The sequence below is a fragment of the Nostoc sp. genome (assembly GCF_036917435.1).
Classification (GTDB): Bacteria; Cyanobacteriota; Cyanobacteriia; order Cyanobacteriales; family Nostocaceae; genus Nostoc.
In genome coordinates, this window is the sequence record NZ_JBALDM010000058.1 from 1 (window position 1) to 57,671 (window position 57,671).

Sequence of the window (57,671 nt, forward strand, 5' to 3'; positions counted from 1 at the left end):
GTTGTAGTAATCAACAGCCACATCAAACTGCCGTTGCTCTTGGGCTACCGTGCCCAGTTGGTGATATTCTCTAGCAGCACTGTAGAAATCCCCAGTATCTTCATATATCTTTAGCGCTTTGTTGTAGTAATCAACAGCCACATCAAACTGCCGTTGCTCTTGGGCTACCGTGCCCAGTTGGTGATATTCTCTAGCAGCACTGTAGAAATCCCCAGCATCTTCTAATATCTTCAGCGCCTTGTTATAGTAATCAACAGCTACATCAAACTGCCGTTGTTCTTCGGCTACCGTGCCCAGTTGGTGATAGTCACTAGCAGCACTGTACAAATCCCCAGCATCTTCTCTTATCTTCAGCGCCTTGTTGTAGTAATCAACAGCTACATCAAACTGCCGTTGCTCTTGGGCTACCATGCCCAGTTGGTGATAAGCAACAGCAATTTTGTCATTCACTGAAAAGTCATTTATAGCTATCAATTCATCTAAAATTTCTTGATAAACTTTTCTCGCTTTTTCCAAATTAGCACTTTGCAGTGCTTCGTTAGCTTCATTAACCCGCAGATATATCCAGAAATTCAAAGCATCTTTACCCTTTGCTTTTGCATCTGCCAAGTTAATGCCAATTTGGTTGAGCGCCCGTTGTTGCAGAGACTTAAATTCAGCTTTGCGCCCTAAACGCTCATACACTTCTCCCAAGGATTGCAGAATCGATTGTGCCTCAGCCCATTCCTGTTGTTGTTCGGCAAGGCGTAAGTTTTGCAACAGATTCGGTTCTTCGACTCGCAGCACAAAAGTTGCCAGTTCTGCGTTGCTGATGAGTTCTCTATCGTAGTTATCCGCCAAATAAGCGTAGAAAATCAGCAACTTTTTTTCGAGTTCGTTAATCACCTCTTGAGAAGCCATTGTGTTTAACTGCTGGCGCAAATACCAAGGTAGTGCTGGGTGAATTTTGTAGATAGTCTCATAACCCAAATATTCCAAAACACCTGCGGCGGCGGCTTCATTGAGAATTCTCATCCAATCTGGTTTTTGCAAGTTCTCCCCAAACACCGCTTGATAAGCTTGTCCATAGCTATCATCAGGACTTTCTGAAAAACTATGCAGCCAATCTGCATTAACCCGATCGCAAAACAGCCCCAAAAATGGTAAATGTTGGCGTGTACGTTCCGATAACTTAGCAAAAGAATAATCCAATGACACAGTAAGAGATTTTTCTCTCCCTTCTTCCTCTTGTCCCCTAAAAGTATCCAACCCCCGCCGCAGCGCCTCAATTAACTGCACGGGTGTCTGTGTCTGCAAATGCGGCAATACCACCCGCAGTGACAAGGGATGTCCCCCCAACAATTTCAACAACTCCAAATACTCTGCTGGCAGGTTCTTTCTCTCCACACCCACGGTTTGCAAAATCTTCGCGGCTAACTCTTGGGCATCCGCTTGAGACAACCCCCGCAAATTGATTAAACTATACCCACAATCTAACCAAGGTTCTTCGCGGCGACTGGTAATTAATACCCAAGATTTACCACCCCGCAATTCCTTAAGAAACCGCTTCAGCTTATTTCTCTCTTCCCCACTCAATAATGGTTCATTCCCCGTAGGGAAACCGTTGACAGGTTCAAAGTTATCCCAAATCAACAAACAAGAATGAGTTTGCAGATATTCCCGCACCACAGCCTCTTGCTGTTCTAGCATCATTTGGGAAAATTTCTCACCGCCCAACGCCCTACCAATTTGGTTAATTACCTGACTCAACCCCGCACCCTGTTCAAAAGAGGTGAAAAAAGTATATTCGCGCCCTAAAGTATCATCCAACCACCGGGCGAAACCTGCGACTAACTCAGTTTTCCCGACACCGCCCATTCCCTGCACTAGCACAACATGATTTTGCCGAAATGCTCTCTCTAAACGCAAAATCTCATAATCTCGCCCAATAAAACCATAAGCGCTTTCATCCGGTAAACCTACAGCTTTGCTACTTTCTGGGGTGTTATCCGCTTGCGCCATCAAATCGGCAAAACTGGATGCCGTCTTTTTAGGAACAAAAGGCGTATAGGGTTCCTGCTGATAAAGCACCGGCACAAGCCAATCTTGTAAAGGTAAATTTCCTTTGGGACTAGGGCGCATTTTGTCAATAGACATGGACTTGCGCCCAGCTGCAACAGCTGTGGCAATACACTCTCCCCTGACTAATTCCCCATACAACCGCCCAACAAAGTGTTCTGCACCCTTGGCTTTAATGGTGTACGCCATCGCTACTACACCCTTTGCCCCCAATTTCACCAACTGTCCCGCCACTGAAGAAAAGGCTTCTTCGCCTACTTGCCCAGACTTACAAGCATTGAGTACAAAAATCGGCACGCGACAATCTGTCAAATATTGGGCAATTTCTCTAGCGCTGACAGCTTCCTCATTCCCTTGTTCATCCTCAAAGATTAAAACTCCTTGAGTATGGCTGTCAAAATTTCCATGTCCATCAAAATGGACGATATGGTAAAAACCTTTATTTGCCTGGAGTTCTGCTTCAAACGCTTTCAAGCTAGGGGGACGTAATACTTTCAGGTTGACTCGCTGACGTATTGGTTGCAACGCCGCCAGCAAAGGACGGGCAATGGTTTTAAAATTTACGTCTTGTTCGTCATAAGGGCGGGCAATGACTAATAAAATATTCAGTTGGTTATCGGGCATTGGTGGCAATGGTGCTTTTACGCCCTGAGTGCTGAGACTGCGATACATTCCCGCTAGTGAAGGTGCAAGAAATTGATAGTCGGGGGAATACAGCAATTCCCAAGGTAAATTCAGCACGTTGGCGTTATCGGAAATGATGCCCAGTTCACACTTATCGAGTCCTTCCCGTGTGGCTTCTTGAAAAAACTCTCTTCCTTTTTCTGTGCTGCGAAATACTAGCTCAAATAAATGTTGTCCCCACTGCTGTAACTTTTGTTCGATTTTTGCAGCGTTATCAGGAAATATACCGTAAGGAAATTTTAAATAATCTTCTAAATACCAGCGCAATTCAGCCGCGTTTTCTTCATCGAAAGGTTGCTGGAAGCCAACTTCTGACGCAAAGCGAGGACTTTCATATCCGCGTTGCCAAGAAAGTTGGATTTTGTCGTTTTGATGCGTAATCCGCAACCAATTCTGCGCCATAGCTATTGCCAACACTAGTTAGATGCTACCTTATCCTAGTAATTCACGCAGAGGTTAGCTGATTACTTGTTAAACCCGAAGAACCCCACCCCGCCAAAGCTACGCTCCGTCTCCCCTTCACGTGTATACACAAGTCGAATTACCCCCCTTAATCCCCCCTTATAAAGGGGGGAAACCGGAAAATCTAGTTCCCTCCCCTTTATAAGGGGAGGGTTAGGGTGGGGTAAAACTCTGGTTAATCAGCAAATTCTATTGGGATAGGCTTTTCATTCAGTACAGATACAGCGATAATTTACTCAAATCATCACCGAGTTGTTTCATGCTGCCAGTTATTGAGACTATTCCTTTACGTCAAATGGCTTCGGGCGATCGCCTATACTTACAAATATACAAGTTCATCGGCGCTAAAGCTGGTAAAAAGGTATACATTCAATCTAATCTGCACGGTGCGGAAATCGCTGGTAATGCCGTTATTCACCAGCTAATTGAGTTTTTATTGACAATAAATGATACCGATTTAACTGGGGAAATTTGGCTAGTTCCCGTTTGTAATCCAATGGGGACAAATGAACGCGCTCATCATTTTTCCCCTGGGCGATATTGCGTTTATGAAGCCAAAGACTGGAATCGCATATTTTGGGACTACGAAAAAGAAGCTGATGATTTAGTAGCTTTTACTAAATCTCAACTTCATATCGATCTAGAGGTCGTCAGACAAAATTATCTAACTATAATTAAGCGACAATTCGCAAAAACTTTAGAAAAAATTAATTCTTCTAGTGGCGTTCCTTACACTGAGCTTTTTGCCTACAAGCTACAAAACCTGAGTTTAGATGCAGACTATTTAATTGATTTACATAGTTCTACAAATCAAGCTTTAGACTACGTTTATTACTTCCGAAATCGAGAAGATAGTGCAAAATACTTCCTACTCGATTTCGGAATCTTACTTGACAAATATGATGGTGATGCTTTTGATGAAGCTTTTATCAAACCTTGGTTAGCACTAGAAGCTTGTTTTAAAGAGTTGGGCAGAGAAATCAAGTTTGATGTAGAAGCTTGGACGCTAGAATTAGGAGCAGGAATGCAAATGAACCCTGATTCAGTCGCTAAAGGTGTACGTGGTGTGAAAAATTATTTAGTGCAGAAAGGTGTACTGCAAATTCCTAATTTATTGGATAATACAAAAACCTACGAAATGACTTTTGCATCTAGCAGTAACCGGAAAAAATATTATGCGATCGCAGGTGGTATGATTCAATCACGAATTGAATTAGGTAGTTCAGTAAAAGCTGGAGATAAGCTGTATGAAATTCTCAGTTTTAACAAAGAAGGTAAGTTACCAAGTGTAATTGATGTCTACGCTCAACAAGATGGATTAGTTTATGATGTCGCAACGAATCAGGCTGTGAATCAAGGCGAGTTTGTATTGGGAATTGTGAGTTAGGAGATGGCAAATATATTTAGCGATTAGAACTTTATCTGCTTTAGTCTAAATTTAGGTCATAATTAAAAATTTGCAGACAATAATTCGTAGAGTGTGCGTAAGTCATAATTTAAATATTGGATTGATTGAACATGATACCAGGAGAAATAATTACACCAACAGGTGAAATTGAATTAAACGTTGGTCGTCAAACTGTAAAATTGCAAGTTTCAAATACAGGCGATCGCCCCATACAAGTCGGTTCCCACTATCACTTTTTTGAAGTTAACACCGCCTTACACTTTGACAGAGAACAAGCGCGAGGAATGCGCCTCGATATCCCCGCCGGAACCGCAGTTCGCTTTGAACCAGGCGATGAAAAAGAAATAACTTTAGTCCCCCTCGTTGGTACTCGCCAAGTCTACGGCTTCAACGCCAAAATTAACGGTTCTCTATAGATATGAAAATGGAATGGTACAATGAACCGCCTGTTTGGGAAGTAAAAGATGAAGCGATCGCTATCACTTCCGGCGCAAAAACAGATTTCTGGCGGGAAACTCACTACGGTTTTATTAGAGATAATGGTCACTTTTTTTATCAAAAGATTCAAGGTGACTTTATTGCTGAAGTGAAAATCATTGGGCAATATCAGGATTTATACGATCAAGCGGGTCTGATGGTACGTTTAGATGAGTTGAATTGGTTGAAATGTGGTATTGAATTTGTCAACGGCGTACAAGAAATTAGCGCAGTAGTGACACGCAATTTCTCAGATTGGTCTGTTATTCCAGTACCTCAAAATCCATCTGCAATTTGGGTACGTGTAACTCGACGCGGCACAGCAATAGAAGTCGAATACTCTTTAAATGGAACTGAGTACACAATGCTGCGGCTTGCTTATTTGACTCCAGTGGAAACATTAAGTGTCGGTCTGATGTGTGCCTCACCTGAAGGAAATGGTTTTCAGATGAGGTTTGAAAAATTCCAAATTCGCAGTTTGTGAGGAGTAGTTATGAGTTATAGAATGGATCGTCGCGCCTATGCCGAAACTTATGGCCCCACAGTAGGCGATCGCATCCGACTTGCAGACACAGAATTATTTATTGAAGTTGAACAAGATTTCACCACCTACGGCGATGAAGTAAAATTCGGCGGCGGTAAAGTCATCCGAGACGGGATGGGACAATCCCCCATTTCTAACGCCGATGGTGCTGTAGATTTAGTCATTACCAATGCCTTAATTCTCGATTGGTGGGGTATTGTCAAAGCAGATATCGGCATTAAAGACGGCAAGATTTTCAAAATTGGTAAAGCCGGAAATCCTTATATTCAAGACAATGTAGATATTATTATCGGCCCCGGAACTGAAGCCTTAGCTGGTGAAGGAATGATTCTCACTGCTGGCGGTATCGATGCCCATATTCATTTTATTTGTCCCCAACAGATTGAAGTGGCGATCGCTTCCGGCATAACCACTATGATCGGCGGCGGTACTGGCCCAGCTACAGGTACAAATGCCACCACCTGCACCCCCGGCCCTTGGAATATTTACAGAATGCTGCAAGCTGCTGATGCTTTCCCCGTCAACTTAGGATTTTTGGGTAAAGGTAACGCCAGTCAACCCCAAGGACTTGTAGAACAAGTAGCTGCCGGTGCAATGGGCTTAAAGCTGCATGAAGACTGGGGAACCACACCCGCAGCAATTGATACTTGCCTCAGTGTTGCTGATGCTTATGATGTGCAAGTAGCGATTCATACTGATACCCTGAACGAAGCCGGATTTGTCGAAGATACGATCGCAGCTTTCAAGAATCGTGTTATCCACACCTACCACACCGAAGGCGCAGGTGGCGGACACGCACCAGATATTATCAAAGTTTGCGGACAAGCCAACGTTTTACCATCTTCTACTAACCCCACACGCCCTTACACTTTAAATACCTTAGACGAACATCTGGATATGTTGATGGTATGCCATCATCTCGATCCTGCGATCGCTGAAGATGTTGCTTTTGCCGAATCTCGCATCCGTCGAGAAACCATTGCTGCTGAAGACATTTTGCACGACTTAGGCGCATTTAGCATGATTTCTTCCGATTCCCAGGCAATGGGAAGAGTAGGCGAAGTGATAATTCGCACCTGGCAGACATCTCATAAAATGAAGGTGCAAAGGGGAACTCTTAACCCACAAGGGACGGAGCAAAAAGCAGATAATTTTCGAGCAAAAAGATATGTTGCTAAGTATACAATTAACCCTGCGATCGCTCACGGAATTGCTCAATATGTGGGTTCAGTGGAAGAGGGAAAATTAGCAGATTTATGTTTGTGGCATCCTGCATTTTTTGGCGTGAAACCAGAGATAGTTATTAAAGGCGGAATGATTGCATGGTCGCAAATGGGCGATGCTAACGCCAGTATTCCTACACCGCAACCTGTGTATATGCGCCCAATGTTTGGTAGTTTTGCCGGGGCACGTCATGCCACATCACTAACTTTTGTTTCTCAAGCAGCTTTAGAGAACGAAATTCCCAGCCAGCTAGGTTTACAAAAGGCAGCAGTTGCAGTTTCTGGGACACGCCAATTGAGTAAGCGGGATATGAAGCTGAATGATGCACTACCCGAGATTGAAGTAGATCCAGAAACATATCAAGTCAGGGCTGATGGTGAGTTACTGATTTGTGAACCTGCGACAGTTTTACCAATGGCACAGAGGTACTTTTTGTTTTAATTCATGACTGAGCAACTTACTGATTACGATAGTCCTTGGAAAGAAGTCATTGAGCTATATTTTCCCCGCTTTCTGGAATTCTTTTTCACCCAAGCTTATGCCGAAATCGACTGGACGAGACCTTATGAATTCCTGGATACAGAACTGCAACAGCTAGAACCAGATGCAGAAATTGGGCGGCGTTTGGTCGATAAAGTCGCAAAAGTTTGGCTACTGGATGGAGAGGAAGCTTGGGTATTGGTTCATGTAGAAGTTCAAGGGCAATATGACAGCCAATTCGCCGAACGGATGTACACATATAATTACCGCTTGTTTGACCGCCATAAAAAGCGAGTCATTAGTTTAGCAGTTTTAGCGGATGAACAAGCAAATTGGCGACCTTCCAGCTACAGCTATCAACTGGGGGGATGTCGCGTCAGCTTAGAGTTTCCTGTGGCGAAACTGTTGGACTATGAGCAAGGGTGGGAAACCTTAGAGCAAACAACCAACCCCTTTGGGGTAATTGTGATGGCGCATCTCAAGACCAAAGCAACGAAGCGAAACCCAGAAAGTCGGTTACAGTGGAAACTAAGCCTAGTCAGACGGCTGTACGAACGGGGATATAGCCGGGAAGATATTCGGGAATTATTTCGATTTATTGATTGGGTAATGATTTTGCCGCAAGAGTTGGCACTTAGTTTTAAAACAGAAGTGAGAAGTTACGAGGAGATAAACAGAATGCGGTACGTAACAAGTATTGAAAGGCTAGCAAAAGAAGAAGGAATTGTCGAAACTGCTAGAGAAAACATAATTACAGTTCTAGAGACGCGGTTTGGAGAAGTGCCAAACTCTATTGTAGAAGTTATCAATGGGATAGAAGAACCATCTGTATTAAAAATGCTTTTCAAAAGTGCGATCGCAATTCCTTCCACAGCAGAATTCCAGGAAGTTTTCGATAGTCTTTCCTCTGGAAAATAAGCGTAGATGCCTAGAGGCTTGTCGCCAAACATCGCTTGTTTTCAAGTTACAATAAATTTCTTTATTACTGAACCTGTTCAAATATAAATCCGCTTTCGGAAGGCCCGCCTCGACCCTTTATTACTTTGACAAGAACAGGTGCTTGTTGGCGATCGCCACTATTATTAAAATTCAGTGGATGTCCAGAAGTTTCGCTTGCTAAAAGATCAACAGATTTTAGGTTTGTCAAGACAGTTTGACGAGAGGGATTGTTAGACTTAGATATAACTTTAATAAAAGCCTGAGTCGCATCATAGGCGGCACCTGTGCGCCAGCTAATCTGTCCTCCCCATTTCTGGCTGGCTTTATCTGCAAATTCTTTTGAGTTTTGCTCTCCTGCAAACCAATCTACAGATAGAACCAAGCCTTCAACAGCTTCTCCACCTGATGTCAAAATCTCTGGATTGTACAAAGCATTTCCTCCTAGCAGAGGCAATTTTTGGCTTCCCTGACTGCGGGCAATTTCAAGTGCCACAGAAATTAACTCTGTATTTGGAAACAGAACAACTGCGTCTGCTTTATCTTCCTGTTTAATTTTTAAAATTTCGGCAGATGTATTCAGTGAAGCATCAGTCAAATCCTTAGTGGATATAACTTCCCCACCCTTATTTTTAAAGACATTTTCAAAATCTTTCTTTATATCATTACTATAAATATCACCAGGATTGTAGAAAATAGCTACTTTTTTATAGCCCTGATTACTAGCATAATTTGCTAACTTTTCAGCACTTACTTGGTCAGAAAGTACTGTTCTAAAAAATACTTTACTCTTCAGTGACCTACTTGTACTCCCTGGAGATATCATTGCTATACCAGCGTTTTCATACTGAGGTAGCGCAGCTTGACTATTTGTACTAGTATAGTGTCCAATAACTCCTATAATATTTTTGTTTTTAGTTAGCTCTTCGGCAACTTTTACAGCTTGATTTTTATTGCTGCCATCATTAGCAATTACTATACTTAATAATCGTTTATTCGTTCCACCTAAACTATTAAAACTATCTTGTGCCTGTGCAACTCCTCGCAATAGTTCTTGAGAAATTTTGGCTTCTTTATTAGTATCTGGTAAAACAACTGCTAGAGTTAGTGGATTTTTATTTTGATATGCTAGGGCATTATTGTAGTATATTTGTAACTCTGGGTCTGTAGGAAAGGCTTTTATGGCTTTTGTAAAGGAATCAATAGCTTGTGGATAATGCTTTTCTTTGAAAGCTTCAAAACCACGATCGCGATTTAAATTGTTATTTTGTGCAAAGAGAGTATGCTCACCTTCGCTAAAGAATACTGGTACTGGCTGTGGCGATTCTGATTGTACCGTTATTGGCTGATTATTAGCAACTGGAGGTTTTGTTATTGTTTTCCAGAATAACCACCCAAGCACTGAAATTAGTAGTACTGGAGCAAGCGAAAAGACAAGGCGTTGCTGCTTTCGTGTTGCTAATTCTTGGCTAGCATATAAAAATTGATAATCTTCAACAAGCAACTGTTTATGTTCTGCCCATGTTTGAGCTTGTCGTAATTTTTGTCCCTGCAAGAGATGCGATTTATTCTGACGGTTAGATTCTAGCCATGCTGCTAATTCATTTGCATAAGGTCGTAAATTTGCTAACGCTTGATTAACCCAGTTGTTGTCAAAAACAAACTCATAAATGCGGTTATAAACTCTTAATTTACCATTTTCCTTAACTACCAATCCCGACAGGCGTAATTCTATTTGCCCCGGACTGTTATCTTCTTCAATTTCTTTTTTTCGTAAAATTTGTTCATATAATTCAAGCAATAAATCCGCAGGCTGCTTGTTACTGAAAATCCGATCGCGTATTGTCCTCAAATGCTCAGGATCATCCTGAGATTGCCAATTTTGGATAATCCGCGATCGCACTAATTCTTCTACAGACAAGCTTTGCTGATCCTCTAAAATAAATTGACAAAGCTTTTGGGTAAGAAAAGGTTGCCCACCAGTCCATTCCAAAACCTCTTGTAGCTTTTCTTGGGGATTACTGACTTTACCTACTAATCCCCTAGCTAAAGGCTCGGCTTCATCTAAATCAAAACCTTTGAGTTCAATGGGTTGACCAATATTAAACGGTGTACGCTGTTTATCTTGAATCAAATATGACGGAGTTGCTACCCCTAAAAGACAAAATGTGAGGCGTTTATATTCTAGTTTATCAGCACGTTGATTATAGCAAGCTCGAATCAAAGCGAAAAAATCCTCAGTTGAAAAACTCAGGCTGAGAACGCTATCAATTTCATCTACAAAAATGACAATTTTTTTAGGAATACAGGTTAGCATCTCCTCTTCAAGAAACTTACCCAATCGCCGTAATGGAGGCAATAATTTTTGCGCTTTCCACCAGCGCTCTAAATCAAAATTCTCGTTTAGTTTTAAACTCTGAACCAGACTATCAATTACACCTGCATACCATTGATCGGGGGTTATATCTTGAGTGCCAATGGTATTAATATCAATTTCAGCACAGGCGATTCCTTCTTTCTGTAATTTTTGCATGGTTCTTACCCGCAAACTCGATTTACCCATCTGCCGCGAGTTTAGAACATAACAGAATTCTCCTGCTTTCAACTTTTTGTATAAGTCGTCATCTGCCTGTCGCGTGACGTAAGTAGGGGAATCAGGAGGTAAACTACCTCCACGAATTTGGTATTCATACTCTGGGTTAGGCGCTGAATTCATGAGTTATTACCAATGCAGTTGCACACTAATCATTCTCAGGCTTTCCTCTCTGCTTGCAAAGAGGATTTGGGGGAAATTTTTGGGAAATTTGAAATCATCACTACAATCCGAAGCGATCGCGAAAATATAGGCGATACAAATCACAAAAGGGCAGAACATCATTGCCTATGTATTTCACCAGTCGCATACTGCGTAACTTAGATGATTTTTCTGCATCTATTCTAACTGGGCTATTGATAGTAACTACTTGCATCATGGCTTGCAGCAGTTCTGTATTATCCTGCAAAATTAACCAATGGTGCAGCAGGTGATCGCGGTATAAACCTTCTTCAGTAGGTGCAATTTGCAATAATTCTGTCAACGTTAGATCGCGCTGCGCTATTTTAGATAGTGCCTTCTTCACCAGCCAAGGATGGCCACCTACCATCACCATCAGTTGAGCGACTTTTTCTGTATTCCAATTAAGTTTTAAGTGTTGTGCCAATTTCTGGATCTGCGCCTGATTTAACTCTGGTATTTCAATGAGCTTCCCCACATTGAACGGCGATTGATTGTTATCTATGGGAATGTAATCTGCTCTGGAGTAGCCAATCACTAACCTTAATTTTTGCCAAATCTGGTTAGTTGTAGCCCTCTCATGCCAAGCTCGTAGTAATGGAAAAAAGTCACGAGCGATCGCTGGATATTGAAAAATTACATCAACATTATCTAATCCCAAAACCAGGGGGCTACTAATAGCTGGCAACAAATATTGTTTAAAGTAGTCTGTACAATTGCTGTTGGCACTCAGCAAACCTTCCCATTTTTCAGCCAGTTTATCCGGTAGATTCAATTCTCTGGCTATGCTGGCACAGAACCACTGTAAGAAAGACTTCAGAGTATTGAATAATTCTTTTTCTGGCTCTTGAAAGTCTACTCGTACTGCTTGATAGTCTTGTTGAGACGCATAATTAAGAATTTGGTTCATTAAGTAGGTTTTGCCCCATTGCAAAGGCGCTTGCAATCGGACTAATCCTCCTGTCCTATCTACTTCTTTGTAACAATTAGAATAAAAAGTCGTATCGAAAAACGGAAATTCCAGTTCTGGGGATGGTTCTGCATCAAGCAAGCCTGTAAAATCAGACCAATATTCTTGAACTGTCGTCAGTGGTACAGCCAATCCCCCTTGGTTATTGTCGTAAGCGGCAATCATCCCAACTATCGCTTGAACTTGAATATCAAACACAGGGGAACCACTATAGCCACCGATGATTTGTTGCGAGTCTGCCATTACCCGCAACCGCAACATTAATAAGTTACTAAAACCTAAATGACGGTTAGCATCTGTGATATTGCCCTCAATTGTCCCTCCTTCTGGGAAGTCCAAACGCCCATAGCCAATAGACCGAAATTGATTCCCTGGCTCAAAGATCACCGATAGAGGTACAGCGTTGCCTTGATAATCAGGTAATTGCAAAATAGCGAAATCATCGCGGGTGCTATTTCCCAAATAAACCAATTCAACCGCTTTCCCATTGACTCGCACTTCTTCCCAACCCCCTGCTGACTCAACCACATGGGCACAGGTGAGTAAATGTCCTTGGGTTGAGATAAAAAAGCCCGTACCTTGGATATTACCTTCTGGAGTAGCGATCGCAACGGTACAAGCTCTAACTAAATCCCAACTCATGACAATTTATTACTTGTTTTCTTCTTCTGTCAGTTTCCAAGTTATTTTCACCTTCAGGGATGCCTGTCCACTAGATTCGACTACATAAACTGAGCCTTTGGCGGTAAAATTCAACCCAAACTCAACTTCTCCGCTCACAGGTTGCGATTCTTGCTGTAAGGTACGAAATGCTTTTGTAATTGGGCGACACCCGCGAACAATCAAATCTTTAACGACATCGAAGCTAGCCTCTACTTTTTCTATAGGTAAATCACCTGTAGGTAGTGCTACACGACCTACTGACCCATCTGGTAACTCAACTGCTACCAAAATCTTGCCGCCATCCTCTGTATTCAGTTCTAGAAGTTTACGAGCCATAATTCAATTACCTTGTGACTATCTGTTAAAAAGGTAAGTAAAGTAGTTTTTAAAACACATTTATATAAATTTCGTGGTAGAAATTTTTTGGAGGAAATTTACTTAAGAGAACTATTTAAAAACTATACCAGTAAACCAGTTTTCCGAAAAATTTACTTTTACCCCGTACCTTGCATCTATATGACTTCACAATCTTCTCATTCTGGCAAAATTCTGGTTGTTGATGACTCTCCTGATAACGTGTTTTTGATCAAAACTATTTTGGAAGAAGAAGGTTACACAGTTAGCACCGCAGAAAATGGTATTTCGGCTTTGGAAGAATTGAAAGCTTCTCCTTGTGACTTGGTTTTGCTGGATTTGATGATGCCAGGTATGGATGGGTACGAAGTCACTAAGTACATTCGGGGGGAGATGAAATTGCCGCAATATATCCCCATATTGCTAATAACTGCCCACGATGCGCCCAATGTCGCCCACGGATTAGACTTGGGTGCTGATGATTTTATCCGCAAACCTGTAACAGTAGATGAATTACTGGCACGAGTGCGATCGCTCCTCCGTTTGAAGCATAGTATGGATGAACGTGATGAAATTGCCCGTCAGCGAGAAGATTTTGTTTCCCGCCTCACCCACGACTTACGCACTCCCTTAGTGGCGGCCGATCGCATGTTGATGCTGTTTCAGCAAGGTGCGTTGGGAACATTATCACCGCAAATGCACGAAGTAATCACCATCATGACCCGTAGTAATATCAACCTGCTAACTATGGTCAATACCTTATTGGAAGTTTATCGCTTTGAAGCCGGTCGCAAAAGCTTGGCATTTCAACCAGTTAACCTGGGACGTTTGCTAGAAGAGGTGACTGGAGAATTAGCACCTCTAGCCCAAGATAAAAAACTGTCGCTAAATTTGGTTTTTAGTGAAGAGTCAAACACAGTGATGGGCGATCGCTTAGAATTGCATCGTCTATTCACAAATCTTATCGGCAATGCGATCAAATTTACCGATTCTGGATCTATTACTATTCGTTTCACTTCTCAATCTCAGTTATCTGGAAAACCCAATTCTGTTGAATATATTCGGGTTGAGATCGCGGATACTGGCCCAGGTATTCCTACTGAAGAACAAGCAACCATATTTGAACGATTTCGTCAAGGTAGTCACAAGAGTTCTGGTAGTGGCTTAGGACTCTACCTCGCTCGTCGAATTGTCGAGGCACATCAAGGCATTATTTTGCTAAATTCTGAGTTGGGCAAAGGTAGTGTATTTATTGTCCTTTTACCCACTACAACATGAGAAAATTAGCAATTATAATTTATGAATTATGGAGTATTTTGTCCTGATATTTCATAAATTATAACTTTACTAATATCTACCAAGAATTGAAAGTAAATATTCCAATGATCAACTCAAACACTAAAAATTGACGAATTAAATATGCTGAGATAGCAGTGCTACATTAAAAACATAGTTTTTTAGGGTACAAAACAATGATTACCACTGAATTATCTAACATTGGCGATATTATCCAGAATCAGCGAGTTTTTTTTGAAACTGGTAAAACTAAAGATGTCACTTTTCGCATTCAGCAACTTAAAAATCTCAAGCAAGCAATAATTGAGCATGAACAAGCAATAATCCAGGCATTAAAAGCGGATTTACATAAACCAGAATTGGAGAGTTACCTTACAGAAATAGGTGTAGTTAAAGAAATTGATTATGCTATAAAACATATTAATATCTGGACTAAGCCTAAAAAAGCAGCTGTTTCTTTTGATTTTTTTTCCTACTCAGCGAAAATTTATCCAGAACCGTTAGGGGGTGTTTTAATCATTGGCCCTTGGAACTATCCATTTCAGTTAATTATCTCACCGTTAGTAGGTGCGATCGCAGCCGGAAATTGTGCAATTATCAAACCTTCAGAAATTGCTTCTCATACCTCTGCTGTCATTGCTAAAATTATTGCCAAACACTTTGATCCAGCTTATATTGCAGTCGTAGAAGGAGATATGGAAGCAAGTCAAAAACTACTTGCAGAAAAGTTTGACCATATCTTTTTTACTGGTGGCACAGCCGTCGGCAAAATCATCATGGCAGCAGCAGCAAAATATCTTACACCAGTGACTTTAGAGTTGGGTGGCAAAAGTCCTTGTATTATAGATACTGATATTAATCTTGAATACACAGTCAGACGAATTACTTGGGGCAAATTCATTAATGCTGGACAAACTTGTATCGCGCCTGACTATCTTTTAGTTAATCAAAAAATCAAAAAAGATTTAATAGATGGGTTGAAAAAATGCCTAAAAGAATTTTATGGTGATAATCCTGTAAATAGTCCTGATTATGCCAGAATTATCAGTCAAAAACACTTTGATAGATTGGTTAATTTTCTCAAAGATGGTGAAGTTATCATCGGTGGAGAAAATCAACCTTCAGAGCGTTATATTGCTCCCACAGTGATTGATAATGTCTCTTTGAAAGATTCTGTAATGCAGGAAGAGATTTTTGGCCCCATTTTACCCATTATTGAATATACTGACATTGCAGAAGCGATCGCGTTGATTAACTCTAGACCGAAACCCCTGGCTTTATACTTATTTTCCCAAAACAAAAACCTGCAAAAGCGGATTTTGCAAGAAACTTCATCTGGTGGAGTCTGTATTAACGACACAGTTATGCAGGTTGGTGTCTCATCTTTACCATTTGGCGGGGTAGGAGATAGTGGTATTGGCAACTATCACGGCAAAGCTAGTTTTGACACTTTTTCCCATAACAAAAGTGTATTACAAAACTCCTTCTGGCTCGATTTAAAATGGCGATACGCTCCTTATACGGGCAAACTACCACTCATAAAGAAACTTTTGGGTTAAAAAAGTTAGGAGTAGAGACGCGATTAATCGCGTCTCTTAAAACGCAAAAGCATTGCTGTAACGCTCCTCAGCCCAAGGTTCGCCACGGCGATGGTAGCCATTGCGTTCCCAAAAACCAAATTCTTCAGCAGCTAAAAACTCTAAACCATTAATCCACTTAGCACTTTTCCAAGCGTAGAGGTGGGGAACAAGTAGCCGCATTGGGCCACCGTGTTCAGATGGAAGGTGTTCACCAAAGACTTTAAAGGCAAAAAAGTTTTCTTCCCGCACGAAATCTTCTACAGAAATATTGGTAGTGTAGCCGCCGTAGCAGTGTTCCATAATGTGGGCTACTTTGGGGTCTAGCTCAATCAGACTCATGAAATCTGTTACTTTAATGCCAGTCCATTTGACATCAAGTTTAGACCAGCGCGTTACACAGTGGAAATCTGCTGTGAATTCGTGTTGAGGTAGCGCCATAAAATCTGACCAACTAAAAGTAGCAGGTTTTGCCAAACCCCAAACTTTAAACTCCCATTCCTCAATGCTAACTTGGGGAGTTGCGCCGTAAGTTAATACGGGGAAACCTTTAGCTAAGTGTTGACCAGGAGGGACACGTTCCCCCTCTTCTTTTCCTGGTTTCTGAAAAAATTTTCCTAGCATAGTTGGAGAAAAATAAGTTTTCTCAAGGTGTTTACAAGCTTTATTACTGAGTTGCTAACACTACCAGATGTTTTACTTTTTATATGATTGCTTACTTAATCCTTACTCATCAACATAATTACTAATTCGTAATTAAAAATCGGGTTAGAGTCTCCGACTTCTATAGGATATAAATCCCTATCTATAACGTAATTAGGAATTATTAGGTAATGGGTAATGGATGTTCCCAATTACTCACTACCAATTTTTCTCGATCTAATGAGCTTGTGTAGAGTATTTATGATTCAAAATCCAATCAGGAAAGCTGATAAAAAGCGTTTATCCAGTCATCAGAAGATTGGTGCTGTTTATGCTTTGCCTGACTGAGAAATTATGATTCTTCTTCCTCTTCTTCAGCAACTGGATACACAAATGTAGAACGTCCAGTCAAAATTGACTTACCCAGAGAGAGGGCTTTCTGAGCTTCAACGACGGCTTTATGCGTCCAGGTAGCTCGACGTTTATCTCGTTTTGATTTGGAAGTTTTCTTCTTAGGAACAGCCATGTCAGCAGATATCGTGATTCTTGACAACCTTCTTATTCTAGGCCATCCAATGACGCGAAGAACAATAGGTAAGTTGAATTGATAGCTTGAGACTGAAGTAATACAGGGGAACAGAGGAAATTCCAAGGGGTTTTGGAGCTTCCACTGTTTGCGTCTCCGTGTCTAGCTCAAGATTTCATTTTTTTGCTGGCACACTGCTAGCTGCTGTAGAGGTATTGTCAAAGAAAAGTAGCGATCGCGCCGTTTTAAAGTAAGTTGCCCAATTTTGAGCATCAGGACGCGATCGCCATTGGGGACGACTAACATCTAATGCCAGAACTGGCGCGATCGCTCCATAATTTTGTACTGAGATAATTATTGAAACATCTGTCACCAAGATATCTTGGTCGAAACTCCTCTGAGCAGCTGCCCTAGCTGCGGCTTCCGCCCTCCTGAGAACGGTTTCATAGTTTTCTTCCGGCAAGCGGTCAATAGCTAGATCGACTCTAGCGGTGTAAGCTCGCACAACCTGGGGTGCGATCGCTTCCGTCAAAAACCACGCAGGAATGGTAGATCCGAGCAAAATTAATAAAGGAACTATCCGGATTTGTCTGGCAATTTGGCTAATAAATGAAAAGGGAGTGATCGATGATGGTAGGTGAGCAGAAATCTTGCTCATGACCTTCTATCTCCTTAGTGATGATCTGTTATTGAAATTAGGTAAAAGGTATTTTCCGACTAGCTAACGTAATAAAAATTACATTCTAACTTAAGATTCGATGAGAATCACCTAGACTACAAGACATAGGTTAGCTTTGTTTTTTGGCAAAGCCAACCGCAATTTTAAGACCAGCAAACAATAACTGACAAAGAGCGGGATGGCAAATTACTGGGCGATCGCGATTGGCATCAATCACTATCAGTTATTTCAACCTTTAAGTTGTGCCCAAGCGGATGCTGAGGCACTAGAGGATTTTTTGGTGACGGAGGCAGGCTTTCTCCCCAAACACTGCCTGCTAATGACGGATACTTCGCCGCCAATGGGAGATAGATCAACTTATCCGACTAAAGAGAATATTCTGCTGCTATTTGAGGATTTGGCAGCGACAAGTTGGCAACCAGAAGACTATCTATGGTTATTCTTTAGCGGTTATGGGGTTAACTACAAGGGCAAAGATTACTTAATGCCAGCAGAGGGGAATCCCGAATTTGTGCAAGAGACTGGCATAGAATTGCGATCGCTAATGCAAAGTCTCCAACTTGCTGACTTGAATGTATTGCTACTACTTGATGTCAACCGTGCTTTTGGCACTCAAGCGGATGCTCCTGTTGGTGAAGAAACAATAGAACTAGCCCAAGAACTACAACTTGCGACAATTCTTTCTTGTCAACCAGAACAATTTTCCCACGAAAGTAGCGAATTAGGTCACGGATTCTTTACAGCAGCTTTGTTAGAAGCTTTGCGTTCTGGTAATGGCAGCAACTTGTCAGATTTAGAAAGCTACCTAAGTCTGATCATGCCAAAATTATGTCACCATCACTGGCGGCCTGTTCAAAACCCTGCCACAATCATCCCATCAAGGGCGCAGGTAATCTTGCCAGAATTGGCAATGGAAACTGAGTTTCAACCAGAATCGGTAATTTATCCTGAAGAATCTTTTGCTGTTGCCCTTGCAGCGCCTCCCCTCAATGATTACCCTAGAACTTCAGCAGAACGGGGCAGATGGGGAGAAGCTACTGTGAACTCTTCCCAACAGGTGAAGGCTCACAAGGTTGAGAAGCCTAAAGTCCAAGAGTCAGCTACTAGCCTAGTTTCTCAGCCAATGGCGGAAACTTCTTTAGGAGGGAATCCGAGGGGAAGATTTATCCCCAATTCTTCCAAAGGTTACGTCTCTCGATTGCCATCAAACCAGCCAAGTATCCCTTTTTGGAAACAGTTTATCTTGTGGGGCGGAGGCAGCTTGCTGGTAGCAGGTTTAATTGCTGTAGTTTTTCTCCGTAATCAAGAAACTTTTAGAATTAAGCAAATATCAAGGACATCGCCTAATGCTAGCGATCGCCAGGTTATCGAGAATTTACCAAGCGATCGCACTTCAGTAGTTAGATTTAACAACCAATCTAGCGCCCAAATAACCTCTAATTCCGAGTCTAAAAAGCGGAATCAAGCAGTATTAGATTTGGCGAAAATGTCGCTCCGACAAACTCAGGCTAGCGATTTGAGCATGGCGATCGCTACAGCCCGAAAAATCAAATCCGGTGAACCACTGTACGAACAAGCTCAAGAGAATATTAAGATTTGGAGTCGGATGATTTTAGATTTAGCAGAGGGTCGTGCTAAACAGAGACAGTATGCTGCTGCAATAGCCGCCGCTCGATTAATCACCAAAGATGAAGCCCCCTACGCCAAAGCACAAGCAGCAATTAACCTGTGGCGACTAGAGGGCAAGCAGTATGTAAGTAACAAAACTCTTTTAGATGCAGCTAATGGCTTAATTAAGTCTGGACAGGCATCTACCTATAATCGGGCAATCGAAGTTGCCAAGAAAGTACCAGGAGATCAACCAGGCTTCGATAGTGCCCAAAAGTCGATTAATAAATGGAGTGAGAAAATTTTAGACATAGCAAAGCGTCGCGCTGCCGAAGGAGATCGCAATGCGGCAATTGCGACAGCTGCCTTAGTGCCAGAGGAAACAGGCGCTTACGAAGATGCTCAGGATGCCATCCAAAAATGGCAAAAGAAATAATAAAAAAATAGTAAAAAATATCAGGGAGTTAGGAGTTAGGGGTTATATTATTGATCCCTGACCCATTTCTCCTGACCCCTGACTTTTCCTTCAACAGTACTGTGATATATCTTCGCCGCATTCATCGGCTAGATAGCACAGCGCTCGGAAACGTAAACCAACCACTTCGTCATATAAGGGGTTGAGTTTGCACATGGGTGGAATGTGAAACAAGGTTTTCCCAAATACTTTGACATCTCGCTCAAAGGGGCACTGAGACGGGATTAGTTTGCACAAACGATGTGCTAGTTGGCGATCGCGGACTTGAATGTTTTCTAGACGCTGCCGTAAAGGTTGGAGAATATCCCAGTAAGGCTTTGAAACAGGACGGTTTAGCTGGGTTGCTTTGTGGACACTAGTCTCTGCTTGATTGATTGATACCCAGCTAGCCAGAAAAATCTTTTTTGTGGTATTGTTGAATACCTTCATGGTTAATCCTCTGTATTATTGAGGTTATTCACCTTTTTGATGAATATATACAACGTGGCAACGAACTTTCCCGGAAAAATCGCGTCCTGACTGCGATATAATGTAATACCTTATTGGCCACTTAAGTCAGAACCTAATTTATTACTACGTCAAGTTAATCGCAAATTTTCGGGGATCGGTAGTGTAATATTACGATCTTGTTCATAACTTGACATAGTTTAGATTTTAGTAAAGACATCCGTCATTGGATAGGCTTTAGTGTAACATTTACAGAACTTAATATAAGGTCTTTCTCAAAGAATTTTTGCCAAGTATAAACATCGGTAATACCCTAGAAGACATTTTTCCTCTCAGTGTTCCCACTTTCTCACGTAAGTATGTCTTGTTTATTGCTGGCTGAAGACTGGAGATGTAGAGAGAAGTCTGTAGACGTTGCTGCTTTTTGCACCCTTAACCTTGAGTCAGACTCAAGCTTTGGGTTTAAATCCGATTCCTTATTTACTAGCGTTTGTCCTTGGCGTTGGTGCAACCATCGTAGTGCAACTAAATATATAGACTCGGTAGCAAGTTTGAGTGGTAATACCCAAAATATTCTGATTGGCTAAAAATTAAACTCAGACATTTATGAAGTATTACTTTTAAAAAAATTTTTTAAGTATAAATATTTATTTAGATATTTATTTTAGTATAAAAAGATGATCTAAAAATATTGAAATATTTTAAGCTAACTCAGTTTAAGTACTCTAGTAATCCAGATGAAGACTGTGCCACAAATATCTTAGGCAACTACTATTTTTGTTGCTATTAACAAAAACTGAGTATTAAAGGCGACTACAACATGAGCAAAGGTGATCATATTTACTTTAATTGTGGTGGTTACAGCCATCATGGTATTGACTGTGGTGATGGTACAGTCATTCACTACACAAAAAATCAGGGAAATATTTCTCGTGTTTCTTGGGATTCATTTGCATCTGGAAAGACAGTATTTCTAAGGGAGTATGGTAGTTCTGACTTGCCTTCTGTTGTAATTCAACGCGCCGAAAGCCGATTGGGGGAAAACGCCTACAACCTGTTTGGTAATAATTGCGAACACTTTGCTACATGGTGTAAAACAGGTATACACGCAAGCGAACAAGTGAAAAATGCTGGATCAACGGCAGGAGGAGCTTCTGGAAGTGGAGCCGCAGTTGCAGGTAGTATTGGTGTTGTGAGTGCTGCCGGAGCCGCGGCTGGGCTAAGTGGAGCCGGGATTATGTCAGGTCTGGCTACAGTCGGTGGAGTTGTTGGTGGGGGGGCTGTTGCAGGCATTGGCGTACTTGGTATGGCTCCTGCTGCTATAACAACCCTGGCAATGAATAGCGTTTTAGAAGATGATGAAAATCTTACTAGTGAGGAGCGAGAAGCTCGTGCTGTTGGTAGAACAATGACGACTGTTGGTGCTGCTGTCGGCACTGCCGGAGCCGTTGGTGCTGTTGCAACCTGTGGAACTGCTGGTCTGAGTGCTATTGGAATCACTTCAGGGTTAGCGACTGTTGGGGCGACAGTTGGCGGTGGTATGGCAGCAGGTGTAGCTATCACGGTTGCAGCACCAGCAGTTGCAGCAGCAGCAGTTGGTTATGGTGCTTATTGTTTCTGGAAATGGATATCAGAATAATAAATCACTACTCCCGACAAAGTTGTTTATACATAACGACTCCACTTTATAAAAGCAAATGATTTTTCTCTAAATCTCACGCCAAAGCGCAAAGACGTTAGAAAAACTCTACGTCTCTGCGCTTCTGCGTGAAATTTTACCCTAAATTACGATGCTACTTGAGCAGCAGTCCGAGTGCGTCGTCTTCTACCGTCGGCAACTTTTACTGGCGGTTCATCAGGAATTTGCATCAACAAAGTCACAGATGGCTGACATTGCAATTCCCGCCGGATGGAACGTTGCAATTCTCGTTCTAAAGTTCCTTGCAATCCACCCCAGTCTATATCTGCTGCTTCACCTTGCTCAGGAGCAAATTCTGTCCAGCGCACAGTGAGGATTTCTTCAATGCGTTGTTTGACCCAGGTTTGTAGTAGCGATCGCTCTACACTTGTAACTACACCCCGGAGGTGAGTTTCTGGTTTAGCTAACAGTTTACCATTCCAATCAATGGCAGCTGCAATGGTAATAATGCCTTCTGAAGCCATGCGTTGCCGTTCTTGTAAAACTTTGGAACTTACCATTCCCGAACTGGTAGTATCCACCAATTCGATACCAGATGGCACTTTACCAGCGACGCGAATCGCATCTTCAGTCAGTTCGACAATATCACCATTCTGAATAATGATCATATTTTCTGCGGGAATGCCCATACTCTGAGCCGTTTCCGCGTGCTTCACTAGCATCCGATGTTCGCCGTGAAATGGCACAAAGAACTTGGGTCGAGTTAAGGCAATCATCAGCTTTTGTTCTTCCTGACAGCCATGACCGGAGACGTGAATCCCTTTATCCCGACCATAGATCACTTTTGCACCCTGAATCATTAATTTATCAATGGTGTTGACTACAGCGATCGTATTTCCAGGAATTGGGTTAGCAGAGAATACTACCGTATCTCCTTCGCGGATTTTGATGTGGGGATGTTCTTTGTTGGCGATGCGGGTCATTGCCGCCATCGTTTCACCCTGAGAACCTGTAGTTAAAATTAGTACTCTTTCATCAGGTAGATTGCGGACTGCGTGCAATGGTTGCAGCAAATTATCTTCACACTTGATGTAACCTAAATTACGGGCGTGAGCAATCAAGTTGAGCATAGAACGCCCCACAATCGTCACTACACGGTTTTGCTTCTTGGCGATATCCAAAATCATGTTGATGCGATGGACGCTGGAAGCAAAGGTTGTGACGAATAATCGTCCAGTGGCTTGACTAAATACTCTCTCTAGATTGGGATAAACTGAACGTTCCGAAGGTGTAAATCCTGGTATCTCGGCGTTAGTAGAATCACTTAGCAGGCAAAGAACGCCTTTTTCCCCATGTTCTGCTAAACGTTGCAAATCAAACTTTTCACCATCAACTGGGGTGTGATCGATTTTAAAATCCCCTGTATGAATGACTACACCAAGGGGAGTCTGAATGGCAACAGTAAAACTATCAGCGATGGAGTGGGTGTTACGGATATATTCCACTAAAAAGTTTTTGCCAATCCGTACTACATCACGTGGTAGAACTGTTCTGATTTCTGTGCGATCGCGGACTCCTGCTTCTTCTAATTTACCCTCTAGCATTGCCATTGCTAGCCTGGGCCCATAAATCACGGGGATATCAAATTGCTTGAGATGGAAAGCAATGCCGCCGATATGGTCTTCATGACCGTGAGTAACGATCATCCCTTTAATTTTGTGGCGATTTTCCCGCAGATAGGTCGTATCTGGGAGAACAATATTTACTCCATGCATCGCCTCTGTAGGAAAAGCCAATCCTGCATCTAACAGGATAATTTCATCGTCATACTCAAAAAGACAGGTATTTTTCCCAATTTCGTGCAAACCGCCCAAAGGAATAATTTTCAATGCGGAATTATTAGCTTCGTTTTTAGCCATTTTCTCCTGAGATTGTTACTTTTAGTTAATCAAGTTGATAGTTAACGAACTTGTTTTTAAGACAACATCATCTGCCTCTTAAGCCAGTCTGAAAGCAATCAAGTTTTAATTGAAATTTTCAATTTTTTATTCAATAAAATCGACTGTAAATTGAAGAATTCATAGTATATCTATCAGTCTTAACACAGGTTTTCAAATTGCAACTTATGAACAATTACAATCATTGTTTATATGTATCTTTAGAAAGCAGTAAATTACTAACGCTTAAGCAGGTGGTGGCTAGATTAAACTAAGTTCTTTTAGAACCGCTTCTAACTTTTGACTTACTTCTAAATCAGCTTCACATAGGGGTGGACGAGTTGAACCAACCTCCCAACCTTGAAGTTTCAGTGCTTTTTTCACTGGAATGGGATTTGAAGTGAGAAATAAAGCTTTAAACAACGGGAAGAGTTGGAGATGAATCTCGCTAGCTACTTCAGTTTTCCCCGCACTAAAAGCTTGGATCATCTGCTGTAGTTGGTTTCCTACCAGATGAGAAGCCACGCTTACCACGCCCTTTGCCCCGATCGCTAACAAGGGCAAAGTCATGTAATCATCACCAGAATAGATGTGGAATTCTTTTGGTGTCAAGCGACGAATTTCGCTTGCTTGATCTATGCTACCAGTAGATTCTTTAATCCCGATAATATTACTAACCTTAGCTAACCGGGCAACTGTTTCTGGCTGAAGGTTTTGTCCGGTACGACCTGGGACGTTATATAACAACAATGGTAAGTCAGGACAGGCTTGTGCTATTGCCTGAAAGTGCGCCTCCAATCCCGCTTGTGGCGGTTTGTTGTAATAAGGAACAACTTGTAAGGAACCATGTACTCCTATCTTAGACGCTTTTTGGGTGGCTGCGATCGCTTCTTTGGTGGAATTTGAACCACAACCTGCAATCACCTTGGCTGTTCCTGCCACGGATTTTAATACTTCGACAAATAGCTGGTATTCCTCATCCCAACTCAGGGTAGGGGATTCTCCGGTTGTGCCGCACACCACCAATGTATCTGTACCGTTGTTAGCTAGATGCGCTGCCAGTTCTGCCGCTACACCATAATCTACACTACCGTCTGCTTTAAACGGCGTAATCATAGCGGTTAAAACATTGCCAAAATCTCCCACCCTGTTTTCACTCCTGATTACCCATGTTTTTGTATCTTGGTGGTTTCCTATTGTGATAACCTATCTGCAAATTGCTTTCAAGTGTCATTAGTTCTTTGTCACTTACCAATGACTAATGACTAATAGCTAATGGTTTGAGTAGATTTTTCTCTACTAATAACTCGGCAATTTGTATTGCATTCAATGCTGCGCCTTTGCGGATTTGGTCGCCGCACAACCATAATTCCAAGCCACAGGGGTGAGAAATATCCTGACGGATTCTTCCCACTAAAACTTCATCTCTACCAGTTGCTTCAATTGGCATCGGAAAATGATTAGTTTCCCAATCTTCTACCAATTTCACTCCAGGGGAGGAATTTAAAATTTCTCTGGCTTCCTCTGCACTAAAGGGAGTCTCAAATTCTAAATTAATGGCTTCTGAATGGGCGCGGAGTACGGGAACCCGTATACAGGTTGCAGTAATTCTGATTTGCTGCGTCCCAAATATTTTTCGGGTTTCGTTGACCATCTTCATTTCTTCCTCACAATAACCCAAATCGTTTAATGGTGAGTTATGGGGGAATAAATTAAATGCCAGTGGGTAAGGCAATACCTCAGCAATTGGCGGCCGTCCTTGTAGTATAGCGCTTGTTTGGGTTTTGACTTCTGCCATTGCTCTAGCACCAGCACCACTAGCAGATTGGTAGGTTGAAGCCACGATGCGTTGTACTGGTTTAACTTTATGCAATGGCCATACTGCTACAGCCATTAAAATTGTTGTGCAGTTGGGGTTGGCAATAATGCCTTGGTGATTAGCTGCGGCTTGGGGATTCACCTCTGGCACTATTAAGGGAACTTCGGGGTTCATCCGAAAGGCGCTGGAGTTGTCAATTACCACTGCACCTTTTTCTACGGCAACTGCTGCCCAAGTTTTAGATGTTGAACCACCTGCACTAGCTAGTACTATATCGATATTTTCAAAGGCGCGATCGCTCACTGGCTCTACTGGTATATTTTCCCCTTTAAACCGCAGCGATCGCCCGAAACTCCGCTCTGATGCCAATAACTTCAACTCAGCAATGGGAAAATTACGATTTTCTAATAACTCCAGCAATTCTGTGCCAACAGCACCAGTAGCCCCCAAAATAGCTAAACGATAGGATTTCGACAAACTTGCTTCCTCCTGTAAGATACTCTATGTGCAATTTTTTGGAACAATTGACAATATGTTTATATTTAAATAGCGATCGCAGTCTTGAAATAAATTTTGAATAGATTTAGATTTTTTTCTAATTTAGTCTATTTTTTATATATTTAATAAATTTATTTGCTTGGTTCTTTAATCAGTTAAGTGATGTTGTATTTCACAACAGATGCCATCTAATTTTTCCATTTATCTAGACCAATATTATAATATTTTACAACAAACTGCCATCTAGCAGAAAAATAGATATATCTGCACTTGATCGTTTGACCTGTAGTAAGATAAACGTCTTTGTTGTAAAGCCGACTAGCTGGATAATGAATGTATTATGATGCAAATGGTGTAGAATAGGCGATCAATCAAATTGAAATATGAGGTTAGGTAGCATATCTGCCCCCGTACCATAAGTATAGCTACACTCAATGCTATAACCTTAAAGTATTAACTACTAAACTGAAAACCAGGATATCACGGTGTTCGCCCACCGAATAATTAATTCCAGAGTTTCCAATGCTAAATTCAGACTAACTGAAAAATTACGGACTGGGAAATAGGCATTAAACTTTTTCCAATCGGTAGTCATCCAGTACTTATTACAAATATTAGGCAAGAAAGCCCAGACGCTTTTAGCCCTGGGAGTCTCAATAATTGTTATAAAGGTAAATTGTCAAGTCCTTGGTCATTGGCAGTAAACTGGATCTCTGTGCCAGGACACACCATCCATCTTTGGATGCCATGAAGCCTTGTTACAACCTCCCATCCTCCCTAAGAGACATCAAGCCATAAACGCGAACAATTTTATTGCGTCTTGTGTGTACTCGGAGATTAAAATACCAGAAAACTAGAGACGAAGCATGAAAGTTACCCAGGAAAAACTTCCCGCCAGCCAAATCGGCCTGGAAATAGAGATTACGCCGGAAATTACGAAGCAAACTTACGAACAGGTCATTAAAAACTTAGCGAGTACTGCCAATATTCCTGGGTTTCGTAAAGGCAAGGTACCTCGGCCGATATTGCTACAACGGCTGGGTACAACTCGTATCAAGGCGGCAGCGCTGGAAGAAATAATTCAAGATGGCATTGAGCAAGCAGTTAAACAAGAAGCTATTCCGGCAATAGGTCAGCCGCAATTGCGCTCCTCCTTTGAGGATTTGATTCAGAATTATGAACCTGGAAAACCCCTGACAATTTCGGCTGCTGTCGATGTAGAACCAGAAGTAAATCTAGTGCAGTACACTGATTTACAAGCGACGGCTGAAGAAGTCAAGTACGATCCAGAACGAGTTGAGAGTACCCTCGACAAGGAACGTCAAGAATTAGCGACATTGATTCCTGTGGAAGGACGTGCAGCCCAAATCGGTGATATTGCTGTAGTCGATTTTAAAGGTTCATTCGCCAGAGGGGAGGGTGAAGACGAAACGGCTGAACTAGAATCGATTCCTGGAGCCGAAGCGACTGATTTTCAAGTTGAGTTACAGGAAGATAAGTTTATTCCAGGCTTTATTTCTGGAATAGTAGGGATGAATCCTGAAGAAACCAGAGAAATTGCCGCGCAGTTCCCAGATCCTTATGCTAATCAAGATTTAGCTGGAAAAGCGGCAACTTTCACCGTGACGCTAAAAGAACTCAAGGAAAAAGAACTACCAGAAATCAATGACGATTTCGCCCAGGAAATCAGCGATTTTGAAACCTTGGAAGAGTTACGCGCTTCTTTGGTAGAGCGCTATCAAAAAGAGGCGGATGATAAAACAAAAGCAAATAAGCAGGAAGCTCTGCTAACGGAACTGCTTAAGCACGTAGAAGTTGACTTACCACTAACCTTGGTTGAGCAAGAAGTGGATGCAATGCTAACCCAAACAGCAATGCGTCTGTCTCAGCAGGGATTGGATGTGAGGAAATTGTTTACTCAAGATATTATTCCGCAATTGCGGGAGCGATCGCGTACTGAAGCAATTGAACGCATCAAACGTTCCTTATCCTTGCGAGAAGTGGGTAAACGCGAATCTATTGAGGTAACACCAGAAGAAATCGCAGCCAGAGTCAAAGAACTTTTAGAACAGTACCCAGAGGAAAAAGAGGTTGATGAAGATAGACTGCGCTCAATCGTGGAAAACGAACTATTAACCGAAAAAACCATTGATTGGCTATTAGAACATTCCTCAGTTGAACTTGTACCCGAAGGTTCCTTGACTCCCGCAGAGGAAACGGAAGACGTAGAATCAGATGCTGATGCACCTCAAATAGAGGAAGAAGGCAGCGAACCTTCCACAGAAGTCACAGAAGGATAATAAAAATCCCACAGCCATAAGTAAGTTCACCAGTTCTGAATTAAAGTACTGGTGAAATGGGGTAGCAGGAAGCAGGGGGAAAATAACCAATTCCCAATTCCCAATAAATAATTAAATAATGTAATCAATTTTCGGCAAATTGTGACACATGTTATGGACTGAGCTTGATACTGTGTTACACGAGAGGAAAGTATATGAGGCATAATGGTTAACACGTACCTATAAAAATCTCATTTGTCGAAAAGGCAGCATAAGCTGCTGAAACATCTGTCCTAAATTATCGTCAAAGAAAGCCTGTATGTTTGTATCGCAGTCGGGAAACTACCCCATCAGCAACCAAAGTCGGATAAACATTAACTCCCAGTTGAGCAGCCCTACCAACATCGTGCCGATGGTGGTGGAACAGTCTGGAATGGGAGAAAGGGCTTTCGACATCTACTCCCGCCTGCTGCGAGAGCGGATTATCTTTTTGGGAACGCCAATAGACGATGCCGTAGCCAACTCAATTGTGGCTCAGTTGTTATTCCTAGACTCCGAAGACTCAGAGAAAGACATCCAAATGTATGTTAATTCTCCTGGCGGCTCGGTCTACGCAGGGATGGCAATCTATGATACAATACAGCAAATTCGCCCTGATGTTGTTACCATTTGTTTTGGATTAGCCGCGAGCATGGGGGCATTTTTGTTGACAGCAGGGGCTGCCGGTAAGCGAATGTCTCTACCCGACTCCCGGATTATGATTCACCAACCACTTGGTGGCGCTCAAGGTCAAGCTATTGACATTGAAATTCAAGCTAGAGAAATTCTTTATGTTAAGGCTAAGTTGAATCAGTTAATGGCTCATCATACTGGTCAACCCTTAGAAAGAATTGAAGCAGATACTGAGCGCGACTTTTTCATGTCGGCAGAAGAGGCAAAAAACTACGGCTTGATCGATCAGGTAATTTCCAGGCAAAATCTTCCCACAGCAGGGGAAAACGTCACCATTGTGAAATAAGAGGCTGGTATGTCTAAGTACGACTCCCATTTAAAATGTTCGTTTTGCGGCAAGTCTCAAGAGCAGGTGCGTAAATTAATCGCAGGGCCGGGAGTCTACATCTGCGATGAATGCGTTGATTTGTGTAATGAAATACTAGACGAGGAGTTACTCGATACCAGTGGTGCGGCAGCACAACCGGCACCAAGAGCAGAACCCCCTCAAAAACGACGGACTCAATCTTCTAGTATTTCGTTTAATCAAATACCCAAGCCAAGAGAGATTAAAAAGTATCTAGACGAACACGTTATTGGTCAAGACGAAGCGAAGAAAGTCCTGTCAGTAGCTGTTTACAATCACTACAAGCGGCTGGCAGTCATTCAGTCTAAAGCCAGTGGCAAAGCAGGGGCAGATGATGCAATAGAACTGCAAAAGTCAAACATTTTATTAATCGGCCCGACTGGTTGCGGCAAAACTCTCTTAGCGCAAACCCTAGCGAAAATCTTGGATGTGCCCTTTGCTGTAGCCGATGCGACGACGCTGACGGAAGCTGGATATGTGGGAGAAGATGTAGAAAATATCTTGCTGCGACTGTTGCAGGTGGCAGATTTGGATATAGAAGAAGCACAACGGGGAATTATTTATATTGACGAAATTGACAAAATTGCTCGTAAGAGTGAGAACACGTCAATTACCCGCGATGTCTCTGGCGAAGGCGTGCAGCAAGCTTTGCTGAAGATGTTAGAGGGAACGATCGCCAATGTACCACCACAAGGAGGGCGTAAGCATCCCTATCAAGACTGCATCCAGATTGATACAAGTAATATTTTGTTCGTCTGTGGTGGTGCCTTCGTGGGCTTAGAGAAGATTGTAGACCAGAGAGTTGGCAAAAAAGCAATAGGCTTTGTGCAAGCAGGAGAAGGCCAATCGAAAGAGAAACGGGCAGCAGACACTCTCCGCCATCTAGAACCGGATGATTTAGTAAAATTTGGCATGATTCCTGAATTTATTGGGCGCGTGCCAATGGTAGCAGTAGTAGATCCGCTAGATGAAGAAGCGCTAATGGCCATTCTCACCCAACCACGCAGTGCCTTAGTCAAGCAGTACCAAAAACTGCTGAAGATGGATAATGTCCAGTTAGATTTTAAACCAGAAGCTTTACGAGCGATCGCACAAGAAGCCTACCGTCGGAAAACCGGTGCTAGAGCGCTGCGGGGCATTATCGAAGAACTTATGCTCGATGTAATGTATGAGTTACCATCCCGTAAGGATGTGACACGTTGTACAGTAACACGGGAGATGGTCGAGAAGCGATCGACTGCCGAACTGATCGTACATCCATCTTCACTACCACAACCAGAATCTGCTTAATAGTCATTGGTCATTGGTCATTGGTCATTGGTCAAAAACTAAGGAATAATAACCATGTAAAAATGACTAATGACAACTGACAAAGGACAAATGATAAATGCCTTATATTAATGTTCGTGGCGTTGAGCATTACTACGAATGGGTGAAAAAACCATCTGGTTCTTTGGTAAAACCAGTGATGATTTTCATCCACGGTTGGGCTGGTTCGGCTAGATATTGGCAAAATACTGCTAATGCTTTATCAGAGCAATTTGATTGTTTACTCTACGATTTGCGGGGATTTGGCCGTTCTCATGGGAAGCCAACTATAGCCCAAGCAAGTGAAGCTGTTGCTGAGGCTGATTCCCCACAGGAAGAATCAGAGGCAATCAAAGAGTTAACTTATAAATTAGAAGAATATGCTGATGATTTGGCAGCTTTGTTAGATGGGTTGCATCTTCAACGTGTCTATATTAATGCTCATTCGATGGGCGCTTCTGTTGCCACTTTATTTTTTAACCGCTACCCCCAACGAGTGGAACGAGGAATTTTAACCTGTAGCGGCATTTTTGAGTACGACGAAAAATCTTTTAGTGCTTTTCATAAATTCGGTGGCTATGTGGTGAAATTCCGTCCCAAATGGTTAAGCAAAATTCCATTTGTTGACCGGATGTTTATGGCAAGATTTTTATATAGTTCAATACCACATTCTGAGCGTCAAGCTTTTTTACAAGATTTTCTCGAAGCAGATTACGATGCAGCTTTAGGGACAATTTTTACTTCTGTTAGTAAGGCTCAATCTGAAGTTATGCCCCTTGAGTTTGCCAAGTTGACAGTGCCGACTCTGCTTGTAGCGGGGGAGTATGACAAGATTATTCCAGCCGAGATGGGGCGTAAAGCAGCTGCACTGAGTGACAAAGTTAAGTTTGTGATGATTCGCAACACAGCACATTTCCCGATGTTGGAAGATGCTCCAACTTACATGCAACTGGTGCAAGAGTTTTTGCAGGTTTCTATACCAGAACTCCAGGTGTGATGACTGGGCACGGCAGTGCCGTGCCCCTACGGGTGTGTATCACTCAACCGAGAACCGCTATATCTTTGAATTAAGTCAAACCCAATTCTCGTTTTAGCAAGTTAATTGAGTTAGTGCCAATATAATTTTCAACTTTAATCAGCTTCGGTGGACGAATAATATCTTCATCAGATGCTTGCACAGCTGCTTGCACTGCCGCAAAACTGGCTTGATCAGTAATGATTACCTCTGCTCGTTTAACCATAGCCTGAAGTTTATAAGCATCTTTTGGTTGCGAAGTCATCACCAGTAGTTCATCTCCCCGCAGACCGTGAAGGATGATTTCTGCTGCTCGTGCAATCCCGGAACTGAGGCTAACTATGCCTACACAATTTTCTTTTGGTAAGGTTTTCAAGAGGCTGAGTTCTTTGCTGTAGTCGTAGATATCCAGAGGAATGACCCGTGCAGCTTTCGGGGCTGCGATCGCTTCCACGTTACTGATAAAATACCGACTTGTGACTACTGTCGCAGAGGTAGTTTTATCTAACACAGCTGTTAATTCTTCCATTGCTACCAACTGGATTGGGATTTTTAGCGATCGCTCTAATTCATAGACCATCAACTCACCAGCACCCATGTCATAAGATGGAACTGCAACCAGCACCCGCGCACTACAACGCAAGCGCCAGTCAATCTCCGCTAAAAATAGCTCTCTGGCTTGATTGAGCGAACATTCTTGAGAGAGCAAATCGTCAAGTGCTTTCTGGACAACTTGATATGCGTCAGGATTTTTTTTGAGAATTGGTGATTGCAGCCTACTACCGCCCTCATGACCTTGGGCGCGAACATAAATGCCTGAACCAGCCATACTTTCAACAAATCCGTCTTCCTCAAGTTGACGGTAAACTTTGCTAATGGTATTACGGTGTAATCCAGTTTGCATTGCCAGCGCCCGTGTGCTTGGCAATTTGTAAGCTGGGGGATATTGCCGAGAAGCGATCGCAAATCGGATTTGATTAAACAGCTGGGTTGATGCGGGAATTTCGCTGTCTGGCTGAATACGGAATTGAATCATCACCAAACCTCCTGAATACTAAGTGCTGATGAGTGCTGAGTGTTGTTAACGAGGCATTTAGCCCGTGCTGAGTTTTGGGTATTAAGTATTGCTTTTCTACTCAGCAGTTTTAACTCAGCTCCTTTAGTGACCAGCTGCATTTGCTACATGTCAAATATTTTGTTTACAGATGAAGTTTTTCTGGTAGAAATTTCTAATACGCTCCCTATCGTTAATTTAATTAGAAAAGCCTGGGCATACTGGCATAGTTATATCAAAGAAACACACAATTCATCACATAGCACTGGTAAAAATTATTATGACAGAGCAAGCAATAATTACCACAACGGTTAATCTTTTGCAAGATAATATTCAAGTGTCTGCAAATCTTGCAGAACCAAAAGAACCTGGATCTTATCCAGGAATCGTGGTATTACAAGAGATTTTTGGTGTCAACGTTCACATTCGGGATGTTACAGAACGGATTGCTAAACTAGGGTATGTAGCGATGTCTACGACGGGCTACGCCTACGCACCTGCACTTTTTCAACGCACTGCTCCTGGTTTTGAAACCGGATACACGCCCGAAGATATTGAAACGGGTAGGGGTTACGCTATGCAAACTTAAGCATCAGAGTTATTGAGCGATATTCAATTAGCAATTGACTACCTCAAAAATTTGCCCCAAGTCAAAAAAGATAGTTTTGGCTGTATTGGCTTCTGTTTTGTCGGTCATGTCGCATATCTTGCAGCCACCTTACCAGATATTAAAGCTACGGCTTCCTTCTACGGTGCTGGAATTGCAACCCGCACACTAGGAAGCGGCGCTCCCACCGTCACCCGTACCAGAGAAATTTCAGGTACTGTCTATGCTTTTTTTGGTACAGAAGATGCTAGCATTCCACCCCAACAAGTAGATGAAATTGAAACAGAGTTAGAAAAATATAAAATTCCTCATCGTGTGTTTCGCTACGATGGATCTGATCACGGATTTTTCTGTTACCTTCGTGCCAGTTATAATCCTAAAGCGGCAGCCGATGCATGGGAGCAAGTAAAACAACTTTTTAGTCAACTGAACTAAAAACCATGCATCCAAGTTCGTCTTTTGTCATTGGTCATTTGTTATTTGTAAAGGACAAATGACAAATGACAGATGACAATCTAAACTTCAATGGCATCTCAAATAAAAATTTAATCTTCAAAAGTCATGAATTCCGAATCGAAACTTTCTCAAACAGCCAATTCGTCATTTACAATGGACGATTTTGCCAAGGCACTAGAAAAACACGACTACCAGTTTCAAAAGGGACAGGTTGTACATGGCAAGGTGTTCCAACTTGACCATGATGGAGCTTATGTCGATATTGGTGGTAAGTCGTCAGCTTTTCTGCCGCGCGATGAGGCTTCTTTGAGAGCAGTTACCGATTTATCGGAGGTGCTGCCATTGCAAGAGGAAATGCAGTTTTTGATTATCCGAGATCAGGATGCAGAAGGTCAAGTCACCCTTTCTCGCAAGCAGTTGGAAATTCAGCACATCTGGGAACGATTGGCCGAAATGCAGGAAAATGCTCAGACTGTGCAAGTAAGAGTTATGGGTGTGAATAAAGGTGGTGTCACCGTCGATATTCTCTCCTTGCGAGGGTTTATTCCGCGATCGCACTTGGCAGAGCGTGATAACTTAGAAGCACTCAAAGGTCAAAATCTGACTGTGGGCTTTTTGGAAATTAATCGCAACACCAACAAGCTCATCCTTTCTCAGCGTTTAGCAACTCGTTCTAGCAACTTCAGCTTATTAGAAATAGGTCAATTAGTGGAAGGCAAAGTTACTGGCATCAAACCTTTTGGTGTGTTTGTCGATTTAAATGGTATGGGGGCTTTGCTTCATATTAAGCAGGTAAGCCAAAAATTCATCGAATCTCTAGAAAAGGTATTTCAAGTTGGTCAGCCAATTAAAGCTGTAATTATTGATTTGGATGAGGGTAAAGGGCGGGTTGCTCTTTCTACCAGAGTTTTGGAAAACTTTCCTGGTGAAGTGCTAGAGAATATGGATGAAGTGATGGCTTCAGCTGAGGCACGTGCCAATAGAGCTAATAATAAAGCTTCTGAATAGTTTTGAGGTATTTTTATCTCGTGAGAGTCATAGAAGAGCGCTAGGCAATAGATAACAAAACATTTAACAAAAATAAGGCACACAAATACTTTTACGCGCTGTTACGACGACAGTATCCAAGTGTGCCTTCCGTTTTGTTACAAAAATTAGAAGATAATGCGCTAGAGGCTATTTATTAAAGCAACCAAGTTTAAGGGTATCCCTTGGCTAGAAATGCAGGTAAAATCAGAATTTAAGTTTTCAGAAGACCTTTGCTATGAGCCGCAGAATTTATTCTGAGGGGGAAGTGTAGGCAATGCCATTTATCGGTCTGCTGGAAGCCTACACTGTAACCGTTTTGGTTCAGTGTAGGAGATGTCACTCTTGCAGCATTGAGATGTTCGGCGATCGCTCAATCCAGATGTTAACCAACTACAAGTCACCAATGGAATAGGTTTTTGGCTATTTAGTTTTGCTCTTAATAGAGTTCTTCTTCTTTGTGAGTTTCGATTGTGACATCAGAAGTTGGGTAAGCAACACAGGTAAGTACATATCCAGCTTCTATTTGATCGTCATCTAAGAATGATTGATCGCCTTGATCGACTGTACCTGATACGATTTTACCTGCACAGGTCGAGCAAGCACCAGCGCGGCAAGAGTAGGGCAGGTCAAAACCTTTCTCTTCAGCAGCGTCTAGAATATAGGTATCGTCCTCAACATCAATGGTTGTGTCTAGATTTTCTTCCTTGTTGATTAGTCTAACTTTATAAGTTGGCATCTCAGTAATCCTCTCTTTTGTGAACGGCAGTATAAGTTATCTTAAGGCAAAGGTTGCGGCTGCTTTATAGAATTAGCCACTAGTTTATATTTCCTTCAATTCTGATACTACGAGAAAAATTAAACTATGTAACTGGAAATTGAACCCGATTAGTAATGAAATTTAGTTACTTAATCCTGATAAGTTTTATTTATGTATTTACTACTCTATTCAGACTGTGATAATAAAAATCTATCTACTCACTAATAAAACATGAGTAAATTTGATGTTATCTAAATTTGATATGGGAATTTCCAATTCATAAGATCAGATTTTTGTCAAGGAAATCAATAAAAAGCCCCTGGTGTTGCCCAGGGGTATCTATCTTTATTCTCTGATATTAGAATCGCATCTGTGAAGTTATGGCAAATCCTTACTAATGCAATTGCTGCATGATTTTAATCACAATTTTGCAATCAGCTAGTTAGATAGAGAAAAAGGTTTATTACCTATTCTTCCAGTAAGCTTCTCAACATCCAAGCTGTCTTTTCGTGTACTTGCATCCGTTGAGTTAATAAATCGGCGGTAGGTTCGTCGTTAACTTCCTCTGTCACAGGGAAAATAGACCGTGCAGTTCTGACTACGGCTTCTTGCCCTTCCACTAATAAGCCGATCATTTCCACAGCTTTAGGAACTCCGGGAGTTTCTGGAATCGAACTCAGTTTGGCATATTCGCTGTAGGTTCCTGGTGCAGGATAGCCAAGCGCTCTAATTCTCTCGGCGATTAAATCAACGGCTAAAGCTAATTCTGTATACTGGGTTTCAAACATCAAATGTAGGGTTTGGAACATCGGCCCCGTGACATTCCAGTGGAAATTATGGGTTTTCAGATACAGTGTATAAGTGTCAGCCAACAGACGAGATAAACCCTCAGCAATTTTAGCCCTACTCGCTTCATCAATGCCGATATTTACATTTTTTACTGTTACTTTCGATGACATAATTTTCTCCTAATTAAGTTATATGTAATTGGGAATGGGGAATTGGGAATTGGGAATTGGGCATTGGGAATTGGGCATTGGGAATTGGGAATTGGGAATTGGGAATTGGGAATTGGGAATTGGGCATTGGGAATTGGAAATTGGGCATTGGGCATTGGCAAGAAAATAAATTAAGTCCTCATTCCCCATTCCCCATGCCCCATGCCCCATCCCCCATTCCCCATGCCCCATGCCCCATGCCCATTATCTATGCCAAGTGCATCTTTAAAACGCTGCGGGGTGCTTTACGGACTCTGGCTAAAACGGTTTCTTTGCCTAAACGCTGGCAAGCCTCATACCGATGACAACCTGAAAAGCCATAATATTGTCCATCTACTTCTAGGACATCAATAGGTTCTTGCTGCCCAATTTCCGCAATCGATTCCATTAAAGCTTGCACTTTATTTGGATCGTTTGCACGGGGCAATGGCCGTTTTATCTGATTTAATGGAATTTCTTGAACTCTAACCATAAAGAGTTTATCCAACTAGTTCTGTTTTATGTCCCTGAATAAATCATAGTCGTTATGACTTTGTTTTGCAACGTATATTTTGGGCAAAACTGGTAATGGTATCATTGGAGCGCTCATGCGACAAAAAGACCGTGCTGCAAAGCAATTGGAAAATCAGATCCAACGCCGCATTAGAGGGCAGAAGACGCTTGATTACTCACTACCGCTCCGCTATCTATCCATGAAATTTTCGCTTTGGCGTTTTTCCCGCACTGTGCTGACAACATTTTGTCTCTTGGGACTGACTGCTGCATCAGGGCCTGAGAGCAATATCCAGGGCATGGAATTGAAAATTGGGATTGTGCAGCGATTTGGCTCAGAACCCACAGCTAAACTGCAACTGGAACCCACAAAAGGCGATCGCTTAAAGCTAAAATTTAAAGCGGGTAACAAGCAGCAAAGTCTGGTGACGAAGAACCGCGTATTGCTGGAAACAGTCATGCAAGCTTTACCCCAGGCAGATGTTGAAGAAATGGTAGTCTTAGGCACATATCGCACTTTTGAAACTGCCGAAGACAGTGCTAACAAATGGCGTTCTCAGGGAATAGAAGTGGAAATTGCCCAGCCAGAACGCTGGCAAGTTTGGGCTAAACGAGATGTTTATAGCACTCCTTTACTGCGCCGTTTATTATTGCAAAACATCCAAGCTTCTACCAAAGAAAAAGTATATCTTGATACTAAAGTTTTAAAACAAGTGCCGCAAGTTAGTTGGGTGGTAGATGGTAAACGCTATAGCCCAGATAATTTGGAAATCAGCACTGATAAAAACTTGATTCGGGTGAATAAAAGCGAAAAACCAGAGAATGCTCGTCTTTATGCTGGGCAATTGAATTTACAGCCAAATGCTTACGGCACATACACTCTAGTTAACCAAGTACCCTTAGAAACTTATTTACGTGGGGTTGTGCCTTACGAAATAGGTACAGATGCACCAACGGCGGCGTTAGAAGCCCAAGCAATTCTCGCTCGGACTTATGCTTTAAGAAATTTACGCAGGTTTGCCGCAGATAATTATCAGTTGTGTGCTGATACTCACTGCCAAGTTTATTATGGGTTAAATGGAGCGGCTGCCAAAACAGACAAAGCGATCGCTTCCACTAGGGGTAAGGTAGTAACTTATAAAAACGAACTAGTAGATGCCCTGTATTCTTCTACTACCGGTGGCGTTACTGCTTCCTTCAGTGATGTCTGGAATGGCGACGATCGTCCCTATTTGCGGCCTGTACTAGATGCTGCAACTAATTTTTGGGATTTGTCTAAGCAAAGTTTGGCAAATGAAAAGAACTTCCAAAAATTTATTAATATCCAACAAGGATTTAATGAGAGTAAGTGGGATGCCTTTCGTTGGCACAAAGAAACCCCTTTGGAGGATATTATCAAGGACTTGCAGAAATTTTTGCAGGTGAAAAACAGTCCTCATGCCAAATTTAAGACAATTCAGGCTATGGCAGTGGTGAAGCGAAGCGAGAGTGGACGCATCCTGGAACTCGCCGTTAAAACTGATAAAAGTACCTTTATTCTCCACAAAGACGAAGTTCGCAGTGCCTTTGCTGCTCCTACAAGTACGCTTTTTTACCTAGAACCTCTAAATAAAGGCAAAGCAGAACTGTGGGGATACGCTTTTGTTGGTGGTGGATTAGGACATGGAGTTGGCTTGAGTCAAACTGGCGCTCAAAATCTCGCAAAATTAGGTTGGTCAAGTCCCAAAATTATCCAGTTTTACTATCCTGGTACTCAGATTCAGATTATTAACAAAGAGATTAAACTTTAAGCCGATCGCCATTGTTAAGTTGCATCTATCTTTAGCACTACAACAAACTCAGCAACGTAAAGGGTTCAAATTCCCTGACTTTAACTTATCCCCCACATCTACAAGGATGTGGGGGATCGTTTTGGAGGTATTAAGATAAATAGGGTGTGACCTATTGGCTTAGTTGGCTTGAGGATATTTGAGCATGGTAACACAGTATAAAAATATGCTGATATCTTTGTTTAAGTATTGATAAATGGGTCTTAAACACATATATATAGAGCATTTTGACAACTATCAACACTGTAACTATTCAATTTAGGTATTTATATGTTTCTAGTAACTGGAGCAACGGGAGGAATTGGTCGCAGAGTTGTGCGACTCTTACGGCAGCAAGAACAGTCTGTGCGGGCATTTGTTCGCCTAACCTCGCGCTACAGCGATTTAGAACACCGGGGTGCAGAAATCTTTATCGGTGATTTGCTACGGGAAAAAGATATTGAAAAAGCTAGTCGGGGTGTGAAGTATATTATCAGCGCCCACGGTTCTGATAGCGATGCTCTATCCTTAGATTACAGCGCCAATATTGAACTGATTGACCAAGCAAAAGTCAATGGCGTAGAGCATTTTGTCTTCATTTCCGTATTGGGAGCCGATCGCGGATATGAAGATGCTCCTGTGTTCAAAGCTAAACGAGCAGTAGAGCGATATTTGTCAGCTAGTGGCTTGAATTACACAATTTTACGCCCATCTGGATTAGCATCTAACTTGCTGCCACTGGTAGAAAGATTTCGGGAAACGGGATTATATCTGCTAGTTGGCGATCGCAAAAACCGTACCTCAATTGTCAGTACCGATGATTTGGCAAGGATAGTAGTAGATTCTGTGACTGTTGCAGGCGCTCGTAACCAGATTTTACCAGTGGGAGGCCCGGAGATTTTATTACGAGAAGATATTCCCCGAATTTTTGGTCGGATTTTCGCCAAAGAGCCAGTAATAATTAACTCACCACTATTTTTTATTGATGGATTACAAAGTGCATTGGGTTTATTTAATCCCCAAATCCAAAAAGCTTTGGGAACTTATCGCACATTGCTAGCAAATGAATTTTTCTGTACAAAAGATGAAATTGCCAATTTAGAAGCGATTTTTAACTTTCAATTGGAGACATTAGAAAACTTTTTGCGGCGCTATCTAGCAATTTGAATTAAACGTCATTGGTCATTAGTAAATAACCAAGGACAAATAAGTAGGTAGATGTAATTAAATATAAGATTAAACCTCACCCTCAATCCCTCTCTTTACTAAGGAGAGGGAAGCCGGAGGTAGGGTGAGGTTTTATATTTAATTTGACCAACTTAGTTAACAAATATAGCGGTTCCCATTCAGATACAGTACAACATTAATCGCTAAGTGTAAGGGCACAGCACTGCTGTGCCCCTACGGGTGTATTTCACTCAACCGAGAACCGCTATAACAAATGACAAATAACAAAGGACAAAAATATATGGTAAATGCTGCTCAAGCACGTCAGACAAAAGAGCGATTCGCCCAACCAGAAGAAAAACTCACTTATGAATTGGGGAAAGCGGTACAGGAATTGCCACCCCTGTATACGAGATTATTAGCGGGAACAATGAGCTTGATTGTATTTGGGGCGATCGCTTGGGCGTATTTCTCGCAAATCGATGAAGTAGCAACAGCGCCAGGGGAATTAATTGCTTCCACCCAGGTAAGACCGGTGACATCTTTGGGTGGGGGGTCAATTGTCGCTGTTAAAGTACAAGAAGGCGATCGCGTTACTAAGGGTCAAATTCTGATTCAAAAAGATCCAGACTTGCAAAAAAGCGACGTTTCCCGCCTAGCCAAATCTACTAAATTGATTCAAGACGATTTACAACGTTTGGATGCAGAACGTGTTGGCGGTAAAACTACTGGGACAAAACTACAAGATGAACTTTTAACCTCACGCCTACAAGACTATCAAGCGCGTCAAGCAGGGGCGGAAGCAGAAGCAAATCGCCAAATCGCACTTATCAATCAAGCCAAGGTTCGCTTGACTCGGTTGCAAGACAACTTAGTTAATGCTAGAAGCAGCTTTGCGAATGCTCAAACCAACCTTGTCAACGCAGATAGCATCCGAATTAAAATTGAAAGCAATTTGGCTCTCGCAGAAGAAAGGGAAAAAAGCTTACGCACCCTAATTACTCCTGGTGCTGTACCTCGTGTTGATTACTTGGATGCTCAAGAAAAATTAACTCGTGCAAAGACAGAAATTACCAGAGCGCAAGATGAAGTGACTAACGCCCAGAATAGAATAACAGAAGCTCAAGATAAAGCCACGTCATTAGAAAAAGATATTGCTGCCCAAGCCCAAGAAATTCGCCAAGCAGAACAAGCTTACAAGGCTGCCCGCAGTCAGTCCCAGCGCATATCATCAGAACGCCAAAGTGAAATTTTAACGCAGTTTAACAAGCGTAAAGAAGAACTGACAACTGCTCTAGGTCAATTAGAGCAGGCGAGGAAGCAGCAATCTTTGGCAACTATTGAGGCTCCCGTTGCTGGTACGATTTACAGAGTCAAAGCTACTAAAGGCCCAGTCCAATCCGGTGAAGAATTGGTATCAATTTTGCCAGAAGGCGAAGAAATGCTTCTAGAGGTGAAAGTTCTCAACCGCGATATTGGGTTTATTCGTCAAGGAATGAAAGCAAAAGTGAAAATGGCGACTTTCCCCTTCCAAGAATTTGGGATTGTGGATGGCGAAGTCATGCAAGTCAGTCCGAATGCAATTGTTGATAAAGAATTGGGTTTAGTTTTCCCTACAAGAATTAAGCTAAATAAACATTCAGTTAATGTGCGTGGTCAAGAGGTAGAATTTACACCGGGTATGTCTGCTACAGGTGAAATTGTCACTCGTAAAAAGTCAATTTTGACATTCATTACTGAGCCTGTGACACGGCGCTTCAACGAGGCATTTTCGGTTAGGTAAGTTTGTAGCCTATCTTATTTTGATAGCTATTTTAGTTTAAAGTTGATACCAATAGATTGGTAGGTTAATACAGATATGTTAACCTACTAAAAATCGTTATATAGCGGTTCTCAGTTGAGTGAGGTACTCAAGTTACCCACCCCCACCCCCCTCCCGGCAAGCGAGGAGGAGGCTATGAAGTATCTGATGTAATTAAGAAACGCTATAATTTTCAACCAAGACCAAAGTATTTTCTATACTGCTCAATTTGTTTTTGAAATCCCTTTAATAGGCTGCCATAATCAATATTATTTCCATCTTCATTATTGCTATCCAGATTGATAATGCTCATGATGTTTTCATAGTTTTGGGATTGCGACCATAATTCTAGATTGGCTAATCCATTATTTCCCTCAGATGGTGTCAAATATTTTGCCATTTCTGTGATTGCCCCACCTATTAGAGGATCAGAATTATTTAAACTAGTGGTAGTTTCTGGTGTGAGATATTTTGTCGTTTCTGTAATTGCCTTACCTATTAGAGAAACGACATCAGAATTATTTAAACTAGTGGTAGTTTCTGGTGTGAGATATTTTGCCGTTTCTGTAATTGCCTTACTTATTAGAGAAACAACATCAGAATTATTTAAACTAGTAGTAGTTTCTGGTGTGAGATATTTTGCCGTTTCTGTGATTGCCTTACCTATTAGAGAAACGACATCAGAATTATTTAAACTAGAACTTGTCTGTGATGTTAGATAATTTTGCGTCTGTCCATAGATGTGTAGCACATTATCGTTAGATGTCACCTGACTCGCTAGAGAACTGACATTAGAAATCTTTAAACTAGAGTTTGTACTTTGTGATTTATTTGCTGTGTCTGCGTAGCTTGTTGTAGAAATAACCTGACTCGCCACAGAACTGACATTAGAAACATTTAAACTAGAGTTTGTACTTTGTGTACTATTTCCTGCGGTTTCTGTGACAATCTGACGGACTTGGGCATCAGTCAAATTGTGGTTAGCACTAAGCATTAGGGCAACTACACCGGCAACGTGGGGAGCAGCCATAGAAGTGCCGCTATAAGTGGCATATTCATTATTTGGAACTGATGAATAGACCTTGACTCCTGGAGCAGTGACATAAGCGATTTCATCGGTTCCAGAGCGGTTAGAGAAGTCGGCCATTTTATTATTTTTGTCTACTGCTCCAACAGCAATTCCCGACTTTGATGCATAGCGGGCGGGATAGTCTGGTGATGAGTCACCATCATTACCTGCTGCCATGACAACAATTACTCCTTTGCTGCTGGCATAGTTAATCGCTGACTCTAGAGTATTATTGTTAGAGCCGCCACCTAAACTGAGATTAATCACATTAGCTCCGTTATCCGCAGCGTAGCGAATACCTTTAGCTATGGAACTATAGGAACCAGAGCCAGAGTCATCTAAAACTTTGACAGGCATAATTTTGGCATTGTATGCAATACCAGTGACACCGTAGTTATTATTTTCTCCTGCGATCGTGCCGGAAACATGAGTACCATGACCGTTGTTATCTAGGGTGTTGTTATTTTTATCCGCAAAGTTCCAGCCGTAAGTATCATCAACATAGCCATTACCATCATCATCTATACCGTTGCCTGGAATTTCCTTGGTATTTGTCCAGATATTATTTTTTAAATCTTCGTGGTTGTAGTCAACCCCAGTATCTACAACAGCAACAACAACGCCTTTACCTGTGTATCCGTGTGCCCAGACTTCTGGTGCTTTAACAAGGTCTGCTCCCCAATTATTGCCACCAAGATTGGCAACATCAGCAAAGGTATTCTGATTAGTAGCTTTAGCCACTGCTGCTGCTGCATTAATTAGGCCATAGCCATTGGTGGAGTTATAACTCTCTGTGCTAAAAGTATTAGTAGTAGCATTACTGCTGTTTTTGGAGTCATCATTATTTAGCAACTGCACATCAGAATCGGCTGACTTGTAGCTACTATGTCCGCTTAAGTTCAGGCTGGAGTTATCCTTAGTATTAAATGTATCTGATGAAGAAGTTGGAGTGATATTCAACCCTTTATTAGTAGAAAGCAAATTGTTATTATCATTGAGCATAAGTATTTTTTCTCAAAATTAGCAATGTTTTTTAACAGCCAAAATTGTTAAAGTTTTTGTCAAGCAAAAACTTTAATGTGTAAATTAAGCTGTATTGTTAATAATTACTATGAAATTTCAGAATAAAATGCTAATTATATTACCAAAAAAATAGAATGATAATTATGCTTTTGGTGCAGAGCTACACCGATTTTTCTATCAAATTAGGTATCATCCGAATGATTAAGAAAAACCGCAGAGACACTGATGCCAATTCTGTATGAAGATGCGCCAAACTATATGAGGAAGGAACCGCAAAGAACGCAAAGCACACAAAGAAAGAAATAAGAAGCCAAGAAAATTTGGCGCAGCCTCACAAAGAAATGGTATGAGGGCACAGAGTGATAAGAAAGAGCAATGATTCTGATATAAACGGATTTTATATTACATATTTAGAATACGATTAATTATAAAATAAACGGCAGAATGAGTGGCGTTTGCTGCTCATTCTGCCTCCTACAGGAATTCTATTTTACTTCTGAAAACAGTACTAATCTTATTAAATGTTTGTTTGCTGCCGTTGATATAGTGACCAATACAAACCCTTTTGTTGCAACAACTCTGAGTGAGTACCACGTTCGGCAATTACGCCTTGCTCTAATACTAAAATCAAATCTGCACGTTTGAGAGGGGCAAAGCGGTGAGCAATAAGAAACACGGTACGGTTAGCGGAAACTTTTTGCAGATTTTGTAGTACTTGTTGTTCAGTTTCACTATCCAAAGCGCTGGTAGCTTCATCTAAAACTAAAATTGGTGCTTGGGAAAGAAATAATCTTGCTAGGGCAATACGTTGTCTTTGTCCACCAGATAAAGCGGTACCGCGTTCACCTACATTGGTTTCGTAACCGTAAGGTAATTGACTGATGAAGTCGTGTGCTACTGCCAGTCTTGCCGCTTCTACCACTTGCTCTGAGGTAATGTCAGGAGTACCGAGAGTGATATTTTCCAAAATGGAACCGTTGAATAAAAAGTCTTCTTGGAGAACTACACTAACTTGTTGCCGCAGTGAGGCTAAATCGGCACTTTTAATATCAAAACCATCAATAAGGATGCGTCCTGATTCAATTTGGTAGAGGCGTTGCAATAGCTTAGATAGGGTACTTTTACCAGAACCGCTACGTCCGACAATGCCAACAAATTGCCCTGGTTCGACATTAAAAGAGATTCCGCGCAGAATTGCTTCAAAGTTCGGGCGGTAGCGGAAAAATACTTGCTCGAAGGTGACTTGTCCTTTTAGGGGTGGTAAAACTAGACCGGTTCCTAGTTCAGCTTCTGGGGAGACGTTGAGAATATCACCAATGCGATCTACAGAAAGTAGCACTTGTTGGAGGGTTTGCCATAACTGTACTAAGCGCAAAAGTGGGCCTGTGACTCTACCAGATAGCATTTGAAAGGCAATTAGCTGTCCAATTGTGAGCTTTTGTTCGATGACTAATTTGGCTCCAAACCAGAGAATCAGCATGGTGGAAAAATTGGTGAGGAAGTCACCGATATTGCTGCTGATATTGGAGGTAGTAGAGGCTTTAAAACCTGTGCGGATGAAGCGAGCAAATAAGCCTTCCCAGCGATCGCGGGCGACTGGTTCTGCTGCATGGGCTTTAACTGAATGAATCGCGGTGATTGTCTCTACTAGAAACGATTGACTATCAGCACTCCGGTTAAAGGTTTCGTTGAGCCAGTTACGCAAAATTGGTGTTGCAACTATCGTCAAAGTCGCAAACAGTGGCAATACTGCTAAAGCTACAAAGGTGAGTGGGACGTTATAGTAAAACATCAATGCTAGATACACCACAGCAAAGATGCTATCTAGAATCACAGTTAATGCTGTACCTGTGAGAAACTGACGAATTTGTTCGAGTTCTTGAACTCGTGCTACTGTGTCGCCGACGCGCCGCGACTCAAAATAAGCCAAAGGCAGCCGCATTAAGTGGCGAAATAGCTGTGCTGATAAACTTAAATCCAGACGACGGGCTGTATGGGTAAAGATGAATAGGCGCAGGATGCCAAGTATGGATTCAAATATGGCTACGCATAAAAGTGCGATCGCCATCACATCAAGAGTCGGCAAACTCCCTTGCACCATCACTTTATCAATGACGACTTGGGTAATTAGCGGTGTTGTTAACCCCAAAAGCTGTAAGGTAAAAGATGCTAATAATACCTCTGTTAGCAATTTCTTATACTTCCAAACTGCTGGAGTGAACCAACTGAGGTTAAACTTTTCTTGCCGGGATATGAGTTCTACTTGCCACAATCGCCCATCCCAAGATGCCTCAACTATCGACTGCGGTAAGCTTTCACAAATGCGATCGGGGTTTAGAGGGTTAGCGATAATTAAGCGATCGCCTTTAACTCCATAAGCTACTACCCAAGATGGACTCTGGGGTGAGTCAGAATTCCACAACAGTAAAGCTGGAAATGATAACTGTCGCAACTCTCCCCAACTCACTTGTAAGCGCCGCAATACTAACCCTAGCTTTTCTCCTGCTTCTACAACTTGTTTTGGATGTTGTCCTCTGAGTTGACGCTGCACCCATTCCAGTTGCACAGAATTTTCTAGTTGTTGCGCCACCATTGTTAAACAAGCAGCAGCAGTGTTCCAGCTAGCAACAAACGGATAGTTTGAGACGATTAAATTGGCGGCTGGGAGTTTTCTTTGCGGTTGAATGCTGTGAGGGCTGGAAGTCCCCTCTGAGGCTGCCGATAGTGAAGGAGTGGAAGAGAAGGAAAATGCCTCCCTTTCTCCCTCTATACCCACTGGAAATACTTGCCAAAATTCTTGAATTTGTGGGTTAGAAAATTCTGTCCACAGGGCTGAATCCCAATATACTACTACTACTTCTTTGCTAGCAGCTACAGCTTTAAATTCCGCAGACAGCTTTTGTAAATCACCAAACCAATCCCCCACATCTAGGGCGGCTAAAGGTTTACCAATGCCCTCTTCGCGTAAGCGAACTTTTCCAGCCACAATTAAGTATTGGTAACGCCCAACATCGTTTGACCAAATTTTTTCTCCCAGACGATAATGACGGGTTTCGCACTCATTTTCTAATTGGGATTTTTGTTCGGGAGTTAGCCAGCATAGTGGTGGCTGACTCCAAGGCAAAGAAGCTAGAACTTTTAACCGTAAAGATTCATTATCCAGAATATTTAACTCACTTGTAATTTGACTGTCAGTTTTTGAATTTTCTCTGCTAGCCATTTTTCAAATAACTCATTTTGTAATGCAAGATTTAGTTGAGTATCTTCTAAAGACGCTGGCAGAAATTGTTCTACTCGAAACAAACCATAAGGTCCTTCTCCTTGGGGAGAGTCTTTGCCAACGATTTCTATTGGTCCTATTAATTGTCCAGGACTCGCCACATCAATAGCTGCCCGTAATATATCCGGCATATTTCCTCGGCTGACTATTCCCATCATGCCGTTCACAATTCGGTCATCTGAAAGTGAATACTCTTTAGCTAGTTGCTCAAAACTACCTCCTTCTTCAATTTGGGTTTGTAATTCGTCTGCCAATTCTCGATTATCAACAACTATCCGAGAAAGTACTACACGATCCAAAAAGATTTTACGTTCAATAAAATATTCTTGGATTTTTGCTTGTGTCACTACGGCTTTCAGCTTTTCTAACTTGTACCCAAAAGTCACCGATGTGTGAAAGGTAGCGTAATCTGTGTTATTGGTCTTTAACCATTCTTGAAAACTTTGGGGGTCAGTAAGTTGATTTTTTAGTCTAAAGTCAATAATGGCCTGTTCGGTTATTGCTGTACCAATTTCAATATCGTCTCGTGTTCGGATTTCTGACTCAATTACGTGCTGACGGAGAATATCCCCAATGAACTGCCCCAATTTTCCAGAGGCTTGCAGGTACTTTACAGCTTCCTCAATAGAAATTATTTGGTCATTAATTGTCAAAAATGATAAAGATTCCATGAATTAATTATGTGAAAATGGTTAAACGCTTATAGGACTTTTAAATTAAATCACATAGAAATTATTTGGTCATTAATTGTCAAAAATGATAAAGATTTGATGAACTAATTACATCCAAATGGTCAAAAATTTATATAGCTAGTAAATATACAATAATTTCCCATGATTATGTTTACAGTCTAGCGGGGGCAAAACAGGATTTTAAATATCAGATGCTGGTGTAGTAGTCAAGCAGATTGCTTTTGCTTCTTTTCTACTACTGCCCCGCTACCGCTAATAAAAAAGAGGAACTGTTTTGTTTTGCCCAATGCCCAATGCCCAATGCCCAATTCCCAACCTACTTAATGATATTTACCCATGTCCAGGAAAGTAGCACAGATGCGATCGCACCGATTAATGTATTAAAAATATTTACTACTTCATTGGTCAGCCAATTATACTTAGATTGCAGTGTTGCGCCAATTACACTTTCTACGTTAGTGGCAATGAATGCTGCCAGCACACACCAAGCGACTCCTAATAAATCGATTAAACCAACTGCCCAACCAACAAATGCGATCGCAACAGAAGCCACAATCCCGGCTAAAGTTCCCTCTAAGCTTATCGCTCCTTCTGTACCGCGAGGTACTGGTTTGAGTGTGGTAATGAGAAAAGTGCTTTTACCATAAGCTTTACCAACTTCGCTAGCAGTGGTATCAGCCAGTTTGGTACTGAAACTCGCCACATAGCCAAGCAATAATAGAGACTGGGGATTGGGGACTAGGGATTGGGGACTAAGTACAAGAAATCCTGAATTTATTATCCCTACTCCCAAGGCACACAAGGCCCCTGTCAAAGCGGAACCCCAAACATTCTCTGGCCCCCTTGCCCCAGAACGTTTTTCGGCAATTCCTTCAGCTTCTTTCTGCGCCATCCCAATGCGGGTAACGCCAGAACCAACCAGGAAATAGAACATTACTACTACATATCCTTGCCAGCCTAAAGTTACCCAAATTAGGATGGCTAGAAACCAGGCATGAAACGATCCCGCAGGGGTAAGCAGCTTTTTCGGAGCAATCCAAGCTAAACCCAATAGAATTGTGTTTAATACTACTGCCAGCAACCAGGGATTAACAGAATCAATTAAAGATGACATCAGCAATTAATTATGAGTAATTTTGTCTGAACATCAACAGAATAACGAATTTGTCATGCTTAGTGCTTAATTTCTGAAACTTCTTCAGCTAAAGTAATATGTTTGTATTTTTAACTAAATTGCATCTGCATCACCCTCAAAGCTGAGTATAGAATTACAAACAACGTCTTACATATACAATGCAATATTGACTCAATAACGTGGATTAAACAAAATGAAAATGCAAAACTTTTGTTTAGTTGGCTAGACTCTTCGACTAAGAGATCCAAAGCATTTCATTATGGATGGTGCGTTAAGTTGCCAACATAGCATCCATAATAAAGTTGTAAACTATTAAATCTACGTTTCTGAGTATGTGCCCATACAAACATAAATTAGTATAGCTGCACAAGAGAAGGGAGTCACCTGAAAAATTGAGTGTAAATTATCTAAATGTAGGGCGAAGTCCTCAGCTACAAGGTGCAGTGGCTGAAGTGTTACTCAGTCCCTAGTTTTAGTTATAAAGGTAAAGGATATAAATTATTGTCAATTAAAACTGTGTTCAAGTTGACCACAATCAAAACTTAACAGAATTAATTGTAGACAGCATCAACAACTAATATTTTTTCCACAAGCTATGAGCCAAACTTTATTCCATCTTGCTTTCCCTGTAACTGACATTACCCAAACAAAAGCATATTACGTTGATGGCTTGGGCTGCATTCCTGGTCGTGAAAACCATCATGCGCTGATTCTCAATCTCTATGGTCATCAACTAGTAGCCCACGTCACAAAAGAACCCTTGATACCGCAAAAGGGTATCTATCCCAGACACTTTGGGCTAATTTTTACCCAAGAGCGTGACTGGCAAGAATTACTAGAAAGGGTACAACAACAACAGCTACTTTTTCATGAAGAAACCAAAAATCGCTTTGTTGGTTCTCCTCTTGAGCATCGCACTTTCTTTTTAGAAGATCCATTTTATAACCTTATGGAGTTCAAGTATTATCGTCACCCAGAGGCGATTTTTGGGAGTTACGAACATACGCAAATTGGGGATAGAACTTAAGTAATTGGGAATTGGGAATGACGCTTGATAGCGTAGCGTTAGTGACATAGGAGTGTCTGACTTGCTAACGTAATTCGTAATTTAAAGATGAATAAAGCTAGCGTGGTAAGTATTCTGGCTACTAACTGGATGCTTTTTTAAAGAAGGGTAGCTTGATAGGGTTTGTTAAAGCTGCTTTTACTGCTGCTAAACTCCTGGAGTCTGTTAGCATCCAGGGGTGTAAGGCGACGGGTATTATTACTTCGATACCTACAGGCATTTGTGAACTATTGGCTGGGACAATCATCAAATCATAAGGTGTCCAGATAGATGTAAAATCTACTTGCTCTAATATTGCTGCATCCGAATTTAAATCTTTGAGAAAAATGCTGTCGGGGCGCATTTGTATGCAACCAGGACGCTGGGAACCATAAGCAACCACAGTTCCATAATGGGGTGAAGAAATAGTGATAAACCTCTGTACGCGGTTAATTCCTCCCAGTCGCTGGATATAGTAACGGCTGACAATTCCCCCCATACTGAAGCCTACTATATCTAAGTGTTGTTCTGGTACAAAGGTGGATGTAATATAATCGGCTACCTGTTTTGCCAATTCATCAAGACCCACATCACCATTATTAGGAACCAAATCCAGGGAATATACAGACCAATCCTGTAATCTTAAGTACCCTGCCATCTTATGGAAAACTAACCCCGTATCATCAATACCATGTACCAATAACACGGCATTCCTTTGCTGATTTTCAGTATTCATTGCTAAAATATTGGCTGAATTAAGTCTGTACAAAATGTAACTGAGTACTGTTGGTATCTGCCAAAAGTCTATGACACTCCTCCCACTGGTTAAAAGTAAACCGCTTGCTTTTCTCTAATCAATAATTTTTAAACGAAGAAGTGTTAATTTTTATAAAGCTTGCTTTCAGAATCTTGCTCTTAGCTACAGTAAAATTTAATAATTAGTTCTCGGTGTATAAAGGTCGCAAGTGCTTGCATAAAGAACATTTGCCCTATAGTTTTACTACAATGTTGATTAAGCACAAACCTATAAGGGTTGTCACTCGAACAAGGTGACGCAAATCAGAAAATGTTACATTTTTTCGTAATTTTTAACAATTACGGTCGAGTTCCAAAATATAACAGGCAGGAGTAATTAGTAATGGATTTTATCAAAAAGTTATTTTCAGGTATTCTCGGTTTTATAACTGGGCTGTTACCAGGGAAGAAAAAAAGCAACGGCTACTTCTTAGAATTGGACGAAGCCAAAGATGTTGCTAAAGAAGTAGCATCGAACGCGAAGAAAGTAGCAGAGACAGTTACATCGAATGCTAAGAAATTAACGACAGCAATTGCATCAGAAGCACCAACTCAATCCAAGCCAGATTCATTGAACGGAACCAAAACCGCCGCACAGAATGGTAAGGAAAAATCAGCTAAAAATCCCAAACCAGCTGATGTTAGGCTAGTCCAGACTGCTGAGGGTCTTAAAGTTGAACCTGGCAAAAAGGAAAAAGCCGCAGCAGCCAAAGTCCTTAAAGAGGAGCCAAAAGAAACTACCTTTGCACCTAAATATCTCTCTCCTTCGGTTACTAGCTCAAATGGCCGTCGCCGTCCAGGTGCGAATATGAGTGCTTACCTAGATATGGCACTTCAGGTTAAAACACCTAACAATTGATAGATAGAAACGGGAATTTCCCGTTTCTAAAAGTTAAATGTGAATCCGCAAAGTTAAGATGACTTTGGCAGTTGTAGATGGAGGAACTCTCCAAAGTAGGAGCGATCGCTTAATTTTCTCCACTACAACTGCATCTTTTACGGTTGAGGCTTTTTCATCCAAAAGTACTTGTCCGACTCGACCTTTGTTGACGGTGAACTCAAAGACGATTTCACCACTGAAGCCGGAAGGCAGGTTTAGTTGTTGTAAGTGTTGGGTTAGGTCAGCAATTCCTATTTCATCCAAGCCTATAACGCTGATGACCTCTAACTGATGGTTAATGGCTGCGTCTGATATTTCATCTTGTTCCATCTCATCGGAATCAAAGCTATTAAGGCTAAAACAGACCTCGACTTCTTTGGCTACTGGAGATGGTGGCGATCGCCTTTTGCGGAGAAAATCTGGAGCTTCTGCTGAAGCTGATGGCATTGAGAGTGATATCTTAGGCGCAAAACCACCAGCCGGAGGACTGCCAAATACTCCTTGATAACTAACGGCTTCCGGCATTTCCACTGGTACTTGCATAGATATATATTCGCTTCCTGGTTCAACCCGCACGTCATCGCTGACAGCCACAAAAGCGGTGTATTGAGAAAGCAGTTGATAAGTTAAGGCTGTTTCTGTAACCGCTTCTACACCAGCTTTAGTTTCAAAACTTACCATTTGATTCATCAAATCTTTGATGCAAGCACGCCCCCATAACTGCGCTACAGCAATATTTCCTGTTTCTTCAAATTTGAGGTTAAATGTTTTTTCATAGTGCTTACCGCCCGCAGCAATGCCGGAAATTTGCAGATTACCGCCGACTCTATCTTGTTTGCGACCAAACAAAACTAATGGTTGTTCGCTGAATAAATCAGGCGCTATTGCTGGGTAAATGACAGGCGATTCTGTGTCACCTTGCCAAGAGATTTGAATATTTGTGAGTACGGGGTTGTTAATTTGCCTGTAAAACTTTTCGGCAACTTCTTCTGTGGGTTCATCATGACGAATAATTTGGGATATTCCCCGGCCAATTTCGGCGATACGATTCAGTAAAAAACGGTTAACTGAACTACCAACACCAAAACTATAAAGGCGATTTCCTGGTTGTAGATGCTGTTGTACCTCTGCCAAAATTTCATTTTCGTTGCCGATGTAGCCATCAGTGAGAAGTACAACACTGCGTAATCTTCCGGCTGGTGTGGGGAAATTTATGGCTGTACGAATGCCACTGAGCATTTCTGTGCTGCTATCAGCTTGTAAATTGTTAATGTAAGCGATCGCTTTGGCACGATTTTCTGCTGTATTCGGTAGAGGTTTTGGCGATAACTGCCTGACTGTATCGGAAAAATCGATAATTGTAAAAGTATCGTTGGGATTCAACCCATTAATAAATCGCCGCATCAATTCCTGACACTTCCATAACGGATCGCCAGATTGGGAACCGGAAGTATCCACCAAAAATACGACATCTTTGGCGACAATTTCATCAGGAGAATATTCTAAAGCTGGAATCAGATATATTGCAAAGTGTCCGCCGCGATCGTCAGCTTGGGTTAATACTGTGGATTGAGTTTCTTGTCCAGAAACTTGATAGCGGAGAATTAAATCTTTGTTGGGAATTGTATCTTCTCCGGCTAATTGAATCCGCACAATTTCACCTGAGTGTTCAATTTTTAATTGATGGGAAGGAGAACGTACTTCAGAAATTGCTAAACCTGCATCAATTTCGACTGTGACATTAATATTGTGACGGGTTCGCATTCCTTCTGGGACTAGAGGGGATGTAATGCGGGAAGCATCAGGAACTCGATCTGTGTCACCGCTACCATCTATGGTTGTTCCAGGAATATACCTTGGCCCCACCACCATCGGAAAAACAAATTCGTAGTTTCCCGCCTCAAATTTTAAACTTTCGGTGTAACGAATTGTGACATCAATTTGTTCGCCAGGTTTGATGTTAGCGAGAGATTGGGTAAAGATGTTGTCTCGTTCTTGTTCAAGAAGTCCAGCAGTGCGGCCTTCTTGTTTTGCCTTTTCGTAGATGGCTACAGCTTCTTCACGTTTTTTAATATTACCTTTGATGATGCGATCGCCTATTTTGATTTCCATGTCATCCACCGCAGCCTCATCGGGTAACGGAAAGACATATATTGCTTCTAAAGGCTGTGTAAATTGATTCTCAAAGCTTTGAATCACCTCAACTCGTGACAAGTTACCTGCGATTTTTGCTAAAACTTCCGTATGCTTGAGCGGAAAAACTAGCTGTTCTCCTTCAGGGGATTGGACGTACAAACCCCCTAACTGTTGGTTTTTAGAACTTACTATATTCATAGGTTTTATTGTTGATTTAACCAAGTTTCTAAATCGGCGACACTAGAAAAGTCTAGTAATGCTTCTCCTAGATTCTCTAATTGTTCAATAGATAATCCTTTAATTCTCTCGATTAATGATGAATTAATTTCACCAATCTGGCGATTGATTTGACGTGTAATCAAACGTCGTTCTCCTGACTGTATAGCTTGTTCTCTATCTCTTTGATAAAGTGGTTCTAGTCGCATAATTAACTCCCGATCATCTTCTTCTAATTGTTGATTTACTTTCAAGTTTTCGCGTAAGTTGTAAACTAATTCGAGTGTTGCTTTCTGGTAAGGATGATTTAATGGTAACGCTTGCAACTCGACAATCGCTTGTGACTGCACACTTCCCCTTCCCAAAAGCCTCAACCACAAAGTCTCCGGTGTTTGCGGTAGTTGATGTATCGCCACAATTGCTGTCCGCAAGGCATCTGGCAAAAAATGTACTCCTGATAACCAACCTGCTTTTTCAATAGTTCCAAAGCTAGACAATCTAGTTTCAGATACGGTAGGTGTAAGAACCCACAATTTAGGAATTTCTGAGTCTTGAACTTTGGTTTTATTTGCTTTAGCTTCTCGTCGCACGAGAGCCTTTATTTCTAATAATTTGAGAATACAGTCGCATATTTCATCAGTAGAAGCAGGATTGCGGAAAGGTTCCAGTATTGCGGGATGTTCAGCAACTCTTCCTAGTAAACCCAGTATTTGCAAATTAGAATTTTGCTGTTTAGAAGGAGTGAATAAAACATCTATTTCTTTAATCTCTCCTGAGACTTTCTCTGATGATTTGACCTCTCCGTAATCTTTTAGTAATTCTTCTAGATAGTCTTTGGCGAATTTGTCATGGATAAAGCGGGTCATTTTATAGTTATATACGAATTATTTAACAAGCACCAGTCCACTATATAAATGAAAAGCTGAGTCCCAATTAGTCGGTTCCCTGCGAAACAAATGAATATGAGACTTGATATTACTCAGCATTTCTGTTTGATCTAATGTTGTATCTACAAATGACGTGAAATCTGACCAAATTTTGACTTGAGGTAGTTGCTGATCAATCCAACCTGATAAACTATTCCAATTAATTCTGATTGTATTTTGGCTAGCTTGGGGAATGATTTTTAATCCTTGCTGGAATTCATAGCCGTTATCATCAAATCTGAGAATGCAACGCCTAGCTGGTAAGTGTAAATCACAAAACTGGGCATAGTCTTGTGTTTGAGTTTTCCATTCCAATTTCCGGCGGGCATCAACATCTACAACTTGTTCAAAAATTGGCAATAGTCCCACTACTTTTGCTGTGACTTCTGACCAGTCAAAGGTGAGAGAACCAAGTTGATTTGTGTCATTACGGCAAACAACAGTAGCTTGTGGAGTAGATTCTTGAAAATGTTTGACTTGATAAACTTGAATTTCCTGAATTTGAGCTATTGTTACCCAAAAGCAAGGAATACCAGCCTGCTGTAACTGTTTGCCGTAAAATTGTAGTTCTCCCACTGGGCCAGTACGATACAACCTCCAGCCACGACTTGGCAGTAATAGCCTTGCGGTGTAGGGATCTAGCTGCATAATCTCGGCGAATTTTCGAGATGCTTCTGTTTTCAGTTCATTACTGAGTGGCTCTAAAACTAGTACGCCGATTTCGGTGTTATTCGGTTCAGATTTTGCTTGGGAAATGGCTCTTTGTCTTTCTTCAAGCTCAATTTCTTGTAATCGTTGCAAACCTTGACGTGCTAGGCTCACTATTTTGGTATTTGTTGTATTTCGCAGCAGTTGGCGATAAACTTTTTCCGCATCCTGATATTTTCTAGATACTTCATACAACCGACCATGATAAAACTGCACCCAAGGATTGTCTGGCGATTCTACTAGCAGCTGTTTGAGTAATTTGGCAGCTGTTTGATAGTCTTTATGGTCAAAAGCGATCGCAACTTGCTCAATCATCACTTATAAATACACGCTGGAGTGATGTCTCACGCAAAAGTAAATTTGCGTGAGCTATAAATCATTTATACTTCACAACTTGCGGTAATTAAGGATAATGCTACTACTGGGGCTGTAACTGCTCTCAAGATGCGGCGACCAAGGGAAACAGGTTGAAATCCAACTGCGATCGCATTCTCAATTTCTTGTGTTGTCCATCCTCCCTCTGGCCCAGTAGCAATAACAATCGTTTCTTGTCCTTTGTGCTGTAAGCAATCTTTTAAATGGGGAAACTCACCACGCGCTTCACAGATATATTGCTGGCTGTTTGCAAATGATAAATGACCAATGACCAATGACAAACCAGTATTAAAAGCGACAGGTTCTAAAATTGTTGGTACAAAAGAGCGCTCTGATTGTTCGGCGGCTTCCGCAGCGATGCGCCGCCAACGTTCGAGCTTTTGAGGACTAGGATGAAGCAAAGTGCGATCGCTCAATACTGGTGCAATATAAGTTACTCCCAACTCTGTGCAACACCGCACCACTTCATCAAATCCATTGCCTTTAGGTAACGCCACCATCAAGGTAATTGATACAGGTAATTCTGTTTCCACCAAAAGCGGCTCTAAAACCTCAGCTTGTTCTCCTGCTAGCTGCGCTAACCACCATTTTCCCTTACCATCCATTGCAATAAAGCGATCGCCTTCACGCAAGCGCAACACCCGCCCTAAATAGTGTTGCTGTTCTTTTGTAAGTAAAATTTGCCCTTGTTGAAATTGGGAGGGTGCGATCGCAATTCTTTGCAGTTGAGACATTTTTCTTAATAAACTACTACCCTGCTCTAGAAATATGCCGCCATAATATTACCTATTTATTCTTCTCTTTCTTCCTTTGTGTGCTTTGCGTCCTTTGCGGTTCGTTAAAAAATTAAGTTCTTCAAGTACGATATGAAGTACGACTTATGCAAGACCGATTCAAATGGACACAGATGGAATTATCTGTGTCCATTCATGGTTTAGTTATTTATTCAGCTTAGGAAAGATTCTGGAAGTAAGCCTCTAACGCTTCAGTCACTAACTGAGTCATCGGCTTACCTTCGCTTTGCGCCACTTCCTTCAACTTGCTATAAACCTCTTCTTTCAAGTTCACCCGATGGCGTGATTTATTTGCACCATTGGCTGCTTGGGGTTCGTAGGTGCTAGCAAATTCGCGGATGGCATCAAAACCAACGCGATCGCAAAAATCACCGAAGCTTTCCTTAGATTTCCGAGATTTCTTAAAGTAAACAAAAATCGGCTCTAAGAAGCTTTCTAAATCATTATGGTGCAGTTTTTCTGTGTAAGGTTGTGCCAATCGAGTCTGATTTGGCGAACCCCCTAACCATAATTGGTAAGATTCTGGAGCGCTACCGACAAAAGCCAATTCTGCCAAGTAGGGACGAGCGCAA

At 41.6% G+C, this 57,671-nt stretch carries 47 protein-coding genes and 1 pseudogene (1 of these 48 running past the window's edge); 22 read left to right on the forward strand and 26 right to left on the reverse strand.

What is annotated here, in order from left to right:
* Nucleotides 1-3,144 (reverse strand): CHAT domain-containing protein (locus V7K98_RS27410; RefSeq protein ID WP_335027738.1); only part of this gene is annotated, 3,144 nt, incomplete at its 3' end.
* A gap of 319 nt (nt 3,145-3,463) precedes the next feature.
* Between V7K98_RS27410 and V7K98_RS27415 the strand changes: the two genes are divergently transcribed.
* The 5 genes from V7K98_RS27415 to V7K98_RS27435 all read left to right on the forward strand — a co-directional run bounded on the left by V7K98_RS27415 (nt 3,464) and on the right by V7K98_RS27435 (nt 8,255).
* The gene (locus tag V7K98_RS27415; RefSeq protein WP_335027740.1) at nt 3,464-4,591 is read left to right on the forward strand and encodes a succinylglutamate desuccinylase/aspartoacylase family protein; all 1,128 of its coding nucleotides are present in this window, start codon (nt 3,464-3,466) and stop codon (nt 4,589-4,591) included.
* Between the two features lie 131 nt (nt 4,592-4,722).
* Nucleotides 4,723-5,028: an urease subunit beta gene (locus tag V7K98_RS27420; RefSeq protein ID WP_335027742.1), complete on the forward strand. Its 306-nt coding sequence runs from the start codon at nt 4,723-4,725 to the stop codon at nt 5,026-5,028.
* An 8-nt stretch (nt 5,029-5,036) separates the two neighbouring features.
* A complete protein-coding gene (locus tag V7K98_RS27425) occupies nt 5,037-5,573 on the forward strand; it encodes a DUF1349 domain-containing protein (RefSeq protein ID WP_335027744.1) in 537 nt (178 codons plus the stop codon).
* Between the two features lie 9 nt (nt 5,574-5,582).
* Nucleotides 5,583-7,298 carry an urease subunit alpha gene (gene ureC / locus V7K98_RS27430; RefSeq protein ID WP_335027746.1) on the forward strand — a complete coding sequence of 572 codons (1,716 nt, stop codon included), beginning with the start codon at nt 5,583-5,585 and terminating at the stop codon, nt 7,296-7,298.
* A gap of 3 nt (nt 7,299-7,301) precedes the next feature.
* Nucleotides 7,302-8,255: a transposase gene (locus V7K98_RS27435; protein ID WP_335027749.1), complete on the forward strand. Its 954-nt coding sequence runs from the start codon at nt 7,302-7,304 to the stop codon at nt 8,253-8,255.
* A gap of 64 nt (nt 8,256-8,319) precedes the next feature.
* Here V7K98_RS27435 and V7K98_RS27440 read toward each other — a convergent pair whose 3' ends face one another.
* From V7K98_RS27440 to V7K98_RS27450, 3 genes are all read right to left on the reverse strand, one after another.
* A complete protein-coding gene (locus V7K98_RS27440) occupies nt 8,320-10,989 on the reverse strand; it encodes an ABC transporter substrate-binding protein (RefSeq protein ID WP_335014672.1) in 2,670 nt (889 codons plus the stop codon).
* 100 nt (nt 10,990-11,089) lie between these two features.
* Nucleotides 11,090-12,658 carry an AAA-like domain-containing protein gene (locus V7K98_RS27445; RefSeq protein ID WP_335027751.1) on the reverse strand — a complete coding sequence of 523 codons (1,569 nt, stop codon included), beginning with the start codon at nt 12,656-12,658 and terminating at the stop codon, nt 11,090-11,092.
* A gap of 9 nt (nt 12,659-12,667) precedes the next feature.
* A complete protein-coding gene (locus V7K98_RS27450; protein WP_334939680.1) occupies nt 12,668-13,015 on the reverse strand; it encodes a CU044_2847 family protein in 348 nt (115 codons plus the stop codon).
* 180 nt (nt 13,016-13,195) lie between these two features.
* On the opposite strand from V7K98_RS27450, the gene V7K98_RS27455 reads away from it, so the two are divergent.
* Nucleotides 13,196-14,311, forward strand: a complete 1,116-nt coding sequence (locus V7K98_RS27455) for a hybrid sensor histidine kinase/response regulator (RefSeq protein WP_335027752.1) — start codon at nt 13,196-13,198, stop codon at nt 14,309-14,311.
* A gap of 194 nt (nt 14,312-14,505) precedes the next feature.
* Nucleotides 14,506-15,888: an aldehyde dehydrogenase gene (locus V7K98_RS27460; protein WP_335027754.1), complete on the forward strand. Its 1,383-nt coding sequence runs from the start codon at nt 14,506-14,508 to the stop codon at nt 15,886-15,888.
* Nucleotides 15,889-15,924: 36 nt separating this feature from the next.
* Here the strand turns inward: V7K98_RS27460 and V7K98_RS27465 are convergent, their stop codons facing one another.
* From V7K98_RS27465 to V7K98_RS27475, 3 genes are all read right to left on the reverse strand, one after another.
* Entirely contained in the window at nt 15,925-16,530 is a 606-nt protein-coding gene (locus V7K98_RS27465; protein WP_335027757.1) for a sulfite oxidase-like oxidoreductase, read from the reverse strand.
* Between the two features lie 370 nt (nt 16,531-16,900).
* Entirely contained in the window at nt 16,901-17,074 is a 174-nt protein-coding gene (rpmF, locus tag V7K98_RS27470) for a 50S ribosomal protein L32 (RefSeq protein WP_335028183.1), read from the reverse strand.
* 175 nt (nt 17,075-17,249) lie between these two features.
* Nucleotides 17,250-17,732 carry a hypothetical protein gene (locus tag V7K98_RS27475; RefSeq protein ID WP_335027759.1) on the reverse strand — a complete coding sequence of 161 codons (483 nt, stop codon included), beginning with the start codon at nt 17,730-17,732 and terminating at the stop codon, nt 17,250-17,252.
* A 199-nt stretch (nt 17,733-17,931) separates the two neighbouring features.
* On the opposite strand from V7K98_RS27475, the gene V7K98_RS27480 reads away from it, so the two are divergent.
* A complete protein-coding gene (locus V7K98_RS27480; RefSeq protein ID WP_335027761.1) occupies nt 17,932-19,797 on the forward strand; it encodes a caspase family protein in 1,866 nt (621 codons plus the stop codon).
* Nucleotides 19,798-19,887: 90 nt separating this feature from the next.
* Here the strand turns inward: V7K98_RS27480 and V7K98_RS27485 are convergent, their stop codons facing one another.
* Nucleotides 19,888-20,265 (reverse strand): Mo-dependent nitrogenase C-terminal domain-containing protein, encoded by a 378-nt coding sequence (locus V7K98_RS27485; RefSeq protein ID WP_335027763.1) that lies wholly within the window; start codon nt 20,263-20,265, stop codon nt 19,888-19,890.
* Between the two features lie 377 nt (nt 20,266-20,642).
* Between V7K98_RS27485 and V7K98_RS27490 the strand changes: the two genes are divergently transcribed.
* Together V7K98_RS27490 and V7K98_RS27495 are read left to right on the forward strand one after the other, a co-directional pair.
* Nucleotides 20,643-20,870 carry a hypothetical protein gene (locus V7K98_RS27490; RefSeq protein WP_335028197.1) on the forward strand — a complete coding sequence of 76 codons (228 nt, stop codon included), beginning with the start codon at nt 20,643-20,645 and terminating at the stop codon, nt 20,868-20,870.
* Between the two features lie 233 nt (nt 20,871-21,103).
* The gene (locus V7K98_RS27495) at nt 21,104-21,922 is read left to right on the forward strand and encodes a lecithin retinol acyltransferase family protein (RefSeq protein WP_335027766.1); all 819 of its coding nucleotides are present in this window, start codon (nt 21,104-21,106) and stop codon (nt 21,920-21,922) included.
* Nucleotides 21,923-22,068: 146 nt separating this feature from the next.
* On the opposite strand, the gene V7K98_RS27500 is transcribed toward V7K98_RS27495, so the two are convergent.
* The 3 genes from V7K98_RS27500 to V7K98_RS27510 form a co-directional block, all read right to left on the reverse strand.
* A complete protein-coding gene (locus tag V7K98_RS27500; RefSeq protein ID WP_335027768.1) occupies nt 22,069-23,841 on the reverse strand; it encodes a ribonuclease J in 1,773 nt (590 codons plus the stop codon).
* Between the two features lie 279 nt (nt 23,842-24,120).
* Nucleotides 24,121-25,005, reverse strand: coding sequence for a 4-hydroxy-tetrahydrodipicolinate synthase (dapA, locus tag V7K98_RS27505; RefSeq protein WP_335027770.1), 885 nt, complete (start codon nt 25,003-25,005; stop codon nt 24,121-24,123).
* 112 nt (nt 25,006-25,117) lie between these two features.
* A complete protein-coding gene (locus V7K98_RS27510; protein WP_335027772.1) occupies nt 25,118-26,155 on the reverse strand; it encodes an aspartate-semialdehyde dehydrogenase in 1,038 nt (345 codons plus the stop codon).
* 887 nt (nt 26,156-27,042) lie between these two features.
* Here V7K98_RS27510 and tig point away from each other — a divergent pair.
* From tig to V7K98_RS27530, 4 genes are all read left to right on the forward strand, one after another.
* Nucleotides 27,043-28,476: a trigger factor gene (gene tig / locus V7K98_RS27515; protein WP_335027774.1), complete on the forward strand. Its 1,434-nt coding sequence runs from the start codon at nt 27,043-27,045 to the stop codon at nt 28,474-28,476.
* A gap of 298 nt (nt 28,477-28,774) precedes the next feature.
* Nucleotides 28,775-29,473: an ATP-dependent Clp endopeptidase proteolytic subunit ClpP gene (gene clpP / locus V7K98_RS27520; protein WP_335027777.1), complete on the forward strand. Its 699-nt coding sequence runs from the start codon at nt 28,775-28,777 to the stop codon at nt 29,471-29,473.
* 9 nt (nt 29,474-29,482) lie between these two features.
* The gene (gene clpX, locus V7K98_RS27525) at nt 29,483-30,823 is read left to right on the forward strand and encodes an ATP-dependent protease ATP-binding subunit ClpX (RefSeq protein ID WP_335027779.1); all 1,341 of its coding nucleotides are present in this window, start codon (nt 29,483-29,485) and stop codon (nt 30,821-30,823) included.
* Nucleotides 30,824-30,920: 97 nt separating this feature from the next.
* Entirely contained in the window at nt 30,921-31,838 is a 918-nt protein-coding gene (locus V7K98_RS27530; protein WP_335027782.1) for an alpha/beta fold hydrolase, read from the forward strand.
* Between the two features lie 70 nt (nt 31,839-31,908).
* Here the strand turns inward: V7K98_RS27530 and V7K98_RS27535 are convergent, their stop codons facing one another.
* A complete protein-coding gene (locus V7K98_RS27535; protein ID WP_335027784.1) occupies nt 31,909-32,892 on the reverse strand; it encodes a GntR family transcriptional regulator in 984 nt (327 codons plus the stop codon).
* Nucleotides 32,893-33,190: 298 nt separating this feature from the next.
* Here V7K98_RS27535 and V7K98_RS27540 point away from each other — a divergent pair.
* From V7K98_RS27540 to V7K98_RS27550, 3 genes and pseudogenes are all read left to right on the forward strand, one after another.
* Nucleotides 33,191-33,952, forward strand: a pseudogene (locus V7K98_RS27540) (dienelactone hydrolase family protein).
* A 126-nt stretch (nt 33,953-34,078) separates the two neighbouring features.
* Entirely contained in the window at nt 34,079-34,981 is a 903-nt protein-coding gene (locus V7K98_RS27545) for a S1 RNA-binding domain-containing protein (protein ID WP_335027786.1), read from the forward strand.
* A 295-nt stretch (nt 34,982-35,276) separates the two neighbouring features.
* On the forward strand, nt 35,277-35,414 hold the full coding sequence (locus V7K98_RS27550) for a hypothetical protein (protein WP_335027788.1): 138 nt from the start codon (nt 35,277-35,279) through the stop codon (nt 35,412-35,414).
* A 24-nt stretch (nt 35,415-35,438) separates the two neighbouring features.
* Here V7K98_RS27550 and V7K98_RS27555 read toward each other — a convergent pair whose 3' ends face one another.
* From V7K98_RS27555 to V7K98_RS27570, 4 genes are all read right to left on the reverse strand, one after another.
* Nucleotides 35,439-35,738 carry a ferredoxin gene (locus tag V7K98_RS27555; protein WP_334858255.1) on the reverse strand — a complete coding sequence of 100 codons (300 nt, stop codon included), beginning with the start codon at nt 35,736-35,738 and terminating at the stop codon, nt 35,439-35,441.
* A gap of 488 nt (nt 35,739-36,226) precedes the next feature.
* Nucleotides 36,227-36,718, reverse strand: a complete 492-nt coding sequence (locus V7K98_RS27560; protein WP_335027790.1) for a Dps family protein — start codon at nt 36,716-36,718, stop codon at nt 36,227-36,229.
* Nucleotides 36,719-36,736: 18 nt separating this feature from the next.
* Nucleotides 36,737-36,949 carry a hypothetical protein gene (locus V7K98_RS27565; RefSeq protein ID WP_335027792.1) on the reverse strand — a complete coding sequence of 71 codons (213 nt, stop codon included), beginning with the start codon at nt 36,947-36,949 and terminating at the stop codon, nt 36,737-36,739.
* Nucleotides 36,950-36,965: 16 nt separating this feature from the next.
* A complete protein-coding gene (locus V7K98_RS27570; RefSeq protein WP_012410090.1) occupies nt 36,966-37,229 on the reverse strand; it encodes a ParB N-terminal domain-containing protein in 264 nt (87 codons plus the stop codon).
* Nucleotides 37,230-37,344: 115 nt separating this feature from the next.
* Here V7K98_RS27570 and V7K98_RS27575 point away from each other — a divergent pair, with 115 nt between their 5' ends.
* From V7K98_RS27575 to V7K98_RS27585, 3 genes are all read left to right on the forward strand, one after another.
* On the forward strand, nt 37,345-39,039 hold the full coding sequence (locus tag V7K98_RS27575; protein WP_335027794.1) for a SpoIID/LytB domain-containing protein: 1,695 nt from the start codon (nt 37,345-37,347) through the stop codon (nt 39,037-39,039).
* A gap of 309 nt (nt 39,040-39,348) precedes the next feature.
* The gene (locus V7K98_RS27580) at nt 39,349-40,224 is read left to right on the forward strand and encodes an SDR family oxidoreductase (RefSeq protein WP_335027796.1); all 876 of its coding nucleotides are present in this window, start codon (nt 39,349-39,351) and stop codon (nt 40,222-40,224) included.
* A 274-nt stretch (nt 40,225-40,498) separates the two neighbouring features.
* The gene (locus V7K98_RS27585) at nt 40,499-42,007 is read left to right on the forward strand and encodes an HlyD family efflux transporter periplasmic adaptor subunit (RefSeq protein ID WP_335027798.1); all 1,509 of its coding nucleotides are present in this window, start codon (nt 40,499-40,501) and stop codon (nt 42,005-42,007) included.
* A gap of 211 nt (nt 42,008-42,218) precedes the next feature.
* Here the strand turns inward: V7K98_RS27585 and V7K98_RS27590 are convergent, their stop codons facing one another.
* The 4 genes from V7K98_RS27590 to V7K98_RS27605 all read right to left on the reverse strand — a co-directional run bounded on the left by V7K98_RS27590 (nt 42,219) and on the right by V7K98_RS27605 (nt 49,203).
* Nucleotides 42,219-44,096, reverse strand: a complete 1,878-nt coding sequence (locus V7K98_RS27590) for a S8 family peptidase (RefSeq protein ID WP_335027800.1) — start codon at nt 44,094-44,096, stop codon at nt 42,219-42,221.
* Nucleotides 44,097-44,634: 538 nt separating this feature from the next.
* Nucleotides 44,635-47,337, reverse strand: a complete 2,703-nt coding sequence (locus tag V7K98_RS27595; RefSeq protein WP_335027803.1) for a type I secretion system permease/ATPase — start codon at nt 47,335-47,337, stop codon at nt 44,635-44,637.
* Entirely contained in the window at nt 47,286-48,068 is a 783-nt protein-coding gene (locus V7K98_RS27600; protein WP_335027805.1) for a peptidylprolyl isomerase, read from the reverse strand. The genes V7K98_RS27595 and V7K98_RS27600 overlap by 52 nt, the downstream gene beginning before the upstream one ends.
* 337 nt (nt 48,069-48,405) lie before the next feature.
* Nucleotides 48,406-49,203, reverse strand: coding sequence for a TIGR00297 family protein (locus tag V7K98_RS27605; RefSeq protein ID WP_335027807.1), 798 nt, complete (start codon nt 49,201-49,203; stop codon nt 48,406-48,408).
* 616 nt (nt 49,204-49,819) lie between these two features.
* On the opposite strand from V7K98_RS27605, the gene V7K98_RS27610 reads away from it, so the two are divergent.
* Nucleotides 49,820-50,251 carry a VOC family protein gene (locus V7K98_RS27610; protein ID WP_335027809.1) on the forward strand — a complete coding sequence of 144 codons (432 nt, stop codon included), beginning with the start codon at nt 49,820-49,822 and terminating at the stop codon, nt 50,249-50,251.
* A gap of 121 nt (nt 50,252-50,372) precedes the next feature.
* On the opposite strand, the gene V7K98_RS27615 is transcribed toward V7K98_RS27610, so the two are convergent.
* Nucleotides 50,373-51,005: a lipase family alpha/beta hydrolase gene (locus V7K98_RS27615; RefSeq protein ID WP_335027811.1), complete on the reverse strand. Its 633-nt coding sequence runs from the start codon at nt 51,003-51,005 to the stop codon at nt 50,373-50,375.
* A 402-nt stretch (nt 51,006-51,407) separates the two neighbouring features.
* On the opposite strand from V7K98_RS27615, the gene V7K98_RS27620 reads away from it, so the two are divergent.
* Nucleotides 51,408-51,923 (forward strand): hypothetical protein, encoded by a 516-nt coding sequence (locus V7K98_RS27620; protein WP_335027812.1) that lies wholly within the window; start codon nt 51,408-51,410, stop codon nt 51,921-51,923.
* Nucleotides 51,924-51,956: 33 nt separating this feature from the next.
* On the opposite strand, the gene V7K98_RS27625 is transcribed toward V7K98_RS27620, so the two are convergent.
* The 5 genes from V7K98_RS27625 to sir all read right to left on the reverse strand — a co-directional run.
* On the reverse strand, nt 51,957-54,278 hold the full coding sequence (locus V7K98_RS27625; RefSeq protein WP_335027814.1) for a VIT domain-containing protein: 2,322 nt from the start codon (nt 54,276-54,278) through the stop codon (nt 51,957-51,959).
* Between the two features lie 5 nt (nt 54,279-54,283).
* A complete protein-coding gene (locus V7K98_RS27630) occupies nt 54,284-55,162 on the reverse strand; it encodes a DUF4351 domain-containing protein (RefSeq protein WP_335027816.1) in 879 nt (292 codons plus the stop codon).
* Between the two features lie 18 nt (nt 55,163-55,180).
* Nucleotides 55,181-56,245: a tetratricopeptide repeat protein gene (locus V7K98_RS27635; RefSeq protein WP_335027818.1), complete on the reverse strand. Its 1,065-nt coding sequence runs from the start codon at nt 56,243-56,245 to the stop codon at nt 55,181-55,183.
* Nucleotides 56,246-56,310: 65 nt separating this feature from the next.
* Nucleotides 56,311-57,039, reverse strand: a complete 729-nt coding sequence (locus tag V7K98_RS27640; protein ID WP_335027821.1) for a 16S rRNA (uracil(1498)-N(3))-methyltransferase — start codon at nt 57,037-57,039, stop codon at nt 56,311-56,313.
* A gap of 217 nt (nt 57,040-57,256) precedes the next feature.
* A protein-coding gene (sir, locus tag V7K98_RS27645; protein ID WP_335027823.1) for a sulfite reductase, ferredoxin dependent crosses the window boundary here: on the reverse strand, nt 57,257-57,671 show its 3' end. 1,502 nt of this gene lie beyond the right edge of the window; the window shows 415 of its 1,917 coding nt (coding positions 1,503-1,917); its start codon lies beyond the right edge, outside the window; it ends in the stop codon at nt 57,257-57,259.

What these genes read in the sequence shown, in the direction of transcription:
- V7K98_RS27415 (WP_335027740.1), top strand. Translation starts at nt 3,464, where the DNA reads ATGCTGCCAGTTATTGAGACTATTCCTTTACGTCAAATGGCTTCGGGC.
- V7K98_RS27420 (WP_335027742.1), top strand. Translation starts at nt 4,723, where the DNA reads ATGATACCAGGAGAAATAATTACACCAACAGGTGAAATTGAATTAAAC.
- V7K98_RS27425 (WP_335027744.1), top strand. Translation starts at nt 5,037, where the DNA reads ATGGAATGGTACAATGAACCGCCTGTTTGGGAAGTAAAAGATGAAGCG.
- ureC (WP_335027746.1), top strand. Translation starts at nt 5,583, where the DNA reads ATGAGTTATAGAATGGATCGTCGCGCCTATGCCGAAACTTATGGCCCC.
- V7K98_RS27435 (WP_335027749.1), top strand. Translation starts at nt 7,302, where the DNA reads ATGACTGAGCAACTTACTGATTACGATAGTCCTTGGAAAGAAGTCATT.
- V7K98_RS27440 (WP_335014672.1), bottom strand. Translation starts at nt 10,989, where the DNA reads ATGAATTCAGCGCCTAACCCAGAGTATGAATACCAAATTCGTGGAGGT.
- V7K98_RS27445 (WP_335027751.1), bottom strand. Translation starts at nt 12,658, where the DNA reads ATGAGTTGGGATTTAGTTAGAGCTTGTACCGTTGCGATCGCTACTCCA.
- V7K98_RS27450 (WP_334939680.1), bottom strand. Translation starts at nt 13,015, where the DNA reads ATGGCTCGTAAACTTCTAGAACTGAATACAGAGGATGGCGGCAAGATT.
- V7K98_RS27455 (WP_335027752.1), top strand. Translation starts at nt 13,196, where the DNA reads ATGACTTCACAATCTTCTCATTCTGGCAAAATTCTGGTTGTTGATGAC.
- V7K98_RS27460 (WP_335027754.1), top strand. Translation starts at nt 14,506, where the DNA reads ATGATTACCACTGAATTATCTAACATTGGCGATATTATCCAGAATCAG.
- V7K98_RS27465 (WP_335027757.1), bottom strand. Translation starts at nt 16,530, where the DNA reads ATGCTAGGAAAATTTTTTCAGAAACCAGGAAAAGAAGAGGGGGAACGT.
- rpmF (WP_335028183.1), bottom strand. Translation starts at nt 17,074, where the DNA reads ATGGCTGTTCCTAAGAAGAAAACTTCCAAATCAAAACGAGATAAACGT.
- V7K98_RS27475 (WP_335027759.1), bottom strand. Translation starts at nt 17,732, where the DNA reads ATGAGCAAGATTTCTGCTCACCTACCATCATCGATCACTCCCTTTTCA.
- V7K98_RS27480 (WP_335027761.1), top strand. Translation starts at nt 17,932, where the DNA reads ATGGCAAATTACTGGGCGATCGCGATTGGCATCAATCACTATCAGTTA.
- V7K98_RS27485 (WP_335027763.1), bottom strand. Translation starts at nt 20,265, where the DNA reads ATGAAGGTATTCAACAATACCACAAAAAAGATTTTTCTGGCTAGCTGG.
- V7K98_RS27490 (WP_335028197.1), top strand. Translation starts at nt 20,643, where the DNA reads ATGTCTTGTTTATTGCTGGCTGAAGACTGGAGATGTAGAGAGAAGTCT.
- V7K98_RS27495 (WP_335027766.1), top strand. Translation starts at nt 21,104, where the DNA reads ATGAGCAAAGGTGATCATATTTACTTTAATTGTGGTGGTTACAGCCAT.
- V7K98_RS27500 (WP_335027768.1), bottom strand. Translation starts at nt 23,841, where the DNA reads ATGGCTAAAAACGAAGCTAATAATTCCGCATTGAAAATTATTCCTTTG.
- tig (WP_335027774.1), top strand. Translation starts at nt 27,043, where the DNA reads ATGAAAGTTACCCAGGAAAAACTTCCCGCCAGCCAAATCGGCCTGGAA.
- clpP (WP_335027777.1), top strand. Translation starts at nt 28,775, where the DNA reads ATGTTTGTATCGCAGTCGGGAAACTACCCCATCAGCAACCAAAGTCGG.
- clpX (WP_335027779.1), top strand. Translation starts at nt 29,483, where the DNA reads ATGTCTAAGTACGACTCCCATTTAAAATGTTCGTTTTGCGGCAAGTCT.
- V7K98_RS27530 (WP_335027782.1), top strand. Translation starts at nt 30,921, where the DNA reads ATGCCTTATATTAATGTTCGTGGCGTTGAGCATTACTACGAATGGGTG.
- V7K98_RS27535 (WP_335027784.1), bottom strand. Translation starts at nt 32,892, where the DNA reads ATGATTCAATTCCGTATTCAGCCAGACAGCGAAATTCCCGCATCAACC.
- V7K98_RS27545 (WP_335027786.1), top strand. Translation starts at nt 34,079, where the DNA reads ATGAATTCCGAATCGAAACTTTCTCAAACAGCCAATTCGTCATTTACA.
- V7K98_RS27550 (WP_335027788.1), top strand. Translation starts at nt 35,277, where the DNA reads ATGCCATTTATCGGTCTGCTGGAAGCCTACACTGTAACCGTTTTGGTT.
- V7K98_RS27555 (WP_334858255.1), bottom strand. Translation starts at nt 35,738, where the DNA reads ATGCCAACTTATAAAGTTAGACTAATCAACAAGGAAGAAAATCTAGAC.
- V7K98_RS27560 (WP_335027790.1), bottom strand. Translation starts at nt 36,718, where the DNA reads ATGTCATCGAAAGTAACAGTAAAAAATGTAAATATCGGCATTGATGAA.
- V7K98_RS27565 (WP_335027792.1), bottom strand. Translation starts at nt 36,949, where the DNA reads ATGGGGCATGGGGAATGGGGGATGGGGCATGGGGCATGGGGAATGGGG.
- V7K98_RS27570 (WP_012410090.1), bottom strand. Translation starts at nt 37,229, where the DNA reads ATGGTTAGAGTTCAAGAAATTCCATTAAATCAGATAAAACGGCCATTG.
- V7K98_RS27575 (WP_335027794.1), top strand. Translation starts at nt 37,345, where the DNA reads ATGCGACAAAAAGACCGTGCTGCAAAGCAATTGGAAAATCAGATCCAA.
- V7K98_RS27580 (WP_335027796.1), top strand. Translation starts at nt 39,349, where the DNA reads ATGTTTCTAGTAACTGGAGCAACGGGAGGAATTGGTCGCAGAGTTGTG.
- V7K98_RS27585 (WP_335027798.1), top strand. Translation starts at nt 40,499, where the DNA reads ATGACAAATAACAAAGGACAAAAATATATGGTAAATGCTGCTCAAGCA.
- V7K98_RS27590 (WP_335027800.1), bottom strand. Translation starts at nt 44,096, where the DNA reads ATGCTCAATGATAATAACAATTTGCTTTCTACTAATAAAGGGTTGAAT.
- V7K98_RS27595 (WP_335027803.1), bottom strand. Translation starts at nt 47,337, where the DNA reads ATGGCTAGCAGAGAAAATTCAAAAACTGACAGTCAAATTACAAGTGAG.
- V7K98_RS27600 (WP_335027805.1), bottom strand. Translation starts at nt 48,068, where the DNA reads ATGGAATCTTTATCATTTTTGACAATTAATGACCAAATAATTTCTATT.
- V7K98_RS27605 (WP_335027807.1), bottom strand. Translation starts at nt 49,203, where the DNA reads ATGTCATCTTTAATTGATTCTGTTAATCCCTGGTTGCTGGCAGTAGTA.
- V7K98_RS27610 (WP_335027809.1), top strand. Translation starts at nt 49,820, where the DNA reads ATGAGCCAAACTTTATTCCATCTTGCTTTCCCTGTAACTGACATTACC.
- V7K98_RS27615 (WP_335027811.1), bottom strand. Translation starts at nt 51,005, where the DNA reads ATGAATACTGAAAATCAGCAAAGGAATGCCGTGTTATTGGTACATGGT.
- V7K98_RS27620 (WP_335027812.1), top strand. Translation starts at nt 51,408, where the DNA reads ATGGATTTTATCAAAAAGTTATTTTCAGGTATTCTCGGTTTTATAACT.
- V7K98_RS27625 (WP_335027814.1), bottom strand. Translation starts at nt 54,278, where the DNA reads ATGAATATAGTAAGTTCTAAAAACCAACAGTTAGGGGGTTTGTACGTC.
- V7K98_RS27630 (WP_335027816.1), bottom strand. Translation starts at nt 55,162, where the DNA reads ATGACCCGCTTTATCCATGACAAATTCGCCAAAGACTATCTAGAAGAA.
- V7K98_RS27635 (WP_335027818.1), bottom strand. Translation starts at nt 56,245, where the DNA reads ATGATTGAGCAAGTTGCGATCGCTTTTGACCATAAAGACTATCAAACA.
- V7K98_RS27640 (WP_335027821.1), bottom strand. Translation starts at nt 57,039, where the DNA reads ATGTCTCAACTGCAAAGAATTGCGATCGCACCCTCCCAATTTCAACAA.